Below are 44,502 nucleotides of genomic sequence, written 5' to 3' on the forward strand. Positions count from 1 at the left end.
GCCGCGCGCGGCCTTCAGCACATCGGTGTCCTTCAGCGGCGCGCCCTTGCCCTTCTGGGAGACGATCCAGATCGCGCCCTTGTCGCCGAGGCTCCAGATCAGGTCCTCGAGCCGGTCGAGGTCGGCCAGGTCGTCGGCGGCCAGGAACAGGATATCGACGCGATCGGCCTCGTCGGCCTCGACCGGTTCGACACGCGTTGAGAGCTCGGCCAGGAACTCGGCGTCCTCGACGCCGTCGACGACCACGGTCATGCCCGGCTTCACGCCCAGCTTGTCCAGGCGCGTGGGCGGGTTGAGGATGGCGTGGACCCACTTCTCGGCCTGGCCGGGCTCCAGGGTGAAGCGCGTGCCGTCGCTCAGCACCAGGTCGTCGCCCTCGGTCCGCAGGTTCTTCAGGGCGTGGCCCTGATAGATGCCGCGATAGGCGCCGCGGAAGATCAGCTTGGGCGGCTCCCACAGCAGCTTGCCTTCACTCTCGCCGTCGGACAGCTGGCCCCAGACGCCGCTTGCTTCCTTGCCCATGCTCAAGCGCCCTTGAACGTCGGCTGACGCTTTTCGAGAATGGCGTCGACGCCTTCCATGTGATCCTCGGTGTGGTGGGCGATGGCCTGGGCGGCCGCGCTCATCTCCATCAGGGTGTCATAGCTGGCGGTCTGGCCGTGCTTGAGCAGGCTCTTGGCCATGCGCAGGGCGTACGGCGGCTGGGCCGCGATCCGCGTCGCCAGGGCCAGGGCCTCGTCCATCAGCGTGTCGGCCGGCACGGCCTTGCTGATCAGGCCCCACTCGGCCGCCTTGGCCGCGTCGATGACGTCGCCGGTGAACAGCAGTTCCGCCGCCCGGCTCATGCCGATCGTGCGCGGCATCAGCCAAGCGCCGCCGTCACCGGGGATCAAGCCCAGCTTTAGGAAGGTGACGCCGAACCGCGCGGTGTCGGCGGCTAGCCGGATGTCGGTCATGCAGGCCACGTCGCAGCCCAGGCCGATGGCCGCCCCGTTCACCGCCGCGATCGACGGAACCTCCAGGCCGTAGATGGCCCGGACGATGCGGTGGATGTTCTTGCGGTAGCCGTCGCGCACGGCCACGCCGTTGCCGCTGAAGGCGCCCTCGCGGGCCTTCATCGCCTTGACGTCGCCGCCGGCCGAGAAGGCCTTGCCCGCGCCGGTCAGGATCACGCAGCGGATCTCCTGGTCGTCATTGATCGCCTCGCACGCGGCCGCCACCTGGTCGCCGTCGCCCGGCGCGCCCAGGGCGTTCATCGCCTCGGGTCGGTTCAGGGTGAGGATGGCGACGTGGCCACGTTTCTCGGTGAGGATCAGGGACAAAAGGGGCGCTCCGGTTGCTTCTTCGCGTTTTCCCTTCCATAGCCTGCTTTCCGCCGCGACGCAGCCAAGCCGAGCAACACAACCAGTGCGTTCACACCGATCACGAAAACGCGACTGGCGCGACGGCCTGACCCGACATTGAAATGGCTTCTGGGACGAGAGAGAAGGCTACGGCGATGACCGAGCACGCGAAGGCCCGACACGTGTTGATTATCGAGGATGAAATCCTCGTCGCGTTCGAGGTCGAAGCTCTGCTGGCGGAACAGGGTTTCACGAGTTTCGATATCGCCGACAGCGCGGCCGACGCGCTGACCCTGGCCCTTGCCAATCCGCCTGACCTGATCACGGCTGACTACCGCATCGTCGGCGGCACCGGCGTCGAGGCGGTCGAGGCCATCCAGCGCCAGTTGGGCCGCATTCCGGTGGTCTACGTCACCGGCAACGCCGACCAGCTGAAAGGCCGGCTGACGCCTGTCGTCGACAAGCCGATCTCGGCCCGCATCCTCGCCGAGGCCTGCGCTCGCGCCGCAACCGCTTGAGACTGGGCCGATCCGCCTGGCTCCGCTAAAGGAGGCGGACGGGAGGACGCGATGCACCAGATCACCACCCTCGAGGCCCTGGAGGCGCTGTATCAACCGGCGCCGGTCGCGGCCTCGACCGTCAAGGTCACTGACCACATCACGCCGCACTACGCGGCCCTGATCCAGGCCTCGCCGTTCGTGGCCCTGGCCACGGTCGGCCCCGAGGGGCTGGACTGCAGCCCGCGCGGCGACTTGCCTGGCTTCGTCCGCATCGCCGATCCGCGAACCCTGATGCTGCCCGACCGGCGCGGCAACAACCGCATCGACACCCTGCGCAACATTGTCCGCGACCCGTGCGTGGCCCTGCTGTTCCTGATCCCCGGCTCGGGCACGACCTTCCGCGTCAATGGCCGGGCGGCGCTCAGCGCCGATCCCACCTTGCTGGACAGCTTCGCCGTCGACGGCAAGCCACCGCGCACGGTGACGGTCGTGACGGTCCAGGAAGCCTATTTCCAGTGCGCCCGCGCCATCGTCCGCTCGGGCCTGTGGGACGCCGAGAGCCACGTCGATCCCAAAAGCCTCCCCACGGCCGGCGCGATGCTGGCGGCGGTCACCGCCGGYGAGGTCGGCGGCGAGACGTACGACCAGACCTGGCCGGAGCGCGCGGCGAAGACGTTGTGGTGAGGACGGCGCACGGAGCTGGCGTTCAGTCGGCTTTCGATGGCCACCCGCTGAGCCTAAGCGGCGCGGAGCGGAATGCCCTCTGGGCGACGACTCCGCACCGCGACCGGCGATGCGCCGCGCTCGCCGCCGACCTGGAAGCGCGCCATCAAGCGGGTGAGGTCATCGGCCTCGCGAGCTAGGGCATGGCTGGCGGCGGTGCTTTCCTCGACCATGGCGGCGTTCTGCTGGGTGACCTGGTCCATCTGGTTGATGGCGACATTGACCTGATGCAGGCCGCTGGACTGTTCCTGGGCCGAGGCGGCGATCTCGCCAACCACGGTGTTGATCTGGGCCACCTGGCTGACGATGCGCTCCAGGGCCTTGCCAGTCTGGTCCACCAGATCGACGCCGGCGCTGACCTGGGCCGTCGAGGTGGAGATCAGGCCCTTGATCTCCTTGGCCGCGTCGGCCGAGCGCTGGGCCAGGCCGCGGACTTCCTGGGCGACCACCGCGAAGCCGCGCCCGGCGTCACCGGCCCGAGCCGCCTCGACGCCCGCGTTCAGGGCCAGGAGGTTGGTCTGGAAGGCGATTTCGTCGATGACACCGATGATCCGGGTGATGCCCTGGGACGAGGTCTGGATGGCGTTCATCGCGACGATCGCCTTGCCGACCACCTCACCGCCGGTCTCGGCGTCGAGCTTGGCGGTCGCCACCACCGTGCGGGCGTGGGTGGCGCCCTCGGCGGTTTTCTTCACGGTCGCGGTGATCTCCTCCAGCGCCGCGGCGGTTTCCTCCAGGCTGGCGGCCTGCTGTTCGGTGCGGCGCGACAGGTCGTCGGAGGCGACGGTGATCTCGCTGGCTCCGGCGCGGATGCCGGCGCTGTTGCCGGAAATCTCCTTCATCGTCGTCTGCAGGATCTCGACCGCGGCGTTGAAATCCTCGCGTAGCTTGACGTAGTCCGCCGCGAAGGCGTCTGTCAGCCGATAGGTCAGGTCGCCGCTCGACAGCTTGGACAGGCCCGAGCCGATCCGCTCGATGGCCGAGGCCTGTTCGCGGGCGGCCACCGCCCGGGCGGCTTCGTTCGATTGGCGCTCGATCTCCGTGGCGATGCGAAGGCCTTCGGCCTCGCCCTCCAGGACCTTGGCTTTCAGGCCGTTGTCCTTGAACACCTGCACGGCCTGGGCCATGCCGCCGACCTCGTCGCCGCGCCCCTGCCCCTCGACGACGACCTGGAGGTCGCCGCCGGCCAGACGGCGCATGCGCTCGGAAAGGCCGTTTAGCGGCCGGGAAATCTTGTCCACCGCAACCCACAGCCCAAAGCCGAATCCAGCGCCGACGCCGAAGACGGCCAGGACGACATTGATGATCATGGTCCGGTTGGCGAGCGCGCTCAGATCGACCACGGCTTGATTGTCGCGGGTGGCGGCCTCGGTGTTGAAGCGCACGATCGCCCTGGTCATCTCGGCGATCTTCGGATCCAGCCGCAGCATGACGAGCTTGGCCTCGGCGTCCTGATTGGTCGCGCTCAGATCCACGACCTTCCGGCCCAATCCGACGATCTCGTCGACCTGGACCTTGAAGGCCTCATAGGCCGTGGCGTTGTCCGGCAGCAGCCGCTCGGCGGTCGCCAGGTTCTTGTTCAGTTGGGCGGACGCGGTCTCGAAGTCGGTCCTGGCCTGCCGCGCGTCGGCGCCCGCGCCCTCGGCGGCGATGATCCGGTAGCCGGCATAGCCGATCACATTGATCCCACGCCCCACCCGCGCCAGTTCCAGCGCGGCCGGCGCGCGACGAGCAACCAGGATCGTATTGGCGTCGTCGGCTCGCTTGATCGCAAGACTGCTGTAGGTCGCCGAAACGCCAAACGCCACGGCCAGCAACATCAAGGCGGCCACGATCTTTGACGATATTTTCCAGTTGTCCATGAAGTTCACGACCAGCCCTCCCGCGATGAAATTATTTTCTCACAGCAGGAGGCATGAACGGCATTAACGAAAGACGCGACTTTCAACCCCGACACGACGACTAAATAAAGTCATGATGTCGCACATAGCGCCCTTATGGAATACTTTCACTTCCGGCTCGGCAATTCGCGAAATACTCTCGTAATGGTCACGCAACCTGAGATGATGGTGTGATTAATGCGCGTGATCACGCCATGAAGCTCACTATCACCGCCGACAAATAGCTCGGCGTTGAAAGCAGAAGTCCGAGCGTCCGCCTAGAGTCGAGATCCGCCCCAAGGCCCAAAACAAAAGCGGCCCCGGGGCTTCCCCCAGGGCCGCTCGAAAACACATCAGTCGCCGAAAGAGGCGCGTCAGTCGTCGCGGTGGACGCGTTCGCGGCGCTCGTGGCGTTCCTGGGCTTCCAGGCTGAGCGTCGCCGTGGGGCGGGCGTCCAGCCGGGCCAGGCCGATCGGCTCGCCCGTTTCCTCGCAATAGCCGTAGGAGCCATCCTCGACGCGGCGCAGGGCCTGGTCGATCTTGGAGATCAGCTTCCGTTGGCGGTCGCGAGTACGGAGCTCAAGAGCCCGGTCGGTTTCCGAGGATGCGCGATCAGCCAGATCGGCATGGTTCTCGGTTTCTTTCTGGAGATGGGAAACCGTCTCGCGAGATTCGCGAAGGATCTCTTCTTTCCAGGCCAGCAGCTTGTTCTTGAAATACTCAAGCTGCCGGTCGTTCATAAAAGGCTCGTCCTCGGAAGGACGGTAGTCCGATTTTTCTACTAGAACAGTGGCCGTCTGCATCAACGCCTCACGCCCCAATGAACTCAGCCCTCGAAGGCTGCGTGCTTATAGCAAAAGGTGAGCCGCGTTCAATGAACCTCGCGTGAGTGGCGCGTTTAACTCGCGCGGAACGCACGCCAGGCCCGCGATCGCGGCGGCGACAAGTGTAAAACGCGTGGGAAAGCCAAGCGTGGCAGGATCGAACGGCGTTCGTGATCCCCGCCCCGGCCATGTTTAGCCACCCCGCATTTGCAGCTTGGCCAGCTCGACGGCGGCCCGCGTTTCGATTTCGTTGAGGATCCCCTCAAGGCCGGGATCGTCGGTGCTGTCGCGTTGCTCGCGGATGGCCTTCGACAGGCGGTCCAGGGCGCCATGCGAGATCTCGCCGTCGATCAGCGCGATCCGCACGTCGCCCAGCAGGTCCAGGATGTGTTCGGCGCGACGCACCGCGCGGCGCTTGCGCTCCAGGGGATTGCCGACCGCGCCCATCTCCTGCAGGGCCAGCAGGGCGTCGACCGAGCCGACTCCCGAGAGGCCGCCGACCGAGGCCGTGCTGGCCGCGCCGCTGGCGGCGTTGACCGAGGGCAGGGAAAAACCCGACGAACCGCCGGTGGGCTTAGCGCGCGACGCGCCAGTCGCTCCTACGCCCCCCGTGCTGGAAACCTTCATCCGTCAGCTCCAAAAAGCTCTTGCGCGCGAGTCACTCTTCTCATCGCACGATCATCATCGGGCCGCGCGCTTGAAGTATGGTTAATGCCGGGCAGATTCTGCCGTTCGGCGCCGGGCGGACCACCGCCGAATCCGGAATCCCTTGAGTCACAAGGCCCTGAGGGCATTCGGGAAACTGGCCCGCTTCTGGCATGGGGCGGCGCGGGGACGTCTCCCCGCCACGGGACCACCATGCCGCGTTCATTCTTTCGCACCGTTCTGACAGCCCTGGTCGCCGCTTCGGCGCTGATCGCCGCTCCGGCGTTCGCCAAGTCGCGGATCAAGGACATCGTCGCCTTCGAGGGCGTTCGCGACAACCAGCTGATCGGCTACGGCATCGTCGTCGGGCTGAACGGCTCGGGCGACAGCCTGCGCAACGCGCCGATGACCAAGCAGAGCCTGGAGGCGATGCTGGAGCGTCAGGGCGTCAATGTCCGCGACGGCAACCTGAACACCAAGAACACCGCCGCCGTCATGGTCACCGCCAACCTGCCGGCCTTCTCGGCGGCGGGCTCCAAGGTCGACGTCACGGTCTCGACCATGGGCGACGCCAAGAGTCTGCTGGGCGGCACCCTGCTGGTCACCAGCCTGCAAGGCGCGGACGGCCAGACCTACGCCGTGGCCCAAGGCACCGTGCAGACCGGTTCGGTCTCGGCCGGCGGCGCCTCGGGCAGCTCGGTGACCAAGGGCGTGCCGACCGCCGGGCGCATCGCCGCCGGCGGCATCATCGAGCGCGAGACCGGCTTCCAGATGGTCAATATGGACATCATGCGCATGACCCTGCGCAATCCGGACTTCACGACCTCGCGCCGCATCGCCGACGCGGTCAACGCCAAGTTCCCCGGCTGCGCCCAGGCTCAGAACCCGACCATCGTCGCCGTCCGCGCCCCGCCCGGCATGGACATGATCAGCTTCATGACCAACATCGAGAACCTGGAGGTCGAGCCCGACTCCCCGGCCAAGGTGGTCATCGACGAAGTGGCCGGCGTCATCGTCATGGGCGACGACGTCCGCATCAGCAAGGTGGCGATCGCCCAGGGCAATCTGACCATCTCGGTCCAGGAGACCCCGGCGGTCAGCCAACCGGCCCCGTTCAGCCAGGGCCAGACCCGCGTCGTCCCGCAGTCGACGGTCAGCGTCGACGAGGAAAAGGGCAAGCAACTGATCACCCTGGGCGGCTCGCCGTCGCTCAAGAGCCTGGTCGGCGGTCTCAACGCCCTCGGCGTCACGCCCCGCGACATGATCTCGATCCTGCAGGCCGTGAAGGCCGCGGGCGCCCTGCAAGCCGACATCGAGGTGATGTGATGAGCGCCCTCTCCGCCCTGACCGGCGTCGCCGCCAAGATCGACACCGTCGCCGCGGCCGCCAAGAGCGCCGTCGCCTCGGTCGAGGAAAAGGCCAAACGCGCCAAGATCGCCGACACGGCCAAGGCCTTCGAGTCCTCGTTCATGTCGGTGATGATGCAGCAGATGTTCGAGGGGGTGAAAACCTCCGAACCGTTCGGCGGCGGCCAGGGCGAGGCGATGTTCAAGTCGGTGCTGACCGACGCCATGTCCAAGCAGGTCACCCAGTCCGGCGGCATCGGTCTGGCCTCCACCATCCAGCGCGAAATGCTGAAACTGCAAGGTCTGAAGGAGTAGCCCCATGGCCATCGCCGCCATCGACGCCGACGATCGCGTCCACCAGCTGATCCTGCTGACCGAACGCCTGACCGACCTGATCGCCAAGGAAGCCCACGCGTTCGAGACGCACCGCCCGCACGAGGCGGCGCAGTACGTCGAAGAGACCGCCAAGCTGGCCAATGTCTATCGGCACGAGTCGATGCGGGTGCGGGCTAATGTTTCCCTGGTCGAGGCCGCGCGGCCCGAGCTGCGCCAGCGCCTGATGCGCGCCACCGAGGCCTTCGACGCGGTCCTGGCRCGGCAAGCGCGCGCCGTGACCGCCGCCAAGACGGTGACCGAGGGCTTGGTCCACGCCGTGGCCCAGGAAATCGCCAACCAGCGCGCCGCTCCGGCCACCACCTACGGCGCCGGCGCGATGATCAACGACCGCCCGCAGCACGGCGCGGCGATCACGCTGAACCGGAAAGCCTAGGGGTTAGCCTGTAGTCGCCTGAGCTACTCTTCACTGCCTTCCTGGGCCTTGTGCCCAGGACCCATGGCGCGGCTAGGCGCGACCTAAGGCCGTTGCTCCCGCCGGCGTGGGCGTCCGCGCCTTCAAGACAAAGCCGGCTGAACGATGGGTCCTGGGCACAAGGCCCAGGAAGGCGGATTTGGTGTGGGCTGAAAGTTACCCAATAAGCTCGAACACCGCCGCGGCCCGCGCCGCGCCGTCGGGGTCGCCGAAATCGGCTACCAGATATTCGGCCACGACCCGCAGGCGGTCGGTCGGCAGGAAGGCGCGCCAGGGGTCGCCGATCAGCACCTCGATGCCCGCCACGACGCAGCGCTCCAGGAAGGCCGTGACCCGCGCCGCCAGGTCCGGGTCGTAGAAGAGATCTCCCACCAGCATCAGCGCGACCTCCGGCGGCGCGCCCACCGTCAGATCGCCGTGGATCACCTCGACCGCGACGCCGTTAGCGGCGGCGTTCAGGCGCGTGGCCGTGATCGCGTAGGGATCGACATCGGCCGCCCTCACCGCACTGGCCCCGGCCAGGGCGGCCGCGATGGCCACCAGACCCGAGCCCGCGCCGAGATCCAGCACGGTCTTGCCGGCGACGACCTCGGGATGATCCAGAACGTGCCGCGCCAGCGCCAGGCCGCCGCCCCACGGCCGCGCCCAATAGGGCGAGCCGAAGTCCGGATCAGCCTCCGCCAGGCGCATCAGCCCGCTGCGCGGTCCGGCCCTGTGAAGGCGAATCTCCGGGACGCCCGGCACGGGCTCCAGCGGCAGGCGGTCTTGGATGAAGGCGGAAAGGTCCAGGCGCGCGTCTTTCGTCGTGGTCGCGTTCCCTTAGGCCGCAGGCGACGGCCGCGCTAGCGCCCCTCGTCGATCAACCGCTTCTTGCGCCGGTGCAGGCTGGCGGCCACGGCGATCAGGACCAGCGGAACCAAGGCCGACAGCACTCGCTCGCCGCTGCCCGGCCAGCCGTGCAGCCAGGGCTTCAGCAGATAGCCCAGCAAGCCCAGCACATAGTAGCCGACCGCGAAGATCGACAGGCCCTCGACCAGGCCCTGCAGCTTGGTCTGCAGCTGCAGGCTGGCGTCCATGCCGCGCAGGGTCTCCTGGTTCTGGCGGTCCTGGGCCAGGCCGAGCTTGGTGCGCAGCAGGTCGCCGCTACGGGCCACCCGCAGCGACAGGTCGTCCAGCCGCCGATCGGCCGCCTCGCGCGTGCGCATGGCCGGCAACAGGCGCCGGGCGATGAACTCGCTCATGGTCGAGTGGCCGGGGACGCGGCGTTCGCGCAGGGCCTCCAGCCGATCCAGGGTCAGGCGGTGGTAGGACTCGGTCGCCCCGCGACGGAACCGGCTGTCGGCCGCCCGCAATTCGATCTCGGCCGACAGGGTCAGCAGGTGGTCGAGGACGCTCTGGCTGTCCTCCCCCGCCGCCAAGCCGCTGGTGATCGCCGCCAACCGCGCCTCGGCCCCGTCCAGCCAGGCCAGCAGCTCGCGGGCCGGCGGAAAGCCGATCAGGGCCAGCTTTCGATAGTTGCCGATCTCCAGCAGGGTCTGGACCAGGCGCGAGACCTCGTCATTGGCCAGGCTGATATTGTGGACATGGATGCGGCCCGTCCCACCCTCGCGCAGGCGAAAGTCGGTCCAGATCCGCGCCGCTCCGTCGAACACCTCGCACGAGACGCAGCGCGCCAGGTCGATGTGGCGGCCCAGGGCCGCGTCGGTCGGCGGCTTGCCGCCCGGGGCCGAGACCGAGATCTCGACACCCCGGAACACCTGGCCCGGCGCGCCGTCCAGCCAGAAGGCGCTTTCCTCGGGCTGGGACTCGAAGCCCAGGTCGTCGCCCAGCCGTCCGTAGGCGAACCCGGTCCAGGTCGAGAACTCCTGGTGACGCTCCCACAGCCAGCCGCCCTTTTCGTCCTCGACGACGACCCGACCGGCGGCGGGATCCTGGCCCGGCGCGAACAGGGAGATGAACGCCGCCTCCGCCGCCCGCTGCTCGGGCTCGACGAGGAACACCCATTGGCGCAGGCGGACCGGCGCGCGGTCCAGCGGCAGCGCCCGCAGGTGCATCAGTTCGCTCAACGTCACTCGAAGCGGGTGGTCCCGACCGCCGTCCATCTCGTCTTCCCTGCGTTTCCGGGTCATTGGATCGAGTCCAATGTTACCGGTCACATAGAGTTAGCGAAGATCGCCGGCGGCGTCACCTGGTTTGAGCGCGATCGTCCGGTCCACGCCGATCGCGGCCATGAAGTCGGTGTCGTGGCTGACCACCAGCAGCGCCCCGTCATAGCCCGACAGCGCCGCCTCGACGGCCTCRATCGAGGCCAGATCCAGGTGGTTGGTCGGCTCGTCCAGGATCAGCAGCTGTGGCGGGACGGCGGCGCACAACACACAAGCCAGGGCCGCCCGCAGCCGCTCGCCGCCGCTCAGCGTCCCGGCGACCTGGTGGGCGGCGACGTTGCGGAACAGGAACCGCGCCAGGGCCGCGTGGGCGTCGTTGACGCTCGCCTTCGGGTTCAGGCGGCGGAAATTCTCGAGGATCGTCTCGTCGTCGTTCAGCAGCGCCGCCCGCTGGTCCAGCAGGGCGAGCGGGACCGACAGCTTCACGTCGCCGGCGGTCGGCAAAAGGTCGCCGGTCGCCAGCCGGATCAAGGTCGTCTTGCCCGCCCCGTTCGGACCGGACACCGCCACCCGCTCGGGTCCGACGATCCTGAACGACAGGCCTTCGATCACCGCCGTCCCGTCCGGCCAGGCGAAGGCGACGTCGTCGAAGCTCAGCACCGTCCGTCCCTCCGACAGGCCGCTGGACGGCAGGTCGAAGCCAAGCGTCCGGGCGCGCTCGACGCGGGCCTCGGCCGAGGCCTTGGCCTCCTGGGCCTGGGTCGCCAGCTTGTCGGCGAGCTTGCCTTCGCGCCCACCGCTGTTCTCGGCCCGCTCGGCCATCATGCCCAGCAGGATCTTCGGCGTGCCGCCCCGATCGGCGAAGCGCTTGCCGGCGGCGTCGCGGCGGTCCTTGCGCTCGCGGGCCACCTGGACCTCGCGGGCGACGCGGCGAACCTCGCGCTCGGCGTGGTCGAGGTCGCGCTGGGCGGCCTCGGCCTCCTGCGCGTTGCGATCGGCATAGAGGTCCCAGCCGCCGCCGTACGAACGTGCCCCCAGGGACGAGAGCTCAACGATCCGGTCCATGCCGCRCAGCAGGCTCCGATCGTGGCTGACCACGACCGCTCCGCCGCGCCAGCGGGCCAATACCCGTCCGACGATCTCGCGCGCCTCGGCGTCGAGATTGTTGGTCGGCTCGTCCAGCAGCAGCACGTCGGGCTCGGCGATCAGCAGGCGCGCCAAGCCGGCGCGGGTCGCCTGGCCGCCCGATAGCGCCGTCGCCGGTCGGTCCGGGTCGAGGCCGGAGAGACCAACATCGGCAAGGGCCTGGTCCAGCCGCGCCGGCAGCGTCCAGTCGGCGTCGGACAGGTCGATCTCGTCGCCCTCCCCGCGCTCGATCCGCGAGAGGCGGTCCCAGTCCGGGCCGACGCCCAGCAGGTCGACCAGCCGCGCGGCGGGCGACAGGTCCGGCGCCTGATCCAAAGCGGCGACCGTCCCGGAGCGCGTGACGGTTCCGGACAGCGGCGGGCGCAACCCGGCGATCAGCGCCAGCAAGCTGGACTTGCCCACGCCGTTGCGCCCGACCAGGCCGATGCGCTCGGCCCCGATCGCGAGGTTCAGATTGTCGAAGAGAAGCCGGCCGTCAGGCGTGGCGGCGGCGACGGAATCCAAGGTGACGAAGGACATGCGACCCCACGGTCAGGGAAACGGGAAGGACGAAGCGGTCTTCCGGCTTGCTGATCATGGGAGCCTCCATTGGATGGGAAGCGGCGGCTTCTACGCCCGCGAACGCGGTTCGGCAAGCTGAGCTGGTCATCGCAAGGATCGGGTGTCGCCGATCCTGTGGCGGCGCGAGGATGGGGCCACAGAGAGGAGCCGCTCATGGCCTATGCCGTCACCAGCCTGCCCGCCGAACCGTTCGTCCCATTGTTTTCGATGGACGACGAAGCGCTCGCCGCCCACGGCGCCCGTCGCGTGGTCGCCGACGCGCCGCTGGGCTTTCCCTGCCGCGTCAGCCTGGACGACGCCCAGCCGGGCGAGACCCTGATCCTGGTCAATTACGAGCACCAGAGCGCCCCGACACCGTTCCGCGCCAGCCACGCCATCTTCGTGCGCGAGGGTGTCGAACCCGTGGCCACGGTCGACGTGATGCCGCCCGCCCTGCGCCGCCGCCTGCTGGCGCTGCGGGCCTTCGACCAGGACGGCATGATGCGCGCCGCCGACATCGTCGAGGGCGCAAGGGCCGACGACCTGATCGCGACCTTGTTCGAGGATCCGGAGATCGCCTATCTGCACGCCCACTACGCCAAGTGGGGCTGCTACGCCGCGCGGATCGATAGGGCTTAGGTTTGGAACTTGGCCATCCGGCTTACTCCGCCTCCCTAGGCCTTGTGCCTAGGGTTCAGCTATCGTCGCGCCGGACGGCGTTCGCCCACACTGGCGGCGCCCTCGGATAACCACCGAGCCTGGCCGCGCCATGGGTCCTCGCCACGAGGGCGAGGAAGGCAGGTTTGGCGGAAAGGGCTTCCCCCTCGAGATCGCTCTCTAGGTCGACGCCATCTCGCGCAGCACCCAGACCAGCGAGCCGATCCCGCCGCAGAACACCATCATGTCGATGATGATCGAGCGCTGCCGCACCTTCAGCGCGTCGAACGCGTCCAGCTTGGCGCCCTGCTTGGCATTGGCGGCCTTCTTGGCCATGGCTCGCTCCTTCTAGAGGTTCGAGCCCCCGCCCGATCTTGGCGGTTAGATCATGCGTGGACTGAAGAACCCGCTTCCAAACAGGGTTTAGCGAGTCTCAACGGCCAAGGTCCCTGGCGATGGCCGGGTTCGTCGCATTTTCGTCGACCGCCGCTGTAACCTTGGCCTTCGACGCTTCGTATTCACCTCCAGTAACTTATTCGGGAGGTTTCCCGTGAAGCCCGTGCTCGCCGCCTTCGCTCTGCTGTCCATCGCCGCGCCGGCCGTCGCCGCCGACCGTCCGGTCGTGGTCGAGCTGTTCCAGAGCCAGGGCTGCTCGTCCTGCCCGCCGGCCAACGCCAACCTCAACGCCATCGCCGGCCGCCCCGACGTGCTGGCGCTCAGCTTCGGCGTCACCTACTGGGACCAGCTGGGCTGGAAGGACACCTTCGCCACCAAGGCCTATACCGACCGCCAGCGGGCCTATGCGCGGGCGCTGGGCGCCCAGCTGGGCACGCCGGAGATGGTGGTCGAGGGCCGCGACAGCCTCGTCGGCATGGACCCCCGCGACGTCGAAGCCGCCCTGCGCCGCGCCCGCCCGGCCAGCGACACCCGCATCGTCGGCGCCGCCGGTCGCGTGCAGATCGCCGCCGGCCGCGCTCCGCGACGGGCCGCCGACGTCTGGCTGGTGCGCTACGATCCCCGTGTCCAGCAGGTGTCGATCCGACGCGGCGAGAACGGCGGCAAGACCCTGCCCCACCGCGACATCGTCCGGCAGCTGACCCGCCTGGGCGGCTGGAGCGGCGCGGCCGTGAGCTTCGCCTCGCCGGCTTCGCCCGATCCCGCCTATCGCACGGCGGTGCTGGTTCAGGCGCCGGACGGCGGCCCGATCCTGGCGGCGGCGCGGCTGGACTAGAAGCAACCCTTCTCGCGCAGGCTGGGCGGCGGACTGCCGGTGGAGGCGAGGTTGCGCTCGCTGAAGCCCGGCGTCCGCCCGCGCCGATAGTCGCGGCACCGCTCTTGGCGGCGGGCGTCCTTGTCGTAGATCGACGGGAGCTTCGGTTCGGGCGTCTCCCATTTGGTCTCATCGATCGGACCGATGAAGTTGGGCGACGGGCGCTTGTCCTTCCTGTCGTTCCAGCTCCCGTAGCACCGCGCCTTCTCGTCGGGCGTCATGTGCTCGCTGCTCAGGCCTATGCAGGCGCGAGAATAGCGGCCCCAGTTCGCGGCCGGGACGCCCTCGCTCAACCGCCAGCGATCGAGGGTCTGGCGGTCAATGCGCCAGGCTGGATCGACCTCGGGCGCCGCCGGCGCCGGTTTGGCGGGTTCTCCGTTTTCGACAACCGACGACGCCGGCGCTTCGCGGCTCGATCTCGGCGAGGTCGACGCGGCGCGCGAGACCGCCGATGGGGATCGCGACACTGCCCGCCGTTGCGGCCGCTCCAGCTCGAGAACAATGACCGGCTGGTCCTCCATCACCGGCGGCGCCTGCTCGACCAGAACCAGGGCGGCCAGGATCAGGCCGTTGATCAGCACGCCGCCCGCCGCGGCGATCGCTCGCCTGGTCCGCCCGCCCCGCCCCATGCGCCCGCCACTTCTAGTTAAGCTCGGCAGGCAGGACGCGTTTCGATAGCGCCGCTTTCGAGGCGCGAACATGGCCAAGCGGCGCCCTGGACGCGGCCGGCCGCCGCCCCCACTGCTGACACTGGCTGTCAGCAGAAACGACGCCCCACGCGCGCGACATTTGTTCGCATCTTGTTCTTGTGTTAATTCGCGGGTTGAGCCCTACATATAGCCGCTGCGCCGCGACCAATCGCGCGGTCCAACGTTCCGGAAAACATGGCTGAACAACTGAACTTCATCCGCGTTCGCGGCGCCCGCGAGCACAATCTGAAGAACGTCAGCGTCGACATCCCGCGCGGCGAGCTGGTCGTGCTGACCGGCCTGTCGGGCTCGGGCAAGTCGTCCCTGGCCTTCGACACGATCTATGCCGAGGGCCAGCGTCGCTACGTGGAAAGCCTTTCGGCCTATGCCCGTCAGTTCCTGGAACTGATGAGCAAGCCCGACGTCGACCTGATCGAGGGCCTGTCGCCGGCCATCTCGATCGAGCAGAAGACCACGTCGCGCAACCCGCGCTCCACGGTCGGCACGGTGACCGAGATCCACGACTACATGCGCCTGCTGTGGGCGCGGGTCGGGGTTCCCTACTCGCCGGCCACCGGCCTGCCGATCGAGAGCCAGACCATCAGCCAGATGGTCGACAAGATCACCGCCCTGCCCGAGGGCACGCGCCTCTATCTGCTGGCTCCCGTCGTTCGCGACCGTAAGGGCGAGTACCGAAAAGAGATCGCCGAGTGGCAGAAGGCCGGCTTCCAGCGGCTGAAGATCGACGGCGAGTACTATCCGATCGAGGACGCCCCGGTCCTCGACAAGAAGTTCAAGCACGACATCGACGTGGTCGTGGACCGCGTGGTGACCAAGCCCGACATGGAACAGCGCCTGGCCGACTCCATCGAGCAGGCCCTGCGCCTGGCCGATGGTCTGGCCGTCGCCGAATTCGCCAATGTCGAGGAAGGCCAGACCGAGCCCAGGCGCATCCTGTTCTCGGAACGGTTCGCCTGCCCGGTCAGCGGCTTCACGATCGCCGAGATCGAGCCGCGGCTGTTCTCGTTCAACAATCCGGCCGGCGCCTGCCCGGTCTGTGACGGCCTGGGCGCCAAGCTGGCCTTCGACGCCGACATGGTGATCCCCGACAAGGACAAGAGCCTGCACAAGGGCGCGGTCGCGCCGTGGTCGCGCGGCCCCTCGCCGCTCTACACCCAGACCCTGCAGGCCCTGGCGCGCCACTACGGCTTCTCGATGGACGAGCCCTGGCACAAGCTGTCGCCGGACGCTCGCGACGTGGTGCTGAACGGCTCCAAGGGCCAGAAGATCAAGTTCGTCTACGACGACAACGCCCGCAAGTACGAGGTCGAGAAGCCCTTCGAGGGCGTGCTGCCGAACCTGGAGCGCCGCTGGCGCGAGACCGACAGCAGCTGGGTGCGCGAGGAGCTGGGCCGCTACCAGTCCGACACGCCGTGCGAGACCTGCCACGGCAAGCGCCTGAAGCCGGAAGCCCTGGCCGTGAAGATCGCCGGCATGGACATCGCCGAGGTCTCGATGCTGGCCATCCGTCCGGCCCGCGATTGGTTCGCCGGCCTGGAAGGCCAGCTGACCGACAAGCAGATGGAGATCGCCCGGCGGATCCTGAAGGAAATCAACGACCGCCTGCGGTTCCTGGTCGACGTCGGTCTCGACTACCTGAACCTGTCGCGTGGCTCGGGCACCCTGTCCGGCGGCGAGAGCCAGCGCATCCGCCTGGCCAGCCAGATCGGCTCTGGCCTCACGGGCGTGCTCTACGTGCTGGACGAGCCGTCGATCGGCCTGCACCAGCGCGACAACACCCGCCTGCTGACCTCGCTGCAGGGTCTGCGCGACCTGGGCAATTCGGTGCTGGTGGTCGAGCACGACGAGGAAGCCATCCTCACCGCCGACTATGTAATCGACATGGGTCCGGCCGCGGGCGTCCACGGCGGCGAGATCGTCGCCCAGGGCAAGCCGGCCGAGATCATGGCCAACCCCAACAGCGTCACGGGCCAGTATCTGACCGGCGTGCGCGAGATCGAGGTGCCCGAACAGCGCCGGCCGATCAGCAAGAAGAAGATGCTGCGCGTCGTCGGCGCCACCGGCAACAACCTGAAGGGCGTCACGGCCGAGATCCCGGTCGGGACCTTCACCTGCATCACCGGCGTGTCGGGCGGCGGCAAGTCGACCTTCACGATCGAGACCCTGTACAAGGCCGCCGCGCGCCGCCTGAACAACGCCAGCGACGCCCCCGCGCCGCACGAGCGGATCGAGGGCCTGGAGCAGTTCGACAAGGTCATCGACATCGACCAGAGCCCGATCGGCCGCACCCCGCGCTCGAACCCGGCCACCTATACCGGGGCGTTCGGCCCGATCCGCGACTGGTTCGCGGGCCTGCCCGAGAGCAAGGCCCGTGGCTATGGCCCGGGTCGCTTCAGCTTCAACGTCAAGGGCGGCCGCTGCGAGGCCTGCCAGGGCGACGGCGTCATCAAGATCGAGATGCACTTCCTGCCGGACGTCTACGTCACCTGCGATATCTGCAAGGGCAAGCGCTACAACCGCGAGACCCTGGACGTGGTGTTCAAGGGCAAGACGATCGCCGACGTCCTGGACATGACCGTCGAGGAGGCCGCCGACTTCTTCAAGGCCGTGCCGCCGATCCGCGACAAGATGGAGACGCTGAAGCGGGTGGGTCTCAGCTACATCAAGGTCGGCCAGCAGGCCACGACCCTGTCGGGCGGCGAGGCCCAGCGGGTGAAGCTGTCCAAGGAGCTGTCGCGCCGCGCCACCGGCCGGACGCTGTACATCCTCGACGAGCCGACCACCGGCCTGCACTTCGAGGACACCAAGAAGCTGCTCGAGGTGCTGCACGAGCTGGCCGACCAGGGCAACACCGTGGTCGTCATCGAGCATAATCTGGACGTGGTGAAGACCGCCGACTGGCTGATCGACTTCGGCCCCGAGGGCGGCGACGGCGGCGGCGAGATCGTCGCCGTGGGCTCGCCCCAGGACGTGGCCGGGGTCGAGGCCAGCTGGACCGGCCGCTACCTCAAGGACGTCCTCGACCGCCACGAGGAGCGCCGCAAGGCCCGAGTGGCCGAGCTGAAGAAGGCCAAGCGAGCCTAGGCGCCCAGCTGGAAACAGAAACGCCCCGGAGAGTGATCTCCGGGGCGTCTTTCTTTGGCGAGGATCGTAGCGCCTACCAGCCGCCCTCGGTCGTCGCCCCGCCGGCGCCGCCCTCCTTGAGCTCGCGGTAGATCGACGGCGCGGGGCCGAACACGATCAGGGTCGTCAGCACCGAGAACACGCCCGAGAACAGGGCCTGGACGATGCCGGCGGGGGTGAAATAGGCCTGCAGGGAACTGGTGTCGGCTCGCATCATCCGCCCAGTGGCGGCGAAGTCGCCCGAAGCGATCAGGCCGGCCGCGTAGACGATCATCCAGATCAGCAGGATGACGATCACGCTCATCACCCCGGCCAGCAGATAGGCGCCGACCAGCGGCCAGAACAGGCCCTTGGTCTCCGGCAGCGAGCGGAACAGCGTGATCTTGCCGCCGTCGAAGGTCACGGCCGAGGCGAACGACAGACGCACGGCCAGATAGATCATCGCGCCGATCGAGCCGAGGCCGCACAGCAGGGCCAGGAAGGCGCCGGTCGGGCCGCCCAGCGCGCCCAAGAAGCCCGACAGGGCCGAGCCGAAGAACAGCACGCCCATCAGCACCAGGCTGACCAGCAGCCAGACGGCGGCCTGGCGCACCTCGTCCATGCCCAGGCGCAGATAGGCGAAACGGCTGTCGTGGGGACGCAGGACCAGGCGGTTCAGGGCCGCGAAGATCACCCCGTTCAGCAGCAGGCTGTAGGGCAGCGACCACAGCATCAGCGGCGCCAGGTCGGACGCGCGGCGGACCAGCTCCTCCGGATCCGGCGTGCTGTTGTCGGACATGTAGTTGAGGAACGCGCCCAGCTTGGGGCCGAAGAACTGGATCGCCAGGGCGTTGGACAGGATCGACAGCACCGTCATGGCGCCCGCCCAGATGGCGACAGTCTTCAGGTTCTCCCGCACCAAGCGGAAACCGGAGAAGGCCGCGTCGGAGGCGGAGAACTTGGACATGACAGGCTCATTCGGATGGCGAACAGGGCGGTAGGCCTAACAAGGTTCGCGCCGCTTCGACAGGGCGCAACGCTGCTTTTTCACATGGGGTTGCGGTGAGGGCCGGCATAACTCTAACATCTGTTTGAAAGGCGACCGCGAGCGTCGTCGTGCATCGGGAGGGAAGAATGAAGCTCTATGGCGAGGCCATGCCGGCGCCCAATCCGCGCCGGGTGCGGATCTTCCTGGCCGAGAAGGGCGTCGAGGTCCCCGAGATCCCGATCGGCATGCGCCAAGGCGGCCACAAGTCGCCCGAGCACCTGGCGCGCAACAGCCTGGGACAGGTGCCGGTGCTGGAGCTGGACGACGGAACCATGCTCAGCGAGACCGTCGCCATCTGCCGCTATTTCGAGGTGCTGCACCCCGACCCGCCGCTGTTCGGGGTCTCGGCGCTGGAGCAGGCCCAGGTCGAGATGTGGACGCGGCGGATCGAGTTCCGCCTGACCGTGCCGGTCGGCATGTTCTGGCGCCACGCCCATCCGTTCACGGCGCATCTGCTGAAGCAGAACACCGAGTTCGGCGAGTCCAACCGCGAGGTGGTCGCCAAGATCCAGCTGTGGCTGGACCGCGAGCTGGCCGACGGCCGGCCCTATCTGGTGGGCGACACCTATACGATCGCCGACATCGCGGGGCAGACCACCCTGGACTTCGCCGACTTCACCGGCCTCTCGACGCCCTCCGAGGCCAAGCACGTCCTGGCCTGGCGCGAACGGATGGCGGCCCGGCCCAGCGCGGGGGCGTAGGCAAAAACCCTGTCATCCCGGAAGCCTCGTAGAGGCTATCCGGGACCGCCGGAAGCTCCGCGCCCGCCGCGGTCCCGGCTCTTCGCTGCGCTACGGCCGGGATGACAGGTTTGGGAGCCTGCGCTCCTAAACGTGCAGCCCCGCGTCGATCTCGTCCTGGTTCAGGTGGGCGAAGGCCTTGGCCGGGGCCGCGACCAGGATCACCGTCTGCAGGGTCAGGAAGATCGGGGCCAGCAGCAGGTTGGCCAGTAGGGTCAGGATCAGACGCGGATGGCTGGCCACCACGTCCCCGCCAGTCGACGCCACGCCGCCGCCGAGAACGTTGGCGATGATGCTCGACAGGGTCGCGCCGACGATCGAGACCAGGGCGCTGAGGACGAGGGTCAGGGCGAACATGCCCAGCAGCCGGAAAAACTGGCCGTGGGTCTGGATCCAGGCGGCGCGGATGTCGATGTGATGGTGCGAGAAGGCGTGCGGGCCCAGCAGCGACAGGCGCACGGCGACCCATAGCGACAGGCCGATCACGGCCAGGCCGCCCAGGGTGGCGAACCAGCCGGCCGCCGCGCCCGACAGCAACGCCGCGCCCAACACCACCGCGCCGGACGGGATCACCGTCACGCCCAGGGCCGCGGCCCAGGTGATCAGCGACACGACCAGCAGCTGCAGCTCTTCCTTGCCCAGGCGCAGATAGGCGAAGCGGTCGTTCTTGGGTTCGATCACCGAGCGGATGATCGCCGCCTGCAGCACCGAGCCCAGCACCAGGGCCAGGGCGATCAGCAGCACCATCACCCCGCCCAGGTGGGTGACCAGGTCGAGGATCTCGCGCGGGTCGGCCGACGAGCCCCGGCCGTTCAGGGCCGCGCGGCCTTCCTCGCCCAGCACGATCTTGGCGATCAGGCCAAGGATCGGCAGCATGACCAGCGAGAAGGTCGCCCAGGCCAGCACGGGCAGCGGCTTGCGCCGCATGGTGCGCAGGCCCTCGAGGGCGGCGTCGACGGGGCGAACAGACATCTAGGGGTGGTCCTGCGAAGCCGCGCCGTGGCGGTAGAAATGGGCCAGCGATCCGGTCCAGGCCGGCATGGCGTAGAAGTAGGTGCAGACCGACAGCACCGCGGCGACGGCCAGCCCCTGCCCGGGCGCCAGGCTCAACACCATGCTGAGCAGCGCCACCGGCACGGCGATGGCCAGGCCGATCACCAACAGCGCCGGAACCCGGCCCCGGGTCAGCGGAAAGGCGCTCAGCACCCGCACGCCCGACTGCTCGACCGTGGCCGGGGCCGACAGCGACAGCCGCAGACCCAGCCAAATCAGGATCGCCAGGCTGGCCAGCGGCGCCAGGCCGACGACGAAACCGGCCGGGCCGGCGCTGGCGAAGGCCGCCTTCCAGCCCGCGGTGGAGCCGGCGTCGAAGCTGGGCGCGGCGGTGCGGGCCACGCCCAGGGCCACGCCGCCGACGATGATCATCAGGATCGCGCCGATCAGCAGCATCAGGGCCAGGATCATCAGCTGCGCGGCCAGCAGCCGCCACTCGTCGCGTCCCCAGCGCAGGCCTTTGAGGCCGGCCTGACGACCGAAGGCGCGGCGGAACAGCGCGCCCTGGGCGATCACCCCCGCCAGCAGCGCGGCCACGAAGCGCGCGCCCGGCGGCAGGACGCCGGCGGCGACGGTGAGCACGACCGCGAACGCCAAGGCGCCCCAGCAGTCGCGGGCCGCGCTCGCCACGTCGGAAAGGCCCGCGCGCAAGGTCGCGCCGACTCCCGCCGATCCGTCCGTCATCCGATCCAGTCCCTCTCGCACGCCCCTCGCCCACCGAGTCGTCGCGTCGGACGCAATCTATGGCCTCGGCGCGGTTCTGGCGATGGCGTCGCGCGGACGCGAGCGGATTTCGGGCCGCCGTGACGCGGCCGCTACGCTCGCATGGTCAAGGCCCGATGGATCACGGCCCAGGGCGCGTAGAACAGCGCCTGGACCACGGCGCTGAACAGGGCCGCGATCGTTCCGAACACCGCCAGCCACGGCCACAGGTCGCGCAGCAGTGCGAGCGGCGGCCGAGCCATGAACGCTTCCAGCGCGCCCTGGTCATGCAATGCCGCCATCGAGCCGCCCGCCAGCGCGACGCCGACCACCACCCCGCCGACCAGGATCTCCAGGCCCAGAATGAAGACGACGATCAGCACGGCCACGCCCAGCAGCCGCCAGCCGTGGCCCTTGGTCAGGCTCCAGGACTCGAACAGCCGGAACTGGTTGTCGACAAAGGTCATCGGCGCGGCCATCGACAGCCGCAGCGCCACCCAGAACACGACGCCGAACGCGATCAGCGCGCCGACGCAACCCGTGGCGATGGCCGCCATGCGGCCGCTCTCGCCGCCGCCGACCGCGACGATGGCGGTCAGCACCACCACCAGCAGCACCAGCACGAAGACGGCGATCATCGCCAGCACCTGCTCGACCAGCAGCAGCAGGGTCAGCCACATCTCGCGCGAGCCGACCCGCAAATAGGCCCAGGCCGACTGGCCGGGCGTCAGCACGGCGCGGAACACCGCCGCGCAGAACACCGCCTTCACGAACGAGGACCACAGCCAGAACAGCAAGTTCAGAGCCGTCATGCCCGACTGGGCTTGCATCATCTGCTGCATCGCCTCGGGGCTGGGGTCGCCGCCGCGCTGGGTCATGGCCAGCTGGATCAGCTTCTGGAACTCCGGGCCCATGGCCAGGAAGCACAGGACGGCCGGGACCATCAGCGCCAGGGCCAGGGCGACCGCCCAACCCACCACCGCCAAAGGCTTGCGACCGATCACGCCGAAGCCGGCCGTCGCCGCCTCGGTCACGGAAAACCTCGCCATGTCCCCTCCCAGGATCACCAGGCGCGAAGGGCCCGGCGCAGGGAAGGAGCCTACACCAGGTTTCGCCGAGCGACAGCCGGGGGTATAGGGCGCCCCATGACCACGAATTCGACCTATCAGCCCGTTCATGTCATCGGCGGCGGCCTGGCCGGCTCCGAGGCCGCCTGGCAGATCGCCCAGAGCGGCGTGCCCGTTGTCCTGCACGAGATGCGCCGCGACGACGCGGCCGGCGCGCCCTCAAGCAGCGAAGCGCTAGGGCAAGTAAAGAAGATCCGCACCGACGCTCACCAGACCGACGGCCTGGCCGAGATGGTCTGCTCCAACTCGTTCCGCTCGGACGACTGGCAGTTCAACGCCGTGGGCCTGCTGCACGCCGAGATGCGCTGCTGCGACAGCTTGATCATGTCGGCCGCCGACCAGCACCAGGTGCCGGCGGGCGGCGCCCTGGCCGTCGACCGCGACCGGTTCTCGGCCGAGGTCACCCGCCGCCTGGAAGCCCATCCGCTGGTCACGCTCGAACGGGGCGAGATCGCCGGTCTGCCGCCCGAAGCGTGGGACAACGTCATCGTCGCCACCGGCCCCCTGACCTCGCCGGCCCTGGCCGAGGCGATCCTGGCGTTGACGGGCGAGGGCCAGCTCAGCTTCTTCGACGCCATCGCGCCGATCATCCACTTCGACTCGATCAACATGGACGTCGCCTGGCGCCAGTCGCGCTACGACAAGGAAGGCCCTGGCGGCGACGCGGCGGCCTACATCAACTGCCCGATGACCAAGGACCAGTACGAGGCCTTCATTGACGCCCTGCTGGCCGGCCCGAAGTCCGAGTTCAAGGAGTGGGAGAACGTCCCCTATTTCGACGGCTGCCTGCCGATCGAGGTGATGGCCGAACGCGGCCGCGAGACCCTGCGCCACGGGCCGATGAAGCCGGTGGGCCTGACCAATCCGCGTGACCCGCTGGTCAAGGCCTACGCCATCGTCCAGCTGCGCCAGGACAACGCCCTGGCCACGCTGTGGAACATGGTCGGCTTCCAGACCAAGCTGAAGCACGGGGTGCAGGCCGAGACCTTCCGGATGATCCCGGGCCTGGAGAACGCCCAGTTCGCCCGGCTGGGTGGCCTGCACCGCAACACCTTCATCAACTCGCCCAAGCTGCTGGACAAGTCGCTGCGCATGAAGGTCCAGCCGCGCCTGCGCTTCGCCGGCCAGGTCACGGGTGTCGAGGGCTATGTCGAGAGCGCCGCCATGGGCCTGCTGACCGGCCGCTTCGCCGCCGCCGACCGCAAGGGCGCGCCGATCGAGGCCCCGCCCGGGACGACCGCGCTCGGGGCCCTGGTCGAGCACATCACCGGCGGCCACCTGGAAGGCCAAGGCGGCGGGTCCTTCCAGCCGATGAACATCAACTACGGCCTGCTGCCCCCGCTCGAGACCCCCAAGGTCGACGAGGAGGGCAAGAAGATCCCGCTCAAGGAACGCGGCCGCGCCAAGAAGCGGCTGATGAGCCTGCGCGCGCTGAAGGACCTGGAGGCTTGGCTGGGCGCGTAGGCCCCCCTCGCCCCGTATAAGTAAGTAGTTTATGACTTAGCCTTAGGCGCCGCCGGTCATGGATGGCGCTTGTCGAGGCGCCCGCGCGTCAATGAAGCGCGGGGACGGTTGCCGGGCAAGGCTTTCGGGTCTCTCCTGCTACGCCTGGAGTCTCGGCGGTCGAACGATGCGGGGGTCGAATCGAAGGTGAGCGTGACGGTCGACATCGGGGCGAGGGCCAAGGCGCGCTGCGACCTGCTGGGCGTGGCGCCCTATAGCGAGGTCGAGGGCCAGCTGACGCGCCGGTTCCTGACGTCGGCTCACGAGGCCGCCGTGACCGCCCTGACCGGCTGGATGCAGGACGCCGGCATGAGCGTCCGCCGCGACGCCGCCGCCAACCTGATCGGCCGCTATGAGGGCGAGACGCAGGGCGCCAAGGCCCTGATCATCGGCTCGCACATCGACAGCGTCCGCAACGGCGGGCGCTATGACGGGCCTCTGGGAATCATGTTGGGCATCGACCTGGTCGAGGCCCTGAGCGCCGCCGGCCGCCGCCTGCCGTTCGCCATCGAGGTGGTGGCGTTCGGCGACGAGGAGGGTTCGCGCTTCGCCGCCTCGATGAGCTGCAGCCGCGCCATCGCCGGCGTGCTGGACACCACCGCCCTGGAGATGAAGGACGCCGAGGGGATCACCGTGGCGGAGGCCCTGGCCGCGTTCGGCGGCGACCCGGCCGGGATCGCATCCGCCGCGCGCCGGCCCGAGGACGTCCTGGCCTTCCTCGAGGCGCATATCGAGCAAGGCCCGGTGCTGGAGGCCGAGGGCCTGGCGCTGGGCGTGGTCACCGCCATCGCCGCCCAGAAGCGGCTGATGGTCCGCATCGAGGGAACCGCCGGCCACGCGGGCACCACGCCGATGAACCTGCGCAAGGATCCCGGCCCCGCCGCCGCCGAGTGCATCCTGGCCCTGGAGCGGATCTGCCGCGCCGGAAAGGATGGCCTGGTCGGCACCGTCGGCCGGGTGACCGCCCTGCCCGGCGCCTTCAACGTCATTCCCGGCGCGGTCGAGTTCTCGATGGACATCCGCGCCGAAACCTCGGCCACCCGCGACGCCGCCGCCGACGCGGTCTGCGCCGAGATCCACGCCATCGTCGGCGCGCGCGGCCTGAAGGCCGAAATCCAGCTGATGCAGGCTCTGGCCGAAAGCCCCTGCGATCCCTCGCTGATGGACCTGCTGGGCGAGGCCCTGGCCGATCTCTCCCTGCCCGCCCGCCGCCTGCCCTCGGGCGCCGGCCACGACGCCATGGTGATGGCGCGGCTGTGCCCGGTCGCCATGCTGTTCATCCGCTGCGAGGGCGGGATCAGCCACAACCCGGCCGAGGCCGTCACCGAGGCCGACTGCGCCCTGGCGGCCCAGGCCATGCTGGGGTTCGTGGACAAGCTTTCCCTTTCTCTGTCATCCCGGCCGCAGCGCAGCGGAGAGCCGGGACCGCAACAATCGCCGGCGCATCCGGCGGTCCCTGATCGCCCCTTCGGGTCGTCCGGGATGACAGATCTTTGAGACCGACATGACCGACACCTTCAAGGAACTCGACCACCCCGCCCGCCTGCTGATGGGCCCGGGTCCGATCAATGTGCACCCGCGCGTGCTGCGGGCCATGTCGGTGCAGCTGCTGGGCCAGTTCGACCCCGAGTTCACCGGCTACATGAACGAGGTCATGGCGCTGTATCGCGGGGTGTTCCAGACCGCCAACCGCTGGACCTTCGTGGTCGACGGCACCTCGCGGGCCGGCATCGAGGCGGCGCTGGTCTCGACGCTCTCGCCCGGCGACGACGTGGTGGTGGTCAATGCCGGGCGCTTCGGTCTGCTGCTGGCCGAGATCGCCGAGCGCTGCGACGCCAAGGTCACCTTCGTCGAGGGCGAGTGGGGCCAGGTCGTCGATCCGCAGGCCGTCGAGGACGCCGTCAAGCGCGTGAAGCCGCGCCTGGTCGCCTGCGTGCACGGCGACACCTCGACCACCATCGCCCAGCCGATCGAGGCCATCGGCGAGATCTGCCGCCGCCACGACGCCCTGCTCTATGTCGACGCCACCGCGACGCTGGGCGGCATGAGCGTGCCTGTGGATAACTGGCAGGCGGACATCGTCACCGCCGGCCTGCAGAAGTGCATGGGCGGCCCGTCGGGCTCGGCCCCGATCACCATCAGCGACCGCGCCGCCGACCACATCTTCTCCCGCCGCCACGTCGAGAAGGGTCTCGCGGGACCCGGCATGACGGGCAACGGCCGTCGGATCGCCTCCAACTATTTCGACTTGGCGATGATCATGGACTACTGGTCCGACAAGCGCCTGAACCACCACACCGAGGCGGCCAGCATGCTGTTCGCCGCCCGCGAGTGCGCCCGCATCGTCCTGGAAGAAGGCCTGGAAGCCCGCTTCGCGCGGCACGCCGAAGCCGGCGCGGCGATGGTGGCGGGCATCGAGGCGCTGGGCCTGACCGTTTATGGCGACCAGGCCCACAAGATGACCAATGTCACCGGCGTGATCGCGCCCGCCGGCGTCGACTACGACCGGGTGAAGGCGCGAATGCGCACCGAGTTCGAGATCGAGATCGGCGCGGCCTTCGGCCCCTTGGCCGGCAAGATCTGGCGCATCGGAACCATGGGCGTGAACGCCCGTAAGCACGCGGTGCTGCAGACCTTGGCCGCGCTGGAAGCGGTGCTGCGCTGGGAAGGCTTCGCCGCCCCCGCGGGCGCTGGTGTCGACGCGGCGGCGAAGGTGTTCGCGTGAGCGCGGCGGTAGTCACCTTCTTCCCCCTCCGGGGGAGGAGCGCCACAGGCGCGGAGGGGGCCAGTGTCCAGAACACTCGCCTCACTTGCCCCCACCTGACCGCGCGATGCGCGGTCGTCCGCCCCCGGAGGGGGCGGAAGGCATGAGCCCCTACCCCCGCGACCTGATCGGCTACGGCGAGCATCCGCCGCGGGCCCAGTGGCCGAACGGCGCCCGTGTCGCCGTCCAGTTCGTCCTCAACTACGAGGAAGGCGCCGAGCGCTCGGTCCTGCACGGCGACCCCGTCAGCGAGTTCTTTCTGTCGGAGATGGTCGGCGCCCAGCCCATCCAGGGCATGCGCAACATGTCGATGGAGAGCCTGTACGAATACGGCTCGCGCGCCGGTTTCTGGCGCATCCGGCGGCTGTTCGAGGACTTCGGCCTGCCGTTGACCGTGTTCGGTGTCGCCCAGGCCATGGAGCGTCACCCGGATGCCGTCGAGGCGATGATGAAATCGGGCTGGGAGATCGCCAGCCATGGCTATCGCTGGATCGACTACCAGCACTTCACACAAGAGCAGGAGCTGGAGCACATCCAGCAAGCCATCGAGATCCAGACGCGGCTGACCGGCGAACGGCCGCTGGGCTGGTACCAGGGCCGCACCAGCCCCAACACCGCCCGCCTGGTCGCCGAGGACGGCGGCTTCGTCTACGACGCCGACAGCTATGCCGACGACCTGCCGTACTGGGACGACCAGCACGGCCGCGCCCAGCTGATCGTCCCCTACACCCTGGAAGCCAACGACATGCGCTTCACGGCGGCTCAAGGCTTCAACACCGGCGAGCAGTTCTTCACCTATCTGCGCGACGCGTTCGACGCCCTCTATCTGGAAGGCGAGACCGCGCCGAAGATGATGAGCGTCGGCCTGCACTGCCGCGTGGTCGGCAAGCCCGGCCGGATCGGGGCGCTGCGGCGATTCCTGGAGCACGTCACCCGGCACGACAGCGTCTGGGTGGCCAAGCGGATCGACATTGCCCGCCACTGGATCGCGACCCATCCCCATGAGGCCAAGGCATGAGCGCCCCGCCCCTGACCCTGGCCCGCCTCAACAGCATGAACCGGACGGGCTTCACCACCGCCCTGGGGTTCGCGTTCGAGCTCTCCCCATGGGTGGTCGAGCGCGCCTGGGACGCGCGGCCGTTCGCCAGCGTCGAGCTCTTGCACGGCGCGATGATGGCCGTGCTCGACGCGGCCTCGACCGCCGACAAGCTGGCCCTGATCCGCGCTCACCCGGAGCTGGCCGGCAAGGCGGCGATCGCCAAGACCCTGACCGCCGAGAGCAATTCCGAACAGGCCAGCGCCGGCCTCGATCGGCTGAGCCCCGAGGAGTTCGCCCGCTTCCACGACCTGAACGCCGCCTACGCCACGCGCTTCGGCTTTCCGTTCATCATCGCCGTGCGGCTGAACGACAAGACCTCGATCCTGGCGGCCATGCAGGCGCGCCTGGCCCATGACGAGACGGCCGAGATCGCCGAGGCGATTGCGCAGATCGGCCTGATCTCCAAGCTTCGACTGCTCGACGCGGTGACCGAATAAGATGGAATACGACCTTCCCGGCTGGCTGAACCTGGCTTTGCGCTGGCTGCATGTGATCGCCGGCGTCGCCTGGATCGGCGCCTCGTTCTACTTTGTCTGGCTGGACAACAATCTGCGCCCGCCTGTTCCGGAGAAGGACGGCGTCAAGGGCGAGCTGTGGGCCGTGCACGGCGGCGGCTTCTACCATTCGCAAAAGTACATGACGGCCCCGGCCCACATGCCCGAGCACCTGCACTGGTTCAAATGGGAGGCCTACACCACCTGGCTGTCGGGCTTCGCCCTACTGATCGTGCTCTACTACTGGCAGGCCCCGATCTATCTGATCGACACGGCCAAGCACGCCTTCAGCCAGCCGGCGGCGATCGCCACGGGCCTGGCCTTCATCTTCGGCGGGCTGGCGGTCTACGAGGCCCTGTGCCGCTCGCCGCTGGGCCAGCGCGGGATCTGGTTCGGGATCGTCTGGTTCGCCGCCCTCACCGGCGCGGCCTATGCCTTGAGCAAGCTGTTCAGCGACCGCGGCGCCTTCATCCACGTCGGCGCGATCATCGGCACGGCCATGGTCGCCAACGTCTTCCTGGTGATCATCCCCAACCAGCGCAAGATCGTCGCCGACATGCTGGCCGGCCGCGAGGTCGATCCACGCCTGGGCGCGATGGGCAAGCAGCGCTCGGTCCACAACACCTACATGACCCTGCCGGTCATCTTCATCATGATCAGCAACCACTATCCGCTGGTCACCGGCCACCCCCTGAGCTGGCTGCTGCTGGCGATGATCAGCGCCGGCGGGGTGTCGATCCGGCAGTTCTTCCTGCTCAAGAACCTGGGCCAGATCCGGCACGACTTCCTGTTCTACGGCGCGATGCTGGTGTTCGCCGCCACGGTGGTGGCCAGCACCAAGCCCAAGGACGAGGTCAAGGTCGACAGCCCCGTCCCCTTCGCTACCGCCCAGGCGATCGTCCAGAAGCACTGCGTCATGTGCCACGCCGCCGCGCCGACTCACGCCGGCTTCTCGGCCCCGCCGCTTGGCGCGACCTTCGACACGCCTGAGCATATCCGCGCCTATGCGCCGAAAATCCACGAACGCGCGGTGGCCTCGACCAGCATGCCCCTTGGCAACGAGACCGGCATGACCGAAGAGGAACGCGCCCAACTGGGTGCCTGGATCAAGCAGGGGGCCAAGATTCCGTGACCGACGCCGTCCTGGACGCGAACAAGGCCGAGACCGCCATCGATTCCGCGGGGGGAGCGCCGCGCAAGCGCAACGCCGAACGCACCCGCAAGGCGATCCTCGCCGCGGCCCTGAAGGAGTTCGCCCAGGCCGGCTTCGCCGGGGCCCGGATCGAGAAGATCGTCAAGGCCGCCAAGTGCAACATCCGGATGCTGTACCACTACTTCGGGGACAAGAAGGGCCTGTACATGGCCGTCCTCGAAAGCGCCTACATGGACCTGCGGGCCCGCGAGGCCGAGCTGAAGATCGACTTCGACAAGCCGCTCGAGGGCTTCCTGGAGCTGCAGCGCTTCACCTTCGACTATTTCGAGAAGAACCCGCGCTTCGAGGGCCTGCTGCGTAACGAGAACCTGCAGCACGGCAAGTTCGCGGCCCAGTCACGGGTGGTGACCGAGACCGCCTTTCCGCTGCGTCGCACGATCGAGAAACTGATCAAGAGCGGTCAGGACCAGGGCCTGTTCGGGCCCGACCTGGACCCGGTGCAGATCTACGTGACCATCGCGGCGATGAGCCGGTTCCACCTGGCCAACGGCTATTCGCTGTCGGCCACCCTGGATACCGACATGACCGCCCCCGAGTGGCGCAGGGCGCGGCTGGACCACGCCCTGGCCTTGCTCGAAGGCTATCTGACGCGCGGCGCGCGCTAGATCTTATTGAGCCGGAGGCGTGGCCGGCGCCGGCGCCGGCGCGGTCGCCAGCGGCGGACCGCTGAACTCGGCCTCGATCGCGACCTGGACCTCGTCGCCGACGCCCATGGTCGTGCCCGGCGCGGGCACGCCGAACGCGATGCCGAAGTCCGAGCGCTTGAACGTTCCCTTGGCCGAGAAGCCGATCCGGGCGTGCGGATCCATCGGGTGGCCGGCATAGCCGCCATTATAGGTGACATCCAGGGTCACGGGCTTGGTCACCCCATGCAGGGTCAGGTCGCCGGTGATCTTGCCGGTGTCGGGACCGGTGGTCTCGACCTTGGTCGACTTGAAGGTGATGGCCGGATAGGTCGCCGCGTTCAGCCACTGCGGCCCGGTCAGCTCGGTGAGGAAACCCTCGGGCGGGGCCGGCAGGGTCAGCGACTTGGGGTTGATCGTCGCCTCCAGCGTGCTGGCGGCGGCGTTGTTCTGGTCGAAATGCAGCTTGGCGTCGAAGTCGGCGAAGGCGGCCGTATAGTGCGAGAAGCCCAGGTGATTGACCCGGAACACCAGGGTCGCGTGGTGCTTGTCCAGCGTGTAGTCGCCGGCTGGGATGTCGGCCTTGGGCGGCTTGGGCGCGGTCGCCGTCGGCGCGGCGGCGGCGGGCGCCTCGGCCTTCTTCTCGGCGGGCTGGGGCGAACAGGCGGCCAGCGCCAGCAAGGCGACGACGGGCAGGATCGATCTCATACGCTTTCCCTCCGGTGATCCGGACTCATGCCGGACGCCTGGCGGGGAGCGGTGCGCGTCCCTACGCCGACGTAGCGTCAACGTAGGGATGCGGCGGTGGTTGCGGAAGTGGAGCGGGGTGTTAGGCGGCCATGAACATGTCGGCCGTCACGAGGGACGAGACGACGTTCTTGAGCAAGACGACCTGGTCGTAGCCGGGCACGATGCTGTTGGTGTCGGCGATCACATACGTGTCCGCGCCTACGCCGATGATCAGGTACTTCTGCGACAGCGTCCCGTCGAGGTGCTGGTTCGCATAGGTCTCGATCGTCGCCGTGACGGCATCTGACAGCGCGGTGACGTCGGCCAGCTTGAAGATGTCGGCGAAGGTGACCGTCGACGGCGCGCCCAGGAAGGCCATCTTGTCCCCGGCGCCGAAGTCGGTGATGACGTCGACGTACTTGAGGTTAGAGCGGAAGGGACCCTCGCCGAGGAACTTGAAGATGTCCGCGCCGGCGCCGCCGGTCAGTGTGTCCTGGCCCCAACCGCCGATCAACACGTCATCGCCGGCGCCGCCGTTCAGGACGTCGTCGCCGTCGTTGCCGTCCAGCACGTTGGCGTTCGCGTCGCCCGTCAGTTGGTCGGCGGCGTGGCTCCCGATCAGGTTCTCGATCGACTTCAGCGTGTCAGAACCCCGCTCGGTCGTCGCCAAGCCTTTGACGAGATCGGCCACGACGGGGCCGCTCACGCCGTTGTAGTCGACCGTGTCGACGCCGTCGCCGCCGTCGAAGTCACCGTTGCTCCAGGTCTGGATGATCCGGTCGTTGCCTGCGCCACCCTTGATGATGTCGTGATAGCCGCCGTTGCCGTCGATGACGTTGTCGCCGGCGTCGCCGATCAGGACATCAGAATCTCCGCTGCCGATGATGTTCTCCACGCCCTCGATGGCGATGGAGCGGTTGGCGTCCACCGCTTGCGACCCAGTCTTGGACAGGTCGATGGTGGCGCCGCCGAGGGTCGAACGGTCGAACAGGATCGTGTCGACACCCTCGCCGCCGTGGACGACGATCGCGCCGCTCCAGTAGCCCGGCTCCAGCCGGTCGTTACCGGCGCCGCCGTCGATCTTGTCCCCACCCTGCAGGTAATCGTTGCCAGCCCCGCCGATCAGGATTGCGCTGTAGCCGCTTTGTAGGTGGTCGTCACCGTCGCCACCGTCCAGGGTGTCGCCGTAGCCGACGGCCAGCATGTCGTCGTTACCCACCCCGCCCCACAGGTGATTGATGTCATCGTTGCCAATGATCACGTCATTGTCCGACGAGCCGATCACGTTCTCGATCGAGATCAGCCGGTCGTTGCCGTGCGTGCCGTAGCTATCGGTGTACTGCTTCTCCTGTCGCAGGTCGACGTAGACGCCGCCAATCGCGCCGTCCGCCTTGTAGCTGACGGTGTCAACGCCCGCGCCGCCATCGATGATGTCGTCGCCCGCCCCGCCGATGAACAGATTGTCCTTGTCGTTGCCGATCAGAACATCGTCGTAGGCCGTGCCGCGCACGCCTTCGATCGAGATCAGGACGTCCGTGCCGCGCCCGCCCAGGTCGCTCTGAATCGTGTTGCGCAGATCGATGTGGACGCCGGTGTTGCCGCCGTCGGCATAGCTGACGAGGTCCATGCCGTCGCCGCCGTCCAGGATGTTATAGCCACCATTGCCGATCATCACGTTGTCGCCGGCGTCGCCCTTGATCTTGTCGTCGCCGAAGCCGCCGATGACGTTTTCGACGCCCTTGATGTCCAGGAACTGCCCCTGGCCAACGTCCTGCTTGCCCCCGACGGACAGGTCGATGGTCAGGTTGGCGATCGCGCCATAGGCGCCGCTCATGTCCAGGGTGTCGACGCCCGCGCCGCCGTCGATCATGACCGTGCCGGCCATGCTGGCCACGTGCGGCACGTCGAACACGTCGTTTCCGTCGCCGCCGTCGAGGAGCGCGGCGGCCTTGTTGGTGACTAGGCGGTCGTCGCCGACGCCGCCATACAGCTTGTCGTTGGACGGTCCCTCGATCGTCGCCACCAGCAGGTCGTCGCCGCTGTCGCCTTCCAGGATATCGTTGCCACCGATGGCGTAGATACGGTCATTGCCGCGGTAGCCATTCAGGCGATTGGCCCCGGCGTCGCCCGTGATCGTGTCGTCGCTGAACGAGCCGATCACGTTCTCGATCGAGATGTAGGTGTCGGTTCCGCGCCCGTCACTGAGCGCTTGGACGCTCTTGCCCAGGTCGACGACGACAGGGCCCCATAGGCCGTCGTCCGCATACGAGGCGGTGTCCGAACCCGCGCCGCCGTCCAGGAGATCATCGCCGCTTCCACCGAGCAGGACATTGTCCTTGGCGTCACCGATGAGGTGATCGTTGCCCGCGCCGCCGCTTGCGTTCTCGACGCCGCTCATCGTGACGTGGACGCCCGAAACAACCTCTTGGTCGCCAGTGATCCGCAGGTCGATCGTCATGCCCAGGAAGGCGGCGCCCATGGGCGGCGAGACGTGCAGCCAGTCATCGCCGTCGCCGCCGTCGATGGTCGTGGAGCCCGGCCCCACGTGCAGCGAGTCGTTGCCCGCCCCGCCGATCAGCAGGTTGCTGGTGCTGTTCGCGCCGCCGACCAGATAGTCGTCGCCGTCGCCGCCATCCAACGTGTCGTTGCCGCCGACGGCGTACAGTTGATCGTCACCCGCATCACCGAACAGGTAGTTCTCGCTCGCGTTGCCCGTGATCTCGTCGTCATAGGCCGAGCCCATCGCTGCTTCGATCGAGGTCAGCCAATCGCCGACCAGCGGGGCGCCGCCCATCGGCGGGGCGCCCATGTTCAGGTTGATCGTCACGCCCTTGTCGCTGAACGCGTAGTCGACCGTGTCGAAGCCGTCGCCGCCGCTGATCCAGTTGTTGCCCGCGCCGCCCGACAGGTGGTCATCGCCCACGCCGCCGTAGAGGCTGTCGTCGCCCGCGTCGCCCCACAGGTAGTTGTCCTTGGCGTCGCCGGTCAGGGTGTCGTTGAACTTGGTCCCGTACAGGTGCTCGACGCCGCTCAGGGTGTCGGTCCCACCGCCGCCGGTGTTCTGGGCGTTGGTCTTGTTGAGGTCGACGGTGACGCCGGCCGTGGCGTCCTCGTAGGACGACCAGTCCCAGCCCGCGCCGCCCTTGACGATGTCGTCGCCCGCGCCGCCGACCAGATAGTCGTCGCCGTCGCCGCCATCCAGGGTGTCATTGCCGGCCGAGCCCCACAGGGTGTCGTCGCCCTTGCCGCCGCTGACGACGTCATTGCCCTCGCCGCCGACCATCATGTTGGCGGCGGCGTTGCCGATCAGGGTGTCGTTGAAGGCCGAGCCGTAGACGTGCTCGATGCCGATCAGCTTGTCGGTTCCGCCGCCGCCGGTGTTCTGGGCGATGGTGATGCTAAGGTCGACCTTCACGGCCGCGGTGGCGTCCTCGTAGGCCGCCCAGTCGCCGCCCGCGCCGCCGTCGAGGGTGTCGTTGCCGGGACCGCCCAGCAGGTAGTCGTCGCCGTCGCCGCCTTGCAGGCTGTCGGCCCCCTCGTTGCCGGCCAGGACGTCGTCGCCCGCGCCGCCCTTCAGGATGTCATTGCCGGCATAGCCGTACAGCGTGTCGTTGTCCGCGCCGCCCGTCAGGGTGTCCGCGCCCGGCGTACCTTGCAATTCCATCGTCGAACTCCCCAGACCAAGCTGCAACCTCAGCGTTACCTAGCGAGTGCAAGACGCGGACCGAACCACATTCAGCCATTTGGGGAATATTAAGCATAAGCCTTGCGTCATTCCGGCGGTGGCGTCTCGTTTCGATACGAAAACGCCTTATCCACAAGGGGATTCACGTGCCTCGTCGTTCGAACGAAAGATGCTCCGGGGACCACCGTCCCCGGAGCTTGGTCGCGCATTTTCGCCACGCGCGGAGGTAGTCCTAGAGTCCCAGGATCGAACCGGCGTCGATCGCCGAGAGGCTGGTTCCGGTCAGGACGATGAAGCTGTCGAAGCTCGTCCCCTCGTCGCCCAGATCGGCGTACAGAAAGACGCTGCCCCCCGCCTGCATCGCCACGTAACGGACGCCATCGCCGGCGAACAGGGCGTCGACGGCCGCGGGATCTGGCGTCTCCAACTCGACATAGTTGGCGCCGCTCCCGGCGGGACCGTCGACGAACGCTATGTGGTCYTCGGCGGCGAAGGCGGTGATCGTGTCGGGGGCCGTCGAGGGCGAATCCCCATCGGCGAAAGCGAAGGTGTCCGCGCCGGCGCCGCCGTTCAGGAAGTCCACCCCCGTTCCGCCGGCGAGAACGTCGTCGCCGTCGCCGCCCAACAGGGTGTCGTCGCCGTCGCGACCGTAGAGGTAATCGTTCCCCGTCCCGCCGTTCAGGACGTTGGCGTTCGCATCGCCCGACAGGATGTCGCCGGCGTTGGAACCGGTAACGTTCTCGACGTTCGACACGGTCAGAACGACGCCCGAGGCGGCGGTTTGGGCCGTCGTCGTGCTCAGATCGAAGACGACGCCGCTCGCAAAGGCGGCAAAGCCGTCAGTGAACGCAAGGGTGTCGACGTCCGTCCCGCCGTCGACGATCCGGGTCGTGGCGTAGTTCTGGATCTCGAAGCGATCGTTGCCCGCGTCGCCGTGCAAGGTGTCGTTCGAATTGCCGCTCCTGAAGGCGTCATTGCCGTCGCCGCCCAGCATCAGGGAGCCGGGCTGCAAGCTGGTCACGCCGATGTCCGTCTGGAGCGAGTCATTGCCGGCGCCGCCATCCAGCACGTCGGCGCCGCCGCCGCCGGCGATCTGGTCATCCCCCGCGCCGCCGAGGAGCCGGTTGTCGCCGCTGCTGCCGACCAGCCAGTCGACGCCCGACGAGCCGATGGCGTTCTCGATCGAGACCAACGCATCCACCGCCCCCCCGCCCGGTCCGATGACCGAGACGTACTGGCCGGCCAGGTTGATCATGAGGAAGTTGAAGAACCCCACCGGCGTGGCGTCAGCATAGCTGACTGTGTCGCTGCCCGCCCCGCCGTCCAGCGTGTCGTATCCCGCCCCGCCGATCAGCAGGTCGTCGCCCTTTTCGCCCTGCAAGGTGTCATTGCCGCCTTCGCCCAGGAGCGTGTCGTCACCATTCCCGCCGACCAGCAGATCGTCGCCGTCGCCGCCCTGCAGCGTGTCGTCTCCATTCAGGCCCAGAATGGTGTCCGCGTCGGCGCCGCCGATCAGGATGTCGTCGCCGTTGGTTCCCGTCAGATACATGCCTACCCCTCCAGCCCCCAGGACTGGGGGCCGGGGCATTGGCAATCAACCCAAGATGGATCTCAAGTGAATTTTTCTTCCTTTAGGCGATAACCGTATAAGGCAACTCCAGGTTAACCGACCGGCCGCTCAGAACAGCAAGCCCTTCGGGAGCAGGGCGTGGACGCCCTTCTCGCCGTTGACGGTCTGGGTGATCCGGAAGTCCACGGCCAGCGAGCAGAACTGATAGGCCTGTACCCGCGTCAGGGCCGAGCGCGCGGTGATGAAGTCGATGGCCTGGCGCAGGGCCTGCTTCATGGCCAGGTCCAGATCCTCGTTGAAGCCCATCAGGATGTAGTGGGTCGGTGTCTCGGCCCGGGGCCAGGCGAAGGCGCCCACGTCCCCCGCCTTGTGCAGCACGAAGGTGAAGGTCCCGGTCAAGCCCATCTCCAGGGCGTTGACGCAGACCTCGCCGTCGCCTTGGCGTCCATGGCCGTCGCCGACCGAGAAGTTCGCGCCCGGAACCCAGACCGGCAGGTAAAGGGTCGCGCCGGCCCCCAGCTCCTTGTTGTCCATATTGCCGCCGTGCTCGCGCGGTTCGCGGCTGGACAGGCGGCCGTACTTGGCTGGCGGGGCCACGCCCATGGTGCCGAAGAATGGGGCCAACGGCAGTTCAGGACCCCAGTCGGGCTTGCAGACCCCGCGCGTCCGATCGACGGCGATGTGGCTGACATAACGGTCGGGGAAGTCCTCCGGCAGCGTGCCAGCCAGCGGCCGCACGGCGCAGTAACCCCAGTCGTTGTTCGGCTCCACCGCCTCGATCCGGACCTCCAGGGTGTCGCCCGGCTCGGCGCCGGCGATGGCCACGGGACCGGTCAGGATGTGCGGACCGATCCGCGCCGGATTGCTGTCGTGGATCGCCTGCAAGGCGGCCGGCACGGCGTAGGGTGAGCCCGGCGGCGGCATCACCTCGGTCCCGCCCGAAACGCACTCGAAGGTGACGCTGTCGCCAGAGTTCACCGTCAGCACGGGATCGAAGGCCGCGTCGAACATGCCGAAGCGGACGGTGTCGGGGGCCGAAGCCAGTCGTTGATGCGCCATCAAGTAAGTTCCTTCTTACATGTGCATCACGCCCCGACACGCGCGCGGACCCAAGCTTTGGGGAGCCGCGGTGACGATGATCGTTCGCGCCTGCCCTCACGGCGTGCGATCCGGACGAAGAGTGCTGCGGCGTTGGGCGGAACATGCTTCCAGGCCAAGCGGGACTGGCGCGCCCAGCGAACCCGGGTGTATGAAGTTTTTTCTTACTTGTGGGAGCGAGTCCGCATGGCGTTGGACCCGGAGACGATGGCCTTTCTCGAACTCGGCAACGCCGAGAGCGGTCCCTGGACGGCCGCGCGCGCCGCCGAGCGCGGGCTAAGCCTGCCGACAGCCGCCGTGCCCGGCGTGATCGACAACGTCGCTCTGCTGCGCACCCAGACCGCGCTGTTCGTCGCCGCGCTGGGTGAGGCCGCCGGCGAGATCCCGGAGACCTTCGAACCGTGAGCTTCTGCAGTGTCGTCGAGATCGCCGGCGAAGTCCGCGCCGGCCACGTCACCGCTCGGGCGGTGACCGAGGCCACCCTGTCGCGGATCGCCCGGCTGGACGGCGGGATCAACGCCTTTACCGCCATGACCGCCGAGCGCGCCCTGGCCGCGGCCGACGCGATCGACGCCGATCGCGCCGCGGGACGTCCTCTGGGCCCACTGGCTGGCGTGCCGTTCGCGATCAAGAACCTGTTCGATATCGAGGGCCTGTCGACCCTGGCCGGCTCCAAGATCCGCCGCGAAGCCGCCGCCCCCGCCCACGACGCGACCCTGGTCCGGCGGCTGACCGCCGCCGGGGCGATCCTGGTCGGCGCGCTGAACATGGACGAGTTCGCCTATGGCTTCGTCACCGAGAACGCCCACGACGGGCCGGTGCGCAATCCGCACGACCCGAGCCGCATCGCCGGCGGCTCGTCCGGCGGCTCGGCGGCGGCCGTGGCGGCGGGCCTCGCGCCCCTGACCCTGGGCTCGGACACCAATGGCTCGATCCGCATCCCCGCCAGCCTGTGCGGCGTCTTCGGCCTGAAGCCCACCTATGGCCGCCTGTCGCGCCAGGGCGTCTTCCCGTTCGTCGAGAGCTTGGACCATGTCGGCCCCTTCGCGCGGTCGGTCGAGGACCTGGCCCTGGCCTACGACGTGCTGCAGGGCCCGGATCCGCAAGGCGACGCCCTTTGCGCGCGCGCGGCCGAGCCGCTGTCGGAGCGCCTCAATGCCCTCGCCGATCAGCCGCTGCGGGTCGGCGTGCTGGGCGGCTGGTTCCAACAGGGCGCGTTCCCCGAAGTGCTGGAGGCCCTGGGCCGCGTGGCCGTGGCGCTGAAGGCCGGCGACATCGTGCAACTCCCCGGCGCCCAGGCCGCCCGCGCGGCCGCCTTCTGCCTGACCGCGTTCGAGGGCGGCGAGCTGCATCACGACGATCTGGCCGCGCGAGCCATGGACTACGACCCGGCCGTCCGCGACCGCCTGCTGGCCGGCGCCCTGCTGCCAGAGGGCGTGCATCGCGCGGCGCAACGCTTTCGCACCGTCTTCCGCGACGAGGTCCGGGCGGCCTTCCAGCGCTACGACATCCTGCTGGCCCCGTCGTCGGTCTGTCCCGCTCCGCCGATCGGCCAGGCGACCATGGAGATGGACGGAGTCCCCGTTTCGGTGCGCAAGAACCTGGGCGCCTTCACCCAGCCGATCAGCTATGTCGGCCTGCCCGTGCTGGCCGCGCCGGTGAACCGTCCGGGACAGCTGCCGATCGGCGTGCAGATCATCGCCCCGGCCTGGCGCGAGGACCTGGCCTTCGCCGCCGCCACCCGGCTGGAGCGCGCTGGGATCCTCGCCGCTCACCCTCCGAAAGGCGCCCTATGATCGTCAACGATCCCCATGTGCTGGCGGAGGTAACCGCTCTGGTCGACGCCTACGAGGCGGCGCTGATGAGCAACGATGTCGCGGCGCTGGACGGCGCCTTCTGGAACGCGCCGCACACGGTGCGGCTGGGCGTCGCCGAGAACCTCTGGAGCTTCGACGAGATCGCCGCCTTCCGTCTCGGCCGGACCGGCGGCTCGCCGCCGCGCACGCGGCTGCGGACGCAGATCACCACCTTCGGTACGGACTTCGCCGTGGCCAATGTCGAGTTCCGCCGCGACGACAGCGGCAAGATCGGCCGCCAGAGCCAGACCTGGATCCGCATCGCCGACGGCTGGAAGGTCGCCTCGGCCCATGTTTCGTTGATGCAAGGCGGGGCCGACCAGCGCCTCGCGTCACAAGAAGAAAAGCGCTAGAGCCCGCCCCATGACGACCGCGAACCCGACCAAGATCATCTTCGACACCGATCCCGGCATCGACGACGCCATGGCGCTGCTGTTCATCGAGGCCAGCCCGGCCCTCGAGCTGATCGCGGTGACGACCATCTTCGGCAATTCCGACATCGAGACCACGACCCGCAACGCACTTTACCTGAAGCAGCGTTTCGGCCTGACGGCGCCGATCTACAAGGGAACCGACAAGCCGCTGACCCGGCCGCGCAACCCCTCGCCGACCTTCGTGCACGGCGAGAACGGCCTGGGCGATGTCGAGCTGACCGGCCTGGTTCCGGGCCAACCCGAAACCAAGCCGGCCCACCAGGCGATCATCGACCTGGCCCGCCAGTATCCGGGCGAGGTGGTGCTCTGCGCCGTCGGCCCGCTGACCAACCTGGCCCTGGCCCTGAAGGCCGATCCCGAGGTCGCGACCCTGCTGAAATCGGTGGTGATCATGGGCGGCGCGTTCGGCGTGGCCGGCAAGCCGGGCAATGTCACCCCCGTGGCCGAGGCCAATATCTGGAACGACCCGGAAGCCGCCGACCAGGTCTTCACCGCCCCGTGGAACCTGACCGCCGTCAGCCTGGACGTGACCACTCAGGTGGTGATGACCCCGGCCTACATGGAGGCGCTCGCCGCCTCGGGTGGCGACGCCGGCGTGTTTCTGAATGAGATCTCCAAGCCCTACGCCGCCTTCTACGGCGGTCGCGACGGCATCGTCGGCTGCTGCGTCCACGACGCCGCGGCGGTGGCCTTCGTGATCGACCCGACCCTGTTCACGCTGCGCCGCGGCTCGGTGCGGGTGGTGACCGAGGGCGTGGCCCTGGGCCAGACCTGCCAGAAGGTCGAGGGTGAACTGTTTGGGCCGTCGGCGTGGGATGACCAGCCGATCCAGGCGGCGACCGTGGCGGTGGATGGGGACCGGCTGTTGAAGCTCTACGCGGAGACGATGGGGGCGGCTTAGGCGGCTTCCCCCACCTGACCGCTTCGCAGTCGTCCGCCCCCAAAGGCGGGCGGAAGGATCGCGTTCCTTCTTCCCCCTCCGGGGGAGGAGCGCGCAGCGCGGAGGGGGCGAATTATCCCCGCCTGTACCGCTCCACGCCCGCCAGATACGTCCGCGCCACCACCCGGTCATCGCCCAACACCGTCAGCGCGAACAGCCGGTTCTCAAGGCTCTTCGCCCCGGCCAGTCGGCGCGCCATCAGCGGCGTGGCGGCCAGATCCAGCACCACGAAATCGGCCTCCTTGCCCGGCGCGAGGTTGCCGATCTTGTCGTCCAGGTCCAGCGCCCGCGCCCCGCCCAAGGTCGCCAGGTACAGGGCGTGGAACGGATCCAGCGCATCGCCCCGCAGCTGGCCGACCTTGTAGGCCTCGCCCAGGGTGTGGAGGATCGAGAAGGTCGTGCCGGCCCCGACGTCGGTGCCCATGCCGACCTTGACCCCCAGCGCGCAGGCCTCCTCCAGCGGGAATAGGCCCGAGCCCAGGAACAGGTTGGAGGTCGGGCAGAACGCCACCGCCCCGCCCTTGGCCGCCATCCGCTGGAACGCCTCGCCCTTCAGGTGAACGCAGTGGGCGAAGACCGAGCGTTCGCGCAGCAGGCCGAAACCGTCATAGACGTCCAGATAGTCCTTGGCCGCCGGAAACAGCCGCGCCGTTTCCTTGATCTCGTGGAGGTTCTCCGAGAGATGGGTCTGCATCCACACGGTCGGATGCGCCGCCAGCACCTCGCCGGCCATGGCCAGCTGTTCGTCGCTGCAGCTGATCGCGAAGCGCGGGGTGACCGCGTAGCCGAGGCGGCCCTTGCCGTGCCAGTCGGCGATCAGGGCCTCCATGTCGGCGCGGCTGCTCTCGACCGTGTCAGTGAGGCCCTCGGGCGCGTTGCGGTCCATCAGCGACTTGCCGGCGATCAGCCGCATGTCGCGGCCCAAGGCCTCGGCGAACAGGGCGTCGACCGAGACCTTGTGCACCGAACCGAACACCAGGGCCGTCGTGGTGCCGTTGCGCAGCAGCTCGTCGATGAAGAAGGCGGCGGTGTCGGCCGCGTGCTGGGGATCGGCGAAGGCCTTCTCGGCCGGGAAGGTGTGCTGCTCCAGCCAGTCCAGCAACTGCTTGCCGTGGGCGGCGATGACGTCGACCTGCGGGAAGTGGATGTGGGTGTCGATGAAGCCCGGCGTGATCAGATGACCGGTCAGGTCCTCGACCAGCGTGTCGCCTAGCGACGGCGACAGCTCGGCATAGGCGCCGCAGCCGACCACGCGGCCGTCCTCGACCAGCAACAGGCCGTCGTCGTGGAAGGCGACCGCCTCCGCGTTTCTGGTCGGATCCTCCCGCAGGTAGAGGATCGACGCCCTAAATGCTTGCACGGGTCAGGCTTTCGTCATTACGGATCCGCGCCGCTTCCTGGCGCATCAGGAGGTCGGCGGCCACCGAAACCGCGATCACCTCCGGCGCCTTGCTCTTCAGGTGCGGCAGGCCGATGGGGCAGGTCAGGCGGGTCAGCACGACGTCCGAGAAACCATCATCGCGCAACCGGCTCATGAAACGGGCGCGCTTGGTCTTCGAACCGATGACTCCGAGGTAGGCAAAGCCGCCGCCGGCCAGGCCGGCCGAGACCAGGGCGTAGTCCAGGGCGTGGTCGTGGGTCAGCACTAGGCCATAGGCGTCCGAGCTCGCGCCCATCGCCGCGGCGGCCATCTCGGCCGGCTCGGCGACACGGACGCCGGGGATTTCGGCGGTCTCCGGCCGGCTGTCGTACCAGGCAAGGCGGAACGGCAGCGGCTCGAAGGCCTTGGCGACCGCTTGGCCGACATGGCCGGCGCCGAACAGCAGCAGCGGCGGGCGCGGCGCGTCGGCGCGCTCGACCAGCACGTCGCCCAGGTCCGGCCGGACACCACGCGCGGTGGCCGGCGCGCCGGCCAGCGAGACGGAGGGGCCCTCGGCGTCGGTGGCCAGGATCGGGGCGACGGCCTTGCCCAGGACGCCCGGGTCGAAGCGGGTGCGGACCTCGAACGGCTGGGCCGCATCCATCCGCTTGGCCGCCTCGGTCAGCCAGTCGCGGCTGTTGTCGTTCAGGCGCTCGAGAAACAGGCGCACCCGGCCACCGCAACACTGGGCCAGCAGCGGGCCCAGCGGATAGTCCTGGATCGCGAAGTGGGCCTGGCCACCGTCCAGCATCCGCCGCGCCTGATCGGCGACGCGGTATTCCAGATTGCCGCCGCCGATCGTGCCGGACTGGCCGCCGCGCCAGACCACCATCTTGGTCCCGGCCTCGCGCGGGGCCGAGCCCTCGGTGGCGAGGACGGTGACCAGGGCGGCCTCATCGCGGGCGTCGAGGCGGGCAAGCGCGGCGCGGGCCCAGTTACGCATCGCGCGCCCTCGCTCGCACATCCTCGCACGCCATCAGGATCGCCTCCGGCGTCGCCGGCGCGTCCAGTTGCGGCAGAACCTTGTAGTCACCGACACTCGCCACCGCGTGGTTGATCGCGCTGTACACCGAGATCGCCAGCATCAGCGGCGGTTCGCCCACGGCCTTGGAGCGGTGCACCGTCGCCTCGACATTACGCCCGGCCTTCCACAGCCGGACGTCCAGATGCGCCGGGCGGTCGCCGCAGGTCGGGATCTTGTAGGTCGAGGGCGCGTGGGTTCGCAGGCGGCCCTCGCCGTCGTAGACTAGCTCCTCGGTCGTCAGCCAGCCCATGCCCTGGATGAAGCCGCCTTCGATCTGGCCCAGGTCGATGGCCGGATTCAGCGACTTGCCGACGTCGTGCAGGATGTCGGCGCGAGTGACCTTCATCTCGCCGGTCAGGGTGTCGATCAGCACCTCGCTGCAGGCCGCGCCATAGGCGAAGTAGAAGAACGGCCGGCCCGTATGGGTGGCGCGGTCGTAGTGGATCTTGGGCGTGGCGTAGAAGCCCGTGGCCGACAGCGAGGTCCGCGCCAGGTAGGCCTGGCGGGCGAACCAGCCGAACTCGAAGGTCTCGCCGCCCACACGGACGCCGTCGGGGGTGAAGGCGACTTCGTGGGGTTCGACATTCCACTTCTTCGCCGCGAACGCCACCAGCCGCGCCTTGATGGTTTCGGCCGCGTTCAGGGCCGCCATGCCGTTCAAGTCCGCGCCCGACGAGGCGGCGGTGGCCGAGGTGTTGGGCACCTTGTCGGTGACGGTCGAGGTGACCTTGATCCGCGCCATGTCGACCTGGAAGGCCTGGGCGACGATCTGGGCCACCTTGACGTGCAGCCCCTGCCCCATCTCGGTCCCGCCGTGGTTCAGCATGATCGAGCCGTCGGCGTAGAGGTGGATCAGGGCGCCGGCCTGGTTCAGGTGGGTCGTCGTGAACGAGATGCCGAACTTCACCGGCGTCAGGGCGATGCCCTTCTTTAGCACCGGGCTCACGCGATTGAACGCCTCGACCTCGCGACGGCGGGCGTCGTAGGCGCACGAGGCGGCCAGCTCGTCGATCAGCTGCGGGGCGACATTGTCCTCCACCGTCTGATGGTAGGGCGTGACGTTGCGGCCTTCGCCGCCATAGAGGTTGCGACGGCGCACCTCCAGCGGATCGAGGCCGGTGGCGGCGGCCACCGCGTCCATGACTCGTTCGATCGCCAGCATGCCCTGCGGCCCGCCGAAGCCCCGGAAAGCGGTGTTCGAGACCGTGTGGGTCTTGAAGCGGTGCGAGATGATCTCGACGGCCGGCAGGAAGTAGGTGTTGTCGGCGTGGAACATCGCCCGGTCGTTGATCGCCAGCGACAGGTCGGTGGTCGCCCCGCAGCGCGAGGCCAGCTCCAGCGACAGCCCGGTCAACCGTCCGTCGTCTTCGAAGCCGACATCGTAGGCGGCCTCGAAGTCATGCCGCTTGCCGGTCATGACCATGTCCTCGTCGCGGTCCGGACGGCACTTGGCCGGGCGGCCGGTCTTCACCGCGACCAGGGCGGCGGCGGCGGCGAACAGCGAGGCTTGCGTCTCCTTACCGCCGAAGCCCCCGCCCATGCGACGGATCTCGACGGTGACGGCGGTGTGCGGGCGATCCAGCACGCGAGCCACCAGGTGCTGGACCTCGCTGGGATGCTGGGTCGACGACCAGATGTGGACGTCACCGTCCTCGCCCGGCGTGGCCAGCGCCACCTGGCCCTCGAGATAGAAGTGGTCCTGGCCGCCGATCGCGAACCTGCCCTGGATCCGACGCAACGCGGTGGCGAGCGCGGCCTGGGCGTCGCCGCGCGCCATGCGC

The 44,502-nt window shown here is 68.6% G+C and carries 41 protein-coding genes and 1 pseudogene; 20 read left to right on the forward strand and 22 right to left on the reverse strand.

Annotation, left to right across the window (positions count from 1 at the left end; genetic code table 11):
* Positions 1-522, reverse strand: a 522-nt coding sequence (locus tag AC1DSO_RS13395) for a DUF3052 domain-containing protein (RefSeq protein WP_477069289.1), incomplete at its 3' end; no start/stop codon positions are given.
* Positions 523-524: 2 nt separating this feature from the next.
* On the reverse strand, positions 525-1,322 hold the full coding sequence (locus tag AC1DSO_RS13400) for a crotonase/enoyl-CoA hydratase family protein (RefSeq protein WP_477069290.1): 798 nt from the start codon (positions 1,320-1,322) through the stop codon (positions 525-527).
* Between the two features lie 176 nt (positions 1,323-1,498).
* Between AC1DSO_RS13400 and AC1DSO_RS13405 the strand changes: the two genes are divergently transcribed.
* Both AC1DSO_RS13405 and AC1DSO_RS13410 read left to right on the forward strand, forming a co-directional pair.
* Positions 1,499-1,861: a response regulator gene (locus tag AC1DSO_RS13405; protein ID WP_047412371.1), complete on the forward strand. Its 363-nt coding sequence runs from the start codon at positions 1,499-1,501 to the stop codon at positions 1,859-1,861.
* Between the two features lie 51 nt (positions 1,862-1,912).
* Positions 1,913-2,527: a pyridoxamine 5'-phosphate oxidase family protein gene (locus AC1DSO_RS13410; protein WP_477069291.1), complete on the forward strand. Its 615-nt coding sequence runs from the start codon at positions 1,913-1,915 to the stop codon at positions 2,525-2,527.
* A 53-nt stretch (positions 2,528-2,580) separates the two neighbouring features.
* On the opposite strand, the gene AC1DSO_RS13415 is transcribed toward AC1DSO_RS13410, so the two are convergent.
* From AC1DSO_RS13415 to fliX, 3 genes are all read right to left on the reverse strand, one after another.
* Complete coding sequence (locus AC1DSO_RS13415) at positions 2,581-4,428, reverse strand: methyl-accepting chemotaxis protein (protein ID WP_477069323.1); 1,848 nt, start codon at positions 4,426-4,428, stop codon at positions 2,581-2,583.
* A gap of 392 nt (positions 4,429-4,820) precedes the next feature.
* Positions 4,821-5,249, reverse strand: a complete 429-nt coding sequence (gene dksA, locus AC1DSO_RS13420; RefSeq protein WP_047412362.1) for an RNA polymerase-binding protein DksA — start codon at positions 5,247-5,249, stop codon at positions 4,821-4,823.
* 213 nt (positions 5,250-5,462) lie between these two features.
* Positions 5,463-5,897 carry a flagellar assembly regulator FliX gene (fliX, locus tag AC1DSO_RS13425; protein ID WP_477069292.1) on the reverse strand — a complete coding sequence of 145 codons (435 nt, stop codon included), beginning with the start codon at positions 5,895-5,897 and terminating at the stop codon, positions 5,463-5,465.
* 231 nt (positions 5,898-6,128) lie between these two features.
* On the opposite strand from fliX, the gene AC1DSO_RS13430 reads away from it, so the two are divergent.
* Genes AC1DSO_RS13430 through AC1DSO_RS13440 form a run of 3 tightly spaced genes read left to right on the forward strand, consistent with a single transcriptional unit; the run spans position 6,129 to position 8,030 of the window.
* Positions 6,129-7,241: a flagellar basal body P-ring protein FlgI gene (locus AC1DSO_RS13430; protein ID WP_477069293.1), complete on the forward strand. Its 1,113-nt coding sequence runs from the start codon at positions 6,129-6,131 to the stop codon at positions 7,239-7,241.
* The gene (locus AC1DSO_RS13435; protein ID WP_477069294.1) at positions 7,241-7,576 is read left to right on the forward strand and encodes a rod-binding protein; all 336 of its coding nucleotides are present in this window, start codon (positions 7,241-7,243) and stop codon (positions 7,574-7,576) included. The genes AC1DSO_RS13430 and AC1DSO_RS13435 overlap by 1 nt, the downstream gene beginning before the upstream one ends.
* 4 nt (positions 7,577-7,580) lie before the next feature.
* Positions 7,581-8,030, forward strand: coding sequence for a hypothetical protein (locus AC1DSO_RS13440; protein ID WP_056045187.1), 450 nt, complete (start codon positions 7,581-7,583; stop codon positions 8,028-8,030).
* 195 nt (positions 8,031-8,225) lie between these two features.
* Here AC1DSO_RS13440 and AC1DSO_RS13445 read toward each other — a convergent pair whose 3' ends face one another.
* The 4 genes from AC1DSO_RS13445 to AC1DSO_RS13460 are packed head-to-tail and all read right to left on the reverse strand — an operon-like array spanning position 8,226 to position 11,909.
* Positions 8,226-8,858, reverse strand: coding sequence for a class I SAM-dependent methyltransferase (locus tag AC1DSO_RS13445; protein WP_477069324.1), 633 nt, complete (start codon positions 8,856-8,858; stop codon positions 8,226-8,228).
* 53 nt (positions 8,859-8,911) lie between these two features.
* Complete coding sequence (locus AC1DSO_RS13450; RefSeq protein WP_477069295.1) at positions 8,912-10,198, reverse strand: DUF3422 domain-containing protein; 1,287 nt, start codon at positions 10,196-10,198, stop codon at positions 8,912-8,914.
* Positions 10,199-10,231: 33 nt separating this feature from the next.
* On the reverse strand, positions 10,232-11,839 hold the full coding sequence (locus AC1DSO_RS13455) for an ABC-F family ATP-binding cassette domain-containing protein (protein ID WP_477069296.1): 1,608 nt from the start codon (positions 11,837-11,839) through the stop codon (positions 10,232-10,234).
* A complete protein-coding gene (locus tag AC1DSO_RS13460; RefSeq protein ID WP_477069325.1) occupies positions 11,796-11,909 on the reverse strand; it encodes a hypothetical protein in 114 nt (37 codons plus the stop codon). Before AC1DSO_RS13460 ends, AC1DSO_RS13455 begins: the two co-directional genes overlap by 44 nt.
* 125 nt (positions 11,910-12,034) lie before the next feature.
* Here AC1DSO_RS13460 and AC1DSO_RS13465 point away from each other — a divergent pair, with 125 nt between their 5' ends.
* A complete protein-coding gene (locus AC1DSO_RS13465; protein ID WP_477069297.1) occupies positions 12,035-12,499 on the forward strand; it encodes a DUF1203 domain-containing protein in 465 nt (154 codons plus the stop codon).
* Positions 12,500-12,697: 198 nt separating this feature from the next.
* On the opposite strand, the gene AC1DSO_RS13470 is transcribed toward AC1DSO_RS13465, so the two are convergent.
* Positions 12,698-12,853, reverse strand: coding sequence for a hypothetical protein (locus AC1DSO_RS13470; RefSeq protein WP_477069298.1), 156 nt, complete (start codon positions 12,851-12,853; stop codon positions 12,698-12,700).
* A gap of 214 nt (positions 12,854-13,067) precedes the next feature.
* On the opposite strand from AC1DSO_RS13470, the gene AC1DSO_RS13475 reads away from it, so the two are divergent.
* Positions 13,068-13,748 (forward strand): DUF1223 domain-containing protein, encoded by a 681-nt coding sequence (locus AC1DSO_RS13475; RefSeq protein WP_477069299.1) that lies wholly within the window; start codon positions 13,068-13,070, stop codon positions 13,746-13,748.
* Here AC1DSO_RS13475 and AC1DSO_RS13480 read toward each other — a convergent pair.
* On the reverse strand, positions 13,745-14,494 hold the full coding sequence (locus AC1DSO_RS13480) for a hypothetical protein (RefSeq protein WP_477069300.1): 750 nt from the start codon (positions 14,492-14,494) through the stop codon (positions 13,745-13,747). The genes AC1DSO_RS13475 and AC1DSO_RS13480 overlap by 4 nt on opposite strands.
* 177 nt (positions 14,495-14,671) lie before the next feature.
* On the opposite strand from AC1DSO_RS13480, the gene uvrA reads away from it, so the two are divergent.
* The gene (gene uvrA, locus AC1DSO_RS13485) at positions 14,672-17,581 is read left to right on the forward strand and encodes an excinuclease ABC subunit UvrA (RefSeq protein ID WP_477069301.1); all 2,910 of its coding nucleotides are present in this window, start codon (positions 14,672-14,674) and stop codon (positions 17,579-17,581) included.
* A 73-nt stretch (positions 17,582-17,654) separates the two neighbouring features.
* Here the strand turns inward: uvrA and AC1DSO_RS13490 are convergent, their stop codons facing one another.
* Positions 17,655-18,566 (reverse strand): hypothetical protein, encoded by a 912-nt coding sequence (locus AC1DSO_RS13490; protein ID WP_477069302.1) that lies wholly within the window; start codon positions 18,564-18,566, stop codon positions 17,655-17,657.
* Positions 18,567-18,733: 167 nt separating this feature from the next.
* On the opposite strand from AC1DSO_RS13490, the gene AC1DSO_RS13495 reads away from it, so the two are divergent.
* The gene (locus tag AC1DSO_RS13495; RefSeq protein WP_477069303.1) at positions 18,734-19,348 is read left to right on the forward strand and encodes a glutathione S-transferase family protein; all 615 of its coding nucleotides are present in this window, start codon (positions 18,734-18,736) and stop codon (positions 19,346-19,348) included.
* Positions 19,349-19,474: 126 nt separating this feature from the next.
* Here AC1DSO_RS13495 and AC1DSO_RS13500 read toward each other — a convergent pair whose 3' ends face one another.
* The 3 genes from AC1DSO_RS13500 to AC1DSO_RS13510 form a co-directional block, all read right to left on the reverse strand.
* The gene (locus AC1DSO_RS13500) at positions 19,475-20,359 is read right to left on the reverse strand and encodes a hypothetical protein (RefSeq protein ID WP_477069304.1); all 885 of its coding nucleotides are present in this window, start codon (positions 20,357-20,359) and stop codon (positions 19,475-19,477) included.
* A complete protein-coding gene (locus AC1DSO_RS13505; protein WP_477069305.1) occupies positions 20,360-21,124 on the reverse strand; it encodes a hypothetical protein in 765 nt (254 codons plus the stop codon).
* A gap of 131 nt (positions 21,125-21,255) precedes the next feature.
* The gene (locus AC1DSO_RS13510; RefSeq protein ID WP_477069306.1) at positions 21,256-22,191 is read right to left on the reverse strand and encodes a hypothetical protein; all 936 of its coding nucleotides are present in this window, start codon (positions 22,189-22,191) and stop codon (positions 21,256-21,258) included.
* 96 nt (positions 22,192-22,287) lie between these two features.
* Here AC1DSO_RS13510 and trmFO point away from each other — a divergent pair, with 96 nt between their 5' ends.
* The 7 genes and pseudogenes from trmFO to AC1DSO_RS13545 all read left to right on the forward strand — a co-directional run bounded on the left by trmFO (position 22,288) and on the right by AC1DSO_RS13545 (position 29,947).
* On the forward strand, positions 22,288-23,733 hold the full coding sequence (trmFO, locus tag AC1DSO_RS13515) for a methylenetetrahydrofolate--tRNA-(uracil(54)-C(5))-methyltransferase (FADH(2)-oxidizing) TrmFO (protein ID WP_477069307.1): 1,446 nt from the start codon (positions 22,288-22,290) through the stop codon (positions 23,731-23,733).
* Between the two features lie 192 nt (positions 23,734-23,925).
* Positions 23,926-25,182: pseudogene (locus tag AC1DSO_RS13520) on the forward strand (allantoate amidohydrolase); the annotation flags it as partial.
* A gap of 94 nt (positions 25,183-25,276) precedes the next feature.
* On the forward strand, positions 25,277-26,497 hold the full coding sequence (locus AC1DSO_RS13525) for a pyridoxal-phosphate-dependent aminotransferase family protein (RefSeq protein WP_477069308.1): 1,221 nt from the start codon (positions 25,277-25,279) through the stop codon (positions 26,495-26,497).
* 142 nt (positions 26,498-26,639) lie between these two features.
* Positions 26,640-27,554, forward strand: coding sequence for an allantoinase PuuE (gene puuE / locus AC1DSO_RS13530; RefSeq protein ID WP_477069309.1), 915 nt, complete (start codon positions 26,640-26,642; stop codon positions 27,552-27,554).
* Positions 27,551-28,072: a 2-oxo-4-hydroxy-4-carboxy-5-ureidoimidazoline decarboxylase gene (uraD, locus tag AC1DSO_RS13535; RefSeq protein WP_477069310.1), complete on the forward strand. Its 522-nt coding sequence runs from the start codon at positions 27,551-27,553 to the stop codon at positions 28,070-28,072. Before puuE ends, uraD begins: the two co-directional genes overlap by 4 nt.
* 1 nt (position 28,073) lies before the next feature.
* Complete coding sequence (locus AC1DSO_RS13540) at positions 28,074-29,261, forward strand: urate hydroxylase PuuD (RefSeq protein ID WP_477069311.1); 1,188 nt, start codon at positions 28,074-28,076, stop codon at positions 29,259-29,261.
* Positions 29,258-29,947: a TetR/AcrR family transcriptional regulator gene (locus AC1DSO_RS13545; RefSeq protein WP_056045129.1), complete on the forward strand. Its 690-nt coding sequence runs from the start codon at positions 29,258-29,260 to the stop codon at positions 29,945-29,947. Before AC1DSO_RS13540 ends, AC1DSO_RS13545 begins: the two co-directional genes overlap by 4 nt.
* 3 nt (positions 29,948-29,950) lie before the next feature.
* On the opposite strand, the gene AC1DSO_RS13550 is transcribed toward AC1DSO_RS13545, so the two are convergent.
* From AC1DSO_RS13550 to AC1DSO_RS13565, 4 genes are all read right to left on the reverse strand, one after another.
* A complete protein-coding gene (locus AC1DSO_RS13550; protein WP_477069312.1) occupies positions 29,951-30,673 on the reverse strand; it encodes a YceI family protein in 723 nt (240 codons plus the stop codon).
* A 121-nt stretch (positions 30,674-30,794) separates the two neighbouring features.
* Complete coding sequence (locus tag AC1DSO_RS13555) at positions 30,795-34,358, reverse strand: beta strand repeat-containing protein (RefSeq protein ID WP_477069313.1); 3,564 nt, start codon at positions 34,356-34,358, stop codon at positions 30,795-30,797.
* Between the two features lie 253 nt (positions 34,359-34,611).
* Positions 34,612-35,928 carry a calcium-binding protein gene (locus tag AC1DSO_RS13560; protein WP_477069314.1) on the reverse strand — a complete coding sequence of 439 codons (1,317 nt, stop codon included), beginning with the start codon at positions 35,926-35,928 and terminating at the stop codon, positions 34,612-34,614.
* Between the two features lie 129 nt (positions 35,929-36,057).
* Positions 36,058-37,011 carry an acetamidase/formamidase family protein gene (locus AC1DSO_RS13565; RefSeq protein ID WP_477069315.1) on the reverse strand — a complete coding sequence of 318 codons (954 nt, stop codon included), beginning with the start codon at positions 37,009-37,011 and terminating at the stop codon, positions 36,058-36,060.
* A 222-nt stretch (positions 37,012-37,233) separates the two neighbouring features.
* On the opposite strand from AC1DSO_RS13565, the gene AC1DSO_RS13570 reads away from it, so the two are divergent.
* The 4 genes from AC1DSO_RS13570 to AC1DSO_RS13585 are packed head-to-tail and all read left to right on the forward strand — an operon-like array spanning position 37,234 to position 40,238.
* Positions 37,234-37,452, forward strand: coding sequence for a hypothetical protein (locus AC1DSO_RS13570; RefSeq protein ID WP_477069316.1), 219 nt, complete (start codon positions 37,234-37,236; stop codon positions 37,450-37,452).
* On the forward strand, positions 37,449-38,843 hold the full coding sequence (locus AC1DSO_RS13575) for an AtzE family amidohydrolase (protein ID WP_477069317.1): 1,395 nt from the start codon (positions 37,449-37,451) through the stop codon (positions 38,841-38,843). Before AC1DSO_RS13570 ends, AC1DSO_RS13575 begins: the two co-directional genes overlap by 4 nt.
* Positions 38,840-39,256: an oxalurate catabolism protein HpxZ gene (hpxZ, locus tag AC1DSO_RS13580; RefSeq protein ID WP_477069318.1), complete on the forward strand. Its 417-nt coding sequence runs from the start codon at positions 38,840-38,842 to the stop codon at positions 39,254-39,256. Before AC1DSO_RS13575 ends, hpxZ begins: the two co-directional genes overlap by 4 nt.
* A gap of 10 nt (positions 39,257-39,266) precedes the next feature.
* Positions 39,267-40,238, forward strand: a complete 972-nt coding sequence (locus AC1DSO_RS13585) for a nucleoside hydrolase (RefSeq protein ID WP_477069319.1) — start codon at positions 39,267-39,269, stop codon at positions 40,236-40,238.
* A gap of 112 nt (positions 40,239-40,350) precedes the next feature.
* Here AC1DSO_RS13585 and guaD read toward each other — a convergent pair whose 3' ends face one another.
* From guaD to xdhB, 3 genes are all read right to left on the reverse strand, one after another.
* Positions 40,351-41,637: a guanine deaminase gene (gene guaD / locus AC1DSO_RS13590; RefSeq protein WP_477069320.1), complete on the reverse strand. Its 1,287-nt coding sequence runs from the start codon at positions 41,635-41,637 to the stop codon at positions 40,351-40,353.
* The gene (gene xdhC, locus AC1DSO_RS13595) at positions 41,624-42,640 is read right to left on the reverse strand and encodes a xanthine dehydrogenase accessory protein XdhC (protein ID WP_477069321.1); all 1,017 of its coding nucleotides are present in this window, start codon (positions 42,638-42,640) and stop codon (positions 41,624-41,626) included. Before xdhC ends, guaD begins: the two co-directional genes overlap by 14 nt.
* The coding region (gene xdhB, locus AC1DSO_RS13600; protein WP_477069322.1) for a xanthine dehydrogenase molybdopterin binding subunit at positions 42,633-44,502 on the reverse strand (1,870 nt) is incomplete at its 5' end. The genes xdhC and xdhB, both read right to left, overlap by 8 nt.

Source organism: Caulobacter sp. P4_E5, from assembly GCF_056401555.1.

What these genes read in the sequence shown, in the direction of transcription:
- AC1DSO_RS13405 (WP_047412371.1), top strand. Translation starts at nt 1,499, where the DNA reads ATGACCGAGCACGCGAAGGCCCGACACGTGTTGATTATCGAGGATGAA.
- AC1DSO_RS13415 (WP_477069323.1), bottom strand. Translation starts at nt 4,428, where the DNA reads ATGGACAACTGGAAAATATCGTCAAAGATCGTGGCCGCCTTGATGTTG.
- dksA (WP_047412362.1), bottom strand. Translation starts at nt 5,249, where the DNA reads ATGCAGACGGCCACTGTTCTAGTAGAAAAATCGGACTACCGTCCTTCC.
- fliX (WP_477069292.1), bottom strand. Translation starts at nt 5,897, where the DNA reads ATGAAGGTTTCCAGCACGGGGGGCGTAGGAGCGACTGGCGCGTCGCGC.
- AC1DSO_RS13430 (WP_477069293.1), top strand. Translation starts at nt 6,129, where the DNA reads ATGCCGCGTTCATTCTTTCGCACCGTTCTGACAGCCCTGGTCGCCGCT.
- AC1DSO_RS13435 (WP_477069294.1), top strand. Translation starts at nt 7,241, where the DNA reads ATGAGCGCCCTCTCCGCCCTGACCGGCGTCGCCGCCAAGATCGACACC.
- AC1DSO_RS13450 (WP_477069295.1), bottom strand. Translation starts at nt 10,198, where the DNA reads ATGACCCGGAAACGCAGGGAAGACGAGATGGACGGCGGTCGGGACCAC.
- AC1DSO_RS13460 (WP_477069325.1), bottom strand. Translation starts at nt 11,909, where the DNA reads ATGGAGGCTCCCATGATCAGCAAGCCGGAAGACCGCTTCGTCCTTCCC.
- AC1DSO_RS13465 (WP_477069297.1), top strand. Translation starts at nt 12,035, where the DNA reads ATGGCCTATGCCGTCACCAGCCTGCCCGCCGAACCGTTCGTCCCATTG.
- AC1DSO_RS13470 (WP_477069298.1), bottom strand. Translation starts at nt 12,853, where the DNA reads ATGGCCAAGAAGGCCGCCAATGCCAAGCAGGGCGCCAAGCTGGACGCG.
- uvrA (WP_477069301.1), top strand. Translation starts at nt 14,672, where the DNA reads ATGGCTGAACAACTGAACTTCATCCGCGTTCGCGGCGCCCGCGAGCAC.
- AC1DSO_RS13490 (WP_477069302.1), bottom strand. Translation starts at nt 18,566, where the DNA reads ATGTCCAAGTTCTCCGCCTCCGACGCGGCCTTCTCCGGTTTCCGCTTG.
- AC1DSO_RS13495 (WP_477069303.1), top strand. Translation starts at nt 18,734, where the DNA reads ATGAAGCTCTATGGCGAGGCCATGCCGGCGCCCAATCCGCGCCGGGTG.
- AC1DSO_RS13500 (WP_477069304.1), bottom strand. Translation starts at nt 20,359, where the DNA reads ATGTCTGTTCGCCCCGTCGACGCCGCCCTCGAGGGCCTGCGCACCATG.
- AC1DSO_RS13505 (WP_477069305.1), bottom strand. Translation starts at nt 21,124, where the DNA reads ATGACGGACGGATCGGCGGGAGTCGGCGCGACCTTGCGCGCGGGCCTT.
- AC1DSO_RS13510 (WP_477069306.1), bottom strand. Translation starts at nt 22,191, where the DNA reads ATGGCGAGGTTTTCCGTGACCGAGGCGGCGACGGCCGGCTTCGGCGTG.
- trmFO (WP_477069307.1), top strand. Translation starts at nt 22,288, where the DNA reads ATGACCACGAATTCGACCTATCAGCCCGTTCATGTCATCGGCGGCGGC.
- AC1DSO_RS13525 (WP_477069308.1), top strand. Translation starts at nt 25,277, where the DNA reads ATGACCGACACCTTCAAGGAACTCGACCACCCCGCCCGCCTGCTGATG.
- puuE (WP_477069309.1), top strand. Translation starts at nt 26,640, where the DNA reads ATGAGCCCCTACCCCCGCGACCTGATCGGCTACGGCGAGCATCCGCCG.
- uraD (WP_477069310.1), top strand. Translation starts at nt 27,551, where the DNA reads ATGAGCGCCCCGCCCCTGACCCTGGCCCGCCTCAACAGCATGAACCGG.
- AC1DSO_RS13540 (WP_477069311.1), top strand. Translation starts at nt 28,074, where the DNA reads ATGGAATACGACCTTCCCGGCTGGCTGAACCTGGCTTTGCGCTGGCTG.
- AC1DSO_RS13550 (WP_477069312.1), bottom strand. Translation starts at nt 30,673, where the DNA reads ATGAGATCGATCCTGCCCGTCGTCGCCTTGCTGGCGCTGGCCGCCTGT.
- AC1DSO_RS13555 (WP_477069313.1), bottom strand. Translation starts at nt 34,358, where the DNA reads ATGGAATTGCAAGGTACGCCGGGCGCGGACACCCTGACGGGCGGCGCG.
- AC1DSO_RS13570 (WP_477069316.1), top strand. Translation starts at nt 37,234, where the DNA reads ATGGCGTTGGACCCGGAGACGATGGCCTTTCTCGAACTCGGCAACGCC.
- hpxZ (WP_477069318.1), top strand. Translation starts at nt 38,840, where the DNA reads ATGATCGTCAACGATCCCCATGTGCTGGCGGAGGTAACCGCTCTGGTC.
- AC1DSO_RS13585 (WP_477069319.1), top strand. Translation starts at nt 39,267, where the DNA reads ATGACGACCGCGAACCCGACCAAGATCATCTTCGACACCGATCCCGGC.
- xdhC (WP_477069321.1), bottom strand. Translation starts at nt 42,640, where the DNA reads ATGCGTAACTGGGCCCGCGCCGCGCTTGCCCGCCTCGACGCCCGCGAT.